Origin of the sequence: Haemophilus parainfluenzae T3T1, assembly GCF_000210895.1 — a bacterium.
Lineage (GTDB): Bacteria > Pseudomonadota > Gammaproteobacteria > Enterobacterales > Pasteurellaceae > Haemophilus_D > Haemophilus_D parainfluenzae_A.
Genome location: NC_015964.1, coordinates 1,056,994 through 1,114,664 on the forward strand (window position 1 = coordinate 1,056,994; position 57,671 = coordinate 1,114,664).

General features: G+C 39.2%; 62 protein-coding genes, 4 tRNA genes and 1 other annotated feature (2 of these 67 only partly in view). Of the genes, 44 read left to right on the plus strand and 22 right to left on the minus strand.

Annotation, left to right across the window (positions count from 1 at the left end; genetic code table 11):
- The 8 genes from PARA_RS05315 to PARA_RS05350 form a co-directional block, all read right to left on the minus strand.
- On the minus strand, positions 1–711 hold the start of the coding sequence (locus PARA_RS05315; RefSeq protein ID WP_014064868.1) for a transglycosylase SLT domain-containing protein. 1,482 nt of this gene lie to the left of the window's left edge; only the first 711 of its 2,193 coding nucleotides appear in the window; the start codon lies at positions 709–711; its stop codon lies off the left edge, out of view.
- Positions 712–777: 66 nt separating this feature from the next.
- A complete protein-coding gene (locus PARA_RS05320) occupies positions 778–1,074 on the minus strand; it encodes a YciI family protein (RefSeq protein ID WP_014064869.1) in 297 nt (98 codons plus the stop codon).
- A gap of 11 nt (positions 1,075–1,085) precedes the next feature.
- Positions 1,086–1,556 carry an acyl-CoA thioester hydrolase YciA gene (gene yciA, locus PARA_RS05325; protein WP_014064870.1) on the minus strand — a complete coding sequence of 157 codons (471 nt, stop codon included), beginning with the start codon at positions 1,554–1,556 and terminating at the stop codon, positions 1,086–1,088.
- Entirely contained in the window at positions 1,556–2,110 is a 555-nt protein-coding gene (locus PARA_RS05330) for a septation protein A (RefSeq protein ID WP_014064871.1), read from the minus strand. Before PARA_RS05330 ends, yciA begins: the two co-directional genes overlap by 1 nt.
- A gap of 1 nt (position 2,111) precedes the next feature.
- Positions 2,112–2,822 carry a beta-methylgalactoside transporter gene (locus PARA_RS05335; RefSeq protein WP_231844646.1) on the minus strand — a complete coding sequence of 237 codons (711 nt, stop codon included), beginning with the start codon at positions 2,820–2,822 and terminating at the stop codon, positions 2,112–2,114.
- A 156-nt stretch (positions 2,823–2,978) separates the two neighbouring features.
- On the minus strand, positions 2,979–3,617 hold the full coding sequence (gene purN, locus PARA_RS05340; protein ID WP_041918316.1) for a phosphoribosylglycinamide formyltransferase: 639 nt from the start codon (positions 3,615–3,617) through the stop codon (positions 2,979–2,981).
- A 68-nt stretch (positions 3,618–3,685) separates the two neighbouring features.
- Complete coding sequence (gene purM, locus PARA_RS05345) at positions 3,686–4,723, minus strand: phosphoribosylformylglycinamidine cyclo-ligase (protein ID WP_014064874.1); 1,038 nt, start codon at positions 4,721–4,723, stop codon at positions 3,686–3,688.
- 152 nt (positions 4,724–4,875) lie between these two features.
- Entirely contained in the window at positions 4,876–5,163 is a 288-nt protein-coding gene (locus PARA_RS05350; protein ID WP_014064875.1) for a YfcZ/YiiS family protein, read from the minus strand.
- 208 nt (positions 5,164–5,371) lie between these two features.
- On the opposite strand from PARA_RS05350, the gene PARA_RS05355 reads away from it, so the two are divergent.
- The 3 genes from PARA_RS05355 (at position 5,372) to mutH (ending at position 8,049) form a co-directional block, all read left to right on the plus strand.
- Positions 5,372–6,751 (plus strand): outer membrane protein transport protein, encoded by a 1,380-nt coding sequence (locus tag PARA_RS05355; protein ID WP_014064876.1) that lies wholly within the window; start codon positions 5,372–5,374, stop codon positions 6,749–6,751.
- A 90-nt stretch (positions 6,752–6,841) separates the two neighbouring features.
- A complete protein-coding gene (locus PARA_RS05360) occupies positions 6,842–7,381 on the plus strand; it encodes a methylated-DNA--[protein]-cysteine S-methyltransferase (protein WP_014064877.1) in 540 nt (179 codons plus the stop codon).
- Entirely contained in the window at positions 7,378–8,049 is a 672-nt protein-coding gene (gene mutH / locus PARA_RS05365) for a DNA mismatch repair endonuclease MutH (RefSeq protein WP_014064878.1), read from the plus strand. Before PARA_RS05360 ends, mutH begins: the two co-directional genes overlap by 4 nt.
- A 15-nt stretch (positions 8,050–8,064) precedes the next feature.
- On the opposite strand, the gene tilS is transcribed toward mutH, so the two are convergent.
- From tilS to znuC, 5 genes are all read right to left on the minus strand, one after another.
- A complete protein-coding gene (gene tilS, locus PARA_RS05370) occupies positions 8,065–9,357 on the minus strand; it encodes a tRNA lysidine(34) synthetase TilS (RefSeq protein ID WP_014064879.1) in 1,293 nt (430 codons plus the stop codon).
- Entirely contained in the window at positions 9,357–10,223 is an 867-nt protein-coding gene (gene pdxY, locus PARA_RS05375; RefSeq protein WP_014064880.1) for a pyridoxal kinase, read from the minus strand. The genes tilS and pdxY overlap by 1 nt, the downstream gene beginning before the upstream one ends.
- Before the next feature lie 112 nt (positions 10,224–10,335).
- Complete coding sequence (gene accA / locus PARA_RS05380) at positions 10,336–11,283, minus strand: acetyl-CoA carboxylase carboxyl transferase subunit alpha (RefSeq protein WP_014064881.1); 948 nt, start codon at positions 11,281–11,283, stop codon at positions 10,336–10,338.
- 88 nt (positions 11,284–11,371) lie between these two features.
- A complete protein-coding gene (gene znuB / locus PARA_RS05385) occupies positions 11,372–12,157 on the minus strand; it encodes a zinc ABC transporter permease subunit ZnuB (protein WP_014064882.1) in 786 nt (261 codons plus the stop codon).
- Between the two features lie 9 nt (positions 12,158–12,166).
- Positions 12,167–12,961: a zinc ABC transporter ATP-binding protein ZnuC gene (gene znuC / locus PARA_RS05390; RefSeq protein WP_014064883.1), complete on the minus strand. Its 795-nt coding sequence runs from the start codon at positions 12,959–12,961 to the stop codon at positions 12,167–12,169.
- Positions 12,962–13,138: 177 nt separating this feature from the next.
- On the opposite strand from znuC, the gene mepM reads away from it, so the two are divergent.
- From mepM to PARA_RS05420, 6 genes are all read left to right on the plus strand, one after another.
- Positions 13,139–14,617, plus strand: coding sequence for a murein DD-endopeptidase MepM (mepM, locus tag PARA_RS05395; RefSeq protein WP_014064884.1), 1,479 nt, complete (start codon positions 13,139–13,141; stop codon positions 14,615–14,617).
- 134 nt (positions 14,618–14,751) lie between these two features.
- Positions 14,752–15,705 (plus strand): ABC transporter permease, encoded by a 954-nt coding sequence (locus tag PARA_RS05400; RefSeq protein ID WP_070868755.1) that lies wholly within the window; start codon positions 14,752–14,754, stop codon positions 15,703–15,705.
- Positions 15,698–16,657, plus strand: a complete 960-nt coding sequence (locus PARA_RS05405) for an iron chelate uptake ABC transporter family permease subunit (protein ID WP_014064886.1) — start codon at positions 15,698–15,700, stop codon at positions 16,655–16,657. Before PARA_RS05400 ends, PARA_RS05405 begins: the two co-directional genes overlap by 8 nt.
- A complete protein-coding gene (locus tag PARA_RS05410) occupies positions 16,648–17,409 on the plus strand; it encodes an ABC transporter ATP-binding protein (protein ID WP_014064887.1) in 762 nt (253 codons plus the stop codon). Before PARA_RS05405 ends, PARA_RS05410 begins: the two co-directional genes overlap by 10 nt.
- A gap of 14 nt (positions 17,410–17,423) precedes the next feature.
- Positions 17,424–18,332 carry a siderophore ABC transporter substrate-binding protein gene (locus tag PARA_RS05415; RefSeq protein WP_014064888.1) on the plus strand — a complete coding sequence of 303 codons (909 nt, stop codon included), beginning with the start codon at positions 17,424–17,426 and terminating at the stop codon, positions 18,330–18,332.
- A gap of 120 nt (positions 18,333–18,452) precedes the next feature.
- Positions 18,453–19,403 carry a sigma 54-interacting transcriptional regulator gene (locus tag PARA_RS05420; protein ID WP_014064889.1) on the plus strand — a complete coding sequence of 317 codons (951 nt, stop codon included), beginning with the start codon at positions 18,453–18,455 and terminating at the stop codon, positions 19,401–19,403.
- On the opposite strand, the gene hflX is transcribed toward PARA_RS05420, so the two are convergent.
- From hflX to rluC, 3 genes are all read right to left on the minus strand, one after another.
- Positions 19,393–20,748, minus strand: coding sequence for a ribosome rescue GTPase HflX (gene hflX / locus PARA_RS05425; RefSeq protein WP_014064890.1), 1,356 nt, complete (start codon positions 20,746–20,748; stop codon positions 19,393–19,395). The two genes, PARA_RS05420 and hflX, sit on opposite strands and share 11 nt — an antisense overlap.
- A 9-nt stretch (positions 20,749–20,757) precedes the next feature.
- A complete protein-coding gene (gene hfq / locus PARA_RS05430; RefSeq protein ID WP_005697164.1) occupies positions 20,758–21,042 on the minus strand; it encodes an RNA chaperone Hfq in 285 nt (94 codons plus the stop codon).
- Between the two features lie 86 nt (positions 21,043–21,128).
- Entirely contained in the window at positions 21,129–22,109 is a 981-nt protein-coding gene (gene rluC / locus PARA_RS05435) for a 23S rRNA pseudouridine(955/2504/2580) synthase RluC (RefSeq protein ID WP_014064891.1), read from the minus strand.
- A 426-nt stretch (positions 22,110–22,535) separates the two neighbouring features.
- On the opposite strand from rluC, the gene rne reads away from it, so the two are divergent.
- Positions 22,536–25,337, plus strand: a complete 2,802-nt coding sequence (gene rne / locus PARA_RS05440; RefSeq protein WP_014064893.1) for a ribonuclease E — start codon at positions 22,536–22,538, stop codon at positions 25,335–25,337.
- Between the two features lie 155 nt (positions 25,338–25,492).
- A tRNA-Ser gene (locus PARA_RS05445) sits at positions 25,493–25,582 on the plus strand.
- Positions 25,583–25,652: 70 nt separating this feature from the next.
- Here PARA_RS05445 and priC read toward each other — a convergent pair.
- The 4 genes from priC to gloA all read right to left on the minus strand — a co-directional run bounded on the left by priC (position 25,653) and on the right by gloA (position 29,081).
- Entirely contained in the window at positions 25,653–26,234 is a 582-nt protein-coding gene (gene priC, locus PARA_RS05450; RefSeq protein ID WP_014064894.1) for a primosomal replication protein PriC, read from the minus strand.
- 39 nt (positions 26,235–26,273) lie between these two features.
- Positions 26,274–27,626 carry a Na+/H+ antiporter family protein gene (locus PARA_RS05455; protein ID WP_014064895.1) on the minus strand — a complete coding sequence of 451 codons (1,353 nt, stop codon included), beginning with the start codon at positions 27,624–27,626 and terminating at the stop codon, positions 26,274–26,276.
- Positions 27,627–27,729: 103 nt separating this feature from the next.
- Positions 27,730–27,857, minus strand: a sequence feature (His leader region).
- Positions 27,858–27,973: 116 nt separating this feature from the next.
- Complete coding sequence (gene rnt / locus PARA_RS05460) at positions 27,974–28,663, minus strand: ribonuclease T (protein ID WP_014064896.1); 690 nt, start codon at positions 28,661–28,663, stop codon at positions 27,974–27,976.
- Between the two features lie 10 nt (positions 28,664–28,673).
- Positions 28,674–29,081 carry a lactoylglutathione lyase gene (gene gloA, locus PARA_RS05465; protein ID WP_014064897.1) on the minus strand — a complete coding sequence of 136 codons (408 nt, stop codon included), beginning with the start codon at positions 29,079–29,081 and terminating at the stop codon, positions 28,674–28,676.
- Between the two features lie 245 nt (positions 29,082–29,326).
- On the opposite strand from gloA, the gene PARA_RS05470 reads away from it, so the two are divergent.
- Positions 29,327–31,036 (plus strand): pectate lyase family protein, encoded by a 1,710-nt coding sequence (locus PARA_RS05470; protein ID WP_014064898.1) that lies wholly within the window; start codon positions 29,327–29,329, stop codon positions 31,034–31,036.
- A gap of 165 nt (positions 31,037–31,201) precedes the next feature.
- Positions 31,202–33,829 carry a GDYXXLXY domain-containing protein gene (locus PARA_RS05475; protein WP_014064899.1) on the plus strand — a complete coding sequence of 876 codons (2,628 nt, stop codon included), beginning with the start codon at positions 31,202–31,204 and terminating at the stop codon, positions 33,827–33,829.
- Positions 33,830–33,896: 67 nt separating this feature from the next.
- Here PARA_RS05475 and cmoA read toward each other — a convergent pair whose 3' ends face one another.
- Positions 33,897–34,622 carry a carboxy-S-adenosyl-L-methionine synthase CmoA gene (gene cmoA / locus PARA_RS05480; RefSeq protein WP_014064900.1) on the minus strand — a complete coding sequence of 242 codons (726 nt, stop codon included), beginning with the start codon at positions 34,620–34,622 and terminating at the stop codon, positions 33,897–33,899.
- Positions 34,623–34,806: 184 nt separating this feature from the next.
- Between cmoA and aspS the strand changes: the two genes are divergently transcribed.
- The 9 genes from aspS to ruvB all read left to right on the plus strand — a co-directional run bounded on the left by aspS (position 34,807) and on the right by ruvB (position 42,748).
- Positions 34,807–36,573: an aspartate--tRNA ligase gene (aspS, locus tag PARA_RS05485; RefSeq protein WP_014064901.1), complete on the plus strand. Its 1,767-nt coding sequence runs from the start codon at positions 34,807–34,809 to the stop codon at positions 36,571–36,573.
- An 80-nt stretch (positions 36,574–36,653) separates the two neighbouring features.
- Complete coding sequence (locus PARA_RS05490; RefSeq protein WP_041918229.1) at positions 36,654–37,034, plus strand: hypothetical protein; 381 nt, start codon at positions 36,654–36,656, stop codon at positions 37,032–37,034.
- 331 nt (positions 37,035–37,365) lie between these two features.
- Positions 37,366–38,634 (plus strand): NRAMP family divalent metal transporter, encoded by a 1,269-nt coding sequence (locus PARA_RS05495; protein WP_014064903.1) that lies wholly within the window; start codon positions 37,366–37,368, stop codon positions 38,632–38,634.
- A 110-nt stretch (positions 38,635–38,744) separates the two neighbouring features.
- The gene (gene nudB, locus PARA_RS05500; RefSeq protein WP_014064904.1) at positions 38,745–39,194 is read left to right on the plus strand and encodes a dihydroneopterin triphosphate diphosphatase; all 450 of its coding nucleotides are present in this window, start codon (positions 38,745–38,747) and stop codon (positions 39,192–39,194) included.
- A 47-nt stretch (positions 39,195–39,241) separates the two neighbouring features.
- Positions 39,242–39,982 (plus strand): YebC/PmpR family DNA-binding transcriptional regulator, encoded by a 741-nt coding sequence (locus tag PARA_RS05505; RefSeq protein ID WP_005696686.1) that lies wholly within the window; start codon positions 39,242–39,244, stop codon positions 39,980–39,982.
- A gap of 17 nt (positions 39,983–39,999) precedes the next feature.
- A complete protein-coding gene (locus PARA_RS05510; RefSeq protein ID WP_005696685.1) occupies positions 40,000–40,434 on the plus strand; it encodes a hypothetical protein in 435 nt (144 codons plus the stop codon).
- Positions 40,435–40,484: 50 nt separating this feature from the next.
- Positions 40,485–41,057: a crossover junction endodeoxyribonuclease RuvC gene (ruvC, locus tag PARA_RS05515; protein ID WP_005697069.1), complete on the plus strand. Its 573-nt coding sequence runs from the start codon at positions 40,485–40,487 to the stop codon at positions 41,055–41,057.
- 58 nt (positions 41,058–41,115) lie between these two features.
- On the plus strand, positions 41,116–41,727 hold the full coding sequence (gene ruvA, locus PARA_RS05520) for a Holliday junction branch migration protein RuvA (protein WP_014064905.1): 612 nt from the start codon (positions 41,116–41,118) through the stop codon (positions 41,725–41,727).
- Between the two features lie 13 nt (positions 41,728–41,740).
- Positions 41,741–42,748 carry a Holliday junction branch migration DNA helicase RuvB gene (gene ruvB / locus PARA_RS05525; protein WP_041918230.1) on the plus strand — a complete coding sequence of 336 codons (1,008 nt, stop codon included), beginning with the start codon at positions 41,741–41,743 and terminating at the stop codon, positions 42,746–42,748.
- 55 nt (positions 42,749–42,803) lie between these two features.
- On the opposite strand, the gene PARA_RS05530 is transcribed toward ruvB, so the two are convergent.
- Positions 42,804–43,115 (minus strand): DUF5339 domain-containing protein, encoded by a 312-nt coding sequence (locus tag PARA_RS05530; RefSeq protein ID WP_014064907.1) that lies wholly within the window; start codon positions 43,113–43,115, stop codon positions 42,804–42,806.
- Between the two features lie 458 nt (positions 43,116–43,573).
- Between PARA_RS05530 and PARA_RS05535 the strand changes: the two genes are divergently transcribed.
- The 22 genes from PARA_RS05535 to PARA_RS05635 all read left to right on the plus strand — a co-directional run.
- A complete protein-coding gene (locus PARA_RS05535) occupies positions 43,574–45,139 on the plus strand; it encodes a cytochrome ubiquinol oxidase subunit I (protein WP_014064908.1) in 1,566 nt (521 codons plus the stop codon).
- Between the two features lie 14 nt (positions 45,140–45,153).
- Positions 45,154–46,293, plus strand: a complete 1,140-nt coding sequence (cydB, locus tag PARA_RS05540) for a cytochrome d ubiquinol oxidase subunit II (protein WP_014064909.1) — start codon at positions 45,154–45,156, stop codon at positions 46,291–46,293.
- 11 nt (positions 46,294–46,304) lie between these two features.
- Positions 46,305–46,403, plus strand: coding sequence for a cytochrome bd oxidase small subunit, CydX/CbdX family (locus tag PARA_RS10370; protein WP_101494276.1), 99 nt, complete (start codon positions 46,305–46,307; stop codon positions 46,401–46,403).
- Between the two features lie 2 nt (positions 46,404–46,405).
- On the plus strand, positions 46,406–46,693 hold the full coding sequence (gene ybgE, locus PARA_RS05545; protein WP_014064910.1) for a cyd operon protein YbgE: 288 nt from the start codon (positions 46,406–46,408) through the stop codon (positions 46,691–46,693).
- A 71-nt stretch (positions 46,694–46,764) separates the two neighbouring features.
- Complete coding sequence (ybgC, locus tag PARA_RS05550; protein WP_014064911.1) at positions 46,765–47,193, plus strand: tol-pal system-associated acyl-CoA thioesterase; 429 nt, start codon at positions 46,765–46,767, stop codon at positions 47,191–47,193.
- A gap of 20 nt (positions 47,194–47,213) precedes the next feature.
- A complete protein-coding gene (gene tolQ / locus PARA_RS05555) occupies positions 47,214–47,900 on the plus strand; it encodes a protein TolQ (RefSeq protein WP_014064912.1) in 687 nt (228 codons plus the stop codon).
- Positions 47,901–47,978: 78 nt separating this feature from the next.
- Positions 47,979–48,398, plus strand: a complete 420-nt coding sequence (gene tolR, locus PARA_RS05560) for a colicin uptake protein TolR (protein WP_014064913.1) — start codon at positions 47,979–47,981, stop codon at positions 48,396–48,398.
- 18 nt (positions 48,399–48,416) lie between these two features.
- A complete protein-coding gene (gene tolA / locus PARA_RS05565; RefSeq protein ID WP_014064914.1) occupies positions 48,417–49,694 on the plus strand; it encodes a cell envelope integrity protein TolA in 1,278 nt (425 codons plus the stop codon).
- A 41-nt stretch (positions 49,695–49,735) separates the two neighbouring features.
- Positions 49,736–51,019, plus strand: coding sequence for a Tol-Pal system beta propeller repeat protein TolB (gene tolB / locus PARA_RS05570; RefSeq protein ID WP_014064915.1), 1,284 nt, complete (start codon positions 49,736–49,738; stop codon positions 51,017–51,019).
- Positions 51,020–51,043: 24 nt separating this feature from the next.
- Positions 51,044–51,514 (plus strand): peptidoglycan-associated lipoprotein Pal, encoded by a 471-nt coding sequence (gene pal / locus PARA_RS05575; RefSeq protein ID WP_014064916.1) that lies wholly within the window; start codon positions 51,044–51,046, stop codon positions 51,512–51,514.
- 175 nt (positions 51,515–51,689) lie between these two features.
- Positions 51,690–51,765, plus strand: a tRNA-Lys gene (locus PARA_RS05580).
- 25 nt (positions 51,766–51,790) lie between these two features.
- Positions 51,791–51,866 (plus strand) — tRNA-Lys (locus tag PARA_RS05585).
- Positions 51,867–51,895: 29 nt separating this feature from the next.
- Positions 51,896–51,971 (plus strand) — tRNA-Lys (locus PARA_RS05590).
- Positions 51,972–52,094: 123 nt separating this feature from the next.
- A complete protein-coding gene (trmJ, locus tag PARA_RS05595; RefSeq protein ID WP_014064917.1) occupies positions 52,095–52,814 on the plus strand; it encodes a tRNA (cytosine(32)/uridine(32)-2'-O)-methyltransferase TrmJ in 720 nt (239 codons plus the stop codon).
- 59 nt (positions 52,815–52,873) lie between these two features.
- Positions 52,874–53,329, plus strand: coding sequence for a Fe-S cluster assembly transcriptional regulator IscR (gene iscR / locus PARA_RS05600; protein WP_014064918.1), 456 nt, complete (start codon positions 52,874–52,876; stop codon positions 53,327–53,329).
- 63 nt (positions 53,330–53,392) lie between these two features.
- Positions 53,393–54,607 (plus strand): IscS subfamily cysteine desulfurase, encoded by a 1,215-nt coding sequence (locus tag PARA_RS05605; RefSeq protein WP_014064919.1) that lies wholly within the window; start codon positions 53,393–53,395, stop codon positions 54,605–54,607.
- A gap of 54 nt (positions 54,608–54,661) precedes the next feature.
- On the plus strand, positions 54,662–55,045 hold the full coding sequence (iscU, locus tag PARA_RS05610; RefSeq protein WP_005696665.1) for a Fe-S cluster assembly scaffold IscU: 384 nt from the start codon (positions 54,662–54,664) through the stop codon (positions 55,043–55,045).
- Between the two features lie 84 nt (positions 55,046–55,129).
- Positions 55,130–55,582: a hypothetical protein gene (locus PARA_RS05615; protein WP_014064920.1), complete on the plus strand. Its 453-nt coding sequence runs from the start codon at positions 55,130–55,132 to the stop codon at positions 55,580–55,582.
- 18 nt (positions 55,583–55,600) lie between these two features.
- On the plus strand, positions 55,601–56,068 hold the full coding sequence (locus PARA_RS05620) for a hypothetical protein (RefSeq protein ID WP_014064921.1): 468 nt from the start codon (positions 55,601–55,603) through the stop codon (positions 56,066–56,068).
- A 9-nt stretch (positions 56,069–56,077) separates the two neighbouring features.
- On the plus strand, positions 56,078–56,401 hold the full coding sequence (iscA, locus tag PARA_RS05625) for an iron-sulfur cluster assembly protein IscA (RefSeq protein ID WP_014064922.1): 324 nt from the start codon (positions 56,078–56,080) through the stop codon (positions 56,399–56,401).
- Positions 56,402–56,410: 9 nt separating this feature from the next.
- Positions 56,411–56,932: a Fe-S protein assembly co-chaperone HscB gene (gene hscB / locus PARA_RS05630; RefSeq protein WP_014064923.1), complete on the plus strand. Its 522-nt coding sequence runs from the start codon at positions 56,411–56,413 to the stop codon at positions 56,930–56,932.
- 74 nt (positions 56,933–57,006) lie between these two features.
- Positions 57,007–57,671, plus strand: partial view of a DUF2625 domain-containing protein gene (locus PARA_RS05635; RefSeq protein WP_014064924.1) — the 5' portion only. It continues 22 nt past the right edge of the window; 665 of the gene's 687 nt are visible here — the first part of the coding sequence; its start codon is at positions 57,007–57,009; its stop codon lies beyond the right edge, outside the window.

The window sequence follows — 57,671 nt, forward strand, 5'->3', positions numbered from 1 at the left end:
GCGTCCACCTTGTGAATACCAAGCCGCCCATAGCTGAGCATCATTAGGAAGCTCCGCATTGTTAAGCCAAAGTTGTTCATACTCAGATAAAATAGCCGATTTATTCTTGTCGTTTGATTGGTTTTCTGCTGTTTGACTAGTATTAGCTGTTTCTATTTGATATTTAGCTGTGAGCACGGCAATTTGTGTTTCCAAATTATTTGGCGTGAGTTTAGCGAGCGCTTGAGTATCTTCAGCATTGGTGAATAATGTAAAAATGCTTTGTTCTAATTTTCCACGTAGAAAATGAGAGGCATGCTGCTGAATAAATTGTTCAATGTCTGTTCGTAATGCATTTACTTCTTCACGAGGCGTATCGCGATTAACGGTTTTTACACGCGCATCTAAATAAGCCGCCATAGCATCAGTTTGCAATGGATAGCCTTTTAAAGAATCAATAAGCCCAAGAAATAATTTGGCATTATTAGAAACATGATTATTTTTGACCGCACTTTTTAGGAGCGATTCTAATTGCAGAAAAGTCGCGCGTTGTTCAATCAACTTTAATTCATGAGCATGCTGTTGCTGCGCCCATTTGGTTTGTTCTTCTGCAAGGTTAATTTGTGGCACCGTTTCATTTTTGCTTTTATGGGCATGCTGATTAGCCAAAGCTGAGCCTGAAAGTGCAGTTAAAATTAATAACGAAATTGTCGTGTGTTTAAGTGCTCGCATAGGAGATTCCATATAAAGAGAAAGACGGATATTTAGATCCGTCTTTGAGTGTAGAGTTCGTTTTATTTAGAAAACTTTTTTGAAAGGCTTCACAATCACATCACCGTAAACGCCAGCTTCAACATAAGGATCTTGTGTCGCCCAGTTTTTTGCTGCAGACAGGCTTTCGAATCGAGCAATCACAGTCGAGCCTGTAAAGCCAGCTTCACCTGGATTTTCATCGTCAATGGCTGGATTGGGACCGGCGGTTAATAAGCGACCTTCAGCTTGCAATTGTTTTAAACGAGCGAGATGCTGCTCACGTACAGCAAGGCGTTTTTCTAAAGTGCCAGGAATATCTTGGGCAAAAATCACGTAATACATCATTTTTCCTTTTAACAACTTAATTGTAATTCTTCGATGGTGGCTAACGCACGTTCTAATTCAAGATTGCCTTCGCGTGGAATACCGCGAGCTTTGCCATCTTTCCCAACAGCCACAAAGGTAAATACGGCTTCCGTTACGCAATAGCGTTCGCCAATTGGTTCACTGGCCACTTTTTTCACCCATACTTCTACTTTGATTTTAATAGAAGAGCGGCCTACGCTGAGGCATTGGCCGTAACAACACACCACGTCACCAACGGCGATTGGTTTGATGAAGTTCATACTTTCAACAGCAACAGTGACCACACGGCCATGAGCGATTTCTTTTGCTAGAATTGCTCCGCCCATATCCATTTGTGACATAATCCAGCCACCAAAAATATCGCCGTTGGCGTTGGTATCTGAAGGCATAGCCAAGGTACGTAGTAATAATACGCCTTTAGATTGACGACCTTCTTTATCAGTAAGATTTAAAGCCATTATTTTTCCCCGTCATTTTTTTGATCATCTTTAGGTAAGTAACGGTAAATATAAGCACCGCTGACGATTGTTGCAACAAAGGTCATACCAAGTAAACCAAAAGATTTGAAATCAACCCAAGCATCTTCAGACATATTTTGGCTGATATAAATATTTACAAGCATACACAGAATGAAAAATCCTGCCCAGCCTAAATTCAATTTGTTCCACACATTATCTGGTAATTGGATTTCTTTGCCTAATAACTTTTTCACCAGTGGCGTATTAAATTGGAATTGTGCAACCAATAAAACAATGGCGAAGAGGGCATTAATAATGGTGACTTTCCATTGTAGGTATTTGATTTCATTGAAATAGGCAGTGAGTAAACCAAAAAAGACGACAGCAATCGCCATGATTTTTTGTTGTTTCTCAATCATGCCATATTTCAGTTTTAGTACAACCATCTGAATGATGGTCGCGATAACTAAGACAATCGCTGCCTCACGCACCCCAAACATTTTGTAGGTGATGAAAAAGAGAACAAGAGGAATAAATTCAAGAAGTTGCTTCATATTATGCCTTCATAAATAAACTGTAAAAACGGTAAGTAAATACCAAAATAAATATTTGAAATAATGCTACCAAAATGCCAAAAATCACACTTAAAAATGATGTGCCTAGTGTTGTGCCAATGCTATTCGCTAATAGAGGTAAAAGTAAATAAGTGATCAAGGCATAAGTAATGAGTACGCCATTTCGTTTAATACCCGCACGCCACACTTGTAAAGCGCTTTGTCCTATAGATTGATTGGAGACAATATAGTGCACAGGCGATAAGCATAGGCGAACAAAGAAAAATAAACCAAATACCATTGAAACAAAGGCTAGAGGGGAGAGGGCATTTTTGCTTAAAAATGAGCTCATAACATCAGCAAGGCCAAATAAAAGTGGCAAACTCATAAAAATATCTAAAACGACCACACCTAAAAAACGGCGCAATGTCAGCATGAGACCTTGATTAATCGGATTTTGATTTTGCTGACTAATATGATGAATAGTTGCAATACCGAAGGTTGCAATAAAAGACATCAACAATTGTTGAAATACAAAAGATCCAATCAGCGCAGTTGGCTCCACTTTGCTCAACGCATTAATAATATCCTGTTGCGATGGATCAGGATTATTACCCAAACTCGGCATTGGGACACTGACTAATGCATTGATAAATTGTGATGCAATGAAAACCCCAACGAAAAGCAGCACGGTTTTTCGCTGATTACGCATAAAGTTGAGACTATCTTGAAAAATCTGAGTAAAGTTAATTGGCATATTATATCCCACAATAATAAAACCCCGATTATACAGGGTTTATTGTTTTTTTCATAAAATCAGGTTGTTTAATGGTGATTTGAGTCACTCTTTTCAAGATCACATATCGCTTTACTCATTAGCGTAACCATTCGGTGGTAACGGCTTGCCGTCTAAATAGGCTTGATTTTCAATGAGTTTTAATCGCTCTTCAATAAACCATTTAATCACTAAAGGATAAATATTATATTCCTGTTCACGTGTACGAAGTTCAATTTCTTCAATTGTATCGTCAGGGAAAATAGGTACTTTAGCTTGTAACACAATGGCACCGCCATCGATCTCTTCATTGACAAAATGCACGGTTGTACCATGTTCGCTGTCGCCATTCTCAAGTGCTCTTTGATAAGTGTGTATCCCAGGATATTTTGGCAGAAGGGAAGGGTGAATATTTAAAATTTTCCCCGTAAAACGTTGTGTGAATGGTTTGGTTAAGATTTTCATGTAACCAGCTAATACAATGAGATCAACATTGAGATCGTCTAAATAATCACCGATAGCCTTATCCATATCGAGATTAGAGGCAAAATCTTGGCGCAAAAAAACTCGGCTAGGAATGCCCGCACTTTTAGCGCGTTCTAAGCCAAATGAATCGATTTTATTACTGATGACAGTCACAATCTTTCCTGGAATAAAGCCTGCTTGACAAGCCTCAATTATCGCTTGAAGATTCGATCCTTGCCCTGAAATTAGGACGGCAATTTTTTTCATATTATTCAACATAAAAGAAGGGCGAACCTTTCATTCTGAAATTTTCGCCCTGAGATGGAAAAGAGATATCATTTAATGATAACTTGTGGTTCGTCATCTGTCGCACTTTCGATATGACCGATTAACCAGGCATTTTCACCTGATTGCTTTAAAATCGCTAAAGCGGTTTCTACTTCTGATTGTGGTAATGCAATCACCATGCCCACGCCACAGTTAAATGTACGGTACATTTCATAGGTTTCAATGTTGCCTTTTTCTTGTAACCATTTGAACACCGGTTGCCATTCCCAGCTGCTTTCATCAATGACTGCTTTAGTATTTTTCGGTAATACACGAGGGATATTTTCCCAGAAACCGCCACCGGTTAAGTGCGCAATAGCATGGACTTCCGTTTGTTTGATTAACGCAAGAACAGATTTTACATAGATTTTTGTCGGTGCAAGCACTTGCTCACTTAATGGACGACCATCTAATTGCTCTGTGGCCGGATTTACACCAGCAACATCAATGACTTTACGAATTAAAGAATAACCGTTTGAATGCGGACCACTTGAACCAAGCGCGATTAGGGCATCACCCACTTTAACTTGGCTACCATCAATGATTTCTGATTTTTCAACGACACCCACACAGAAACCAGCAAGGTCATAATCACCTGCGTGATACATACCTGGCATTTCAGCGGTTTCGCCACCGACTAATGCACAACCCGATTGCACACAGCCTTCTGCGATGCCTTTGACCACATCAGAAGCAACATCCACATCAAGTTTGCCCGTAGCATAGTAATCTAAGAAGAATAGTGGTTCTGCACCTTGTACGACTAAATCGTTAACACACATTGCAACCAAATCAATACCGATGGTATCGTGTTTTTTTAAGTCAATGGCTAAACGTAATTTGGTTCCTACACCGTCTGTACCAGAAACAAGGATTGGTTCTTTGTATTTGCCTGGAATGGCACATAGTGCACCAAACCCACCTAATCCCCCGATGACTTCAGGGCGAGTTGTCCGTTTTACGTGTGGTTTAATACGTTCAACTAATTCATTACCGGCATTAATATCCACGCCTGCATCTTTATAACTTAATGATGGTTTGCTCACAATGTTGTCCTATATTTTTAGGTTAAATGAAAAACGGCGTGATTGTATCAGATTAAGCAAACGTTTGCGATAGTGATTTAATCAGGATTTAAGCAAAAAAATAACCGCACTTTATTTTGCATGATAAAGTGCGGTCAATTTCAAAAGTGTTTTTAGCGATTCGCTAATTCGAAAATCATCGCTTCAGCTTGGCAGCTAAATGTAAAACGAGCCGTTAAATTTGCACCATTTTCAGTTTCAGTGATTTCACTTTTAATGTCACAAGGATCGCTTTCTGTTTTGCGTGCTTTTTCAATGAAACGATTAAGTGCCGCTTCAGCTTCAGCTTTATTCGCATAGGTTTGATGAATATCAACAGCGCAATCTGAACCGTCAATAATAGTACCCACATCAACACAACTACAAGTGAGAGATTCTTCTGCTTTGCATGTTACTGTCATAGGATTTCCTTATTTTAAAATTAAGATTGATCGTATTTTAGCACTTTTGAGCCACCTGCAAAAGTAACTACATTTTTTTAATTTAAATATCATTTGTTTACCACTGGTCGGAACACTTACAAATTAGTATGAAATAATTTGCACTCCATTTATTGGAGTTTTAGAATCTCGCGGATTTTTTCATTATTATTAATAACAAAGGTTCCAAATGACAAAATTTAATAAAACGCTATTAGCAACAGCGACATTACTCGCAGCGGGCGGTGCAAATGCAGCAGCATTCCAATTAGCAGAAGTTTCTACATCAGGCTTAGGAATGGCTTACGCTGGAAATGCAGCTGTTACTGATAATGCTTCAGTAGTTGCAAGTAACCCAGCATTAATGACGGAGTTTAAAAAAGCAGAGTTATCTGCTGGTGGAATTCTAGTTGATGCAGATGTTGATGTCACAGGTACTATTGGTGGAGTACCAGCTAATCATAAAAATGTCATTCCAAATGCCATTATTCCTAATATGTACGTGGTTGTGCCAGTAAATGACCGCTTTGCATTGGGTGGCGGTATGAATGTTAATTATGGTTTAAAATCTGAATATAATGATACCTATGCTGCTGGTGTGTATGGTGGTAGAACAGAATTAAAAGCATTAAATTTTAATTTAAGTGGAGCATATGATTTAGGCTATGGCTTTAGTTTTGGTGTAGGTGTAAATGCAATTTATTCTGATGCAGAGGTTCAACGTCATTTAGGTATCGGTGGTAAAGCGGTTGCACAGCAATTAGGTGCAATGGCAGCAAAATTAAGTGCTGCTGGACAAACAGCTAAAGCAACACAGTTATCAGCAGTTGCTAAACAATTAGCAAACGCCCCAGCAAATACATCTGTATCAAAAATTAAAGGTGATAAATGGAGCCTAGGATGGAATGCGGGTTTAACTTATAAACTCAATGAAAATCATCGTTGGGGTTTAGCATATCACTCTGCAGTAAATGTTAAATTTAAAGGTAATTATTCAAATGAATTCCCTGTTACATATAATGCATTATTATCTCAATTAGCAAATACAGGAGTTACCTTGCCAATTACTCAGGCAACTGGAGGTGAGATCGTTCCGGGTAGTTTAACTTTACACTTGCCAGCTTATTGGGAATTTTCTGGATTCCATAAATTAACGGATAAATTAGCGGTTCAATATAGCTATAAATATACTGAATGGAAGCGTTTGAAAAGCTTAACTGCTTATGGTGAAAGTGGTAATGTTTTATTCCATAAAGATGAAAAATTCAGTAATTCTTCACGTTATGCACTAGGTTTCTCTTATGATGCAACAGATGCCTTAACAGTGAGAGTTGGTGTTGCTTATGATAAGAATGCAAGTGTCAATCATCCATCAATCTCAATTCCAGATACAGATCGTATGTGGTATAGCTTAGGGGCAACTTATCGTTTTACCCCGAACTTATCAGCTGATTTTGGATATGCACACTTACATGGTAAGAAAAATAGCTTTAAAGAAGGTTTATCAGGTCAATTTAAAGTTAAATCAAGTGCTAACCTTTACGGTTTAAACTTAAACTACAGTTTCTAATTTGTTAAAAATTTAGCATAATACGCAGCACACCGAATGTATGTTCGGTGTGCTTTTTTCTTATATCACGCTATAAAAAACGAGAGAAAAATGACCGCACTTTTTTATGCTTATATGGATTCACCAATTGGTCGGTTATTAATGCTTTCTGATGGTGAACATCTTACAAATTTAGATTGTGAGTTAGAACAAACCACGCCAAATCCAAATTGGATTTTACGAGAAGATTTACCGCTTTTTGAAAAAGTGCGGTGCGCTTTAATGCGTTATTTTAATGGTGAGCCAGAAAGTTTCTCCGATATTCCTTTATCGCCTAAAGGTACCGCATTTCAACAAGCGATTTGGAAAGCATTGCGTCAAATTCCTTATGGTAAAACGGCGAGTTATGGCGGGTTAGCAGAAAGCATTAATAATCCCAAGGCGGTGCGTGCCGTTGGTGGTGCAGTAGGGAGTAATCCCATTAGTATTATTATTCCATGTCATCGTGTATTAGGGAAAAAATGTGAAATCACGGGTTTTGGTGGTGGATTGCCGGCAAAACGCTTTTTATTGAAACTAGAAAATATTCCTTACATCGACAAAGGCGTAGAATACGTTAAACCGAAATTATTGAAGAAATACCACGAATGATCCCACAAACCGAACAAGCCTTATTAGAAAAAGCGCAATCTATTGCGGGGTTAACTTTTGGCGAACTTGCAGATGAATTAAATATTCCCGTTCCGCCTGATTTAAAACGCGATAAAGGTTGGGTTGGAATGTTGCTTGAAAGTGCATTGGGGGCGACTGCTGGTAGTAAAGCAGAGCAGGACTTTTCCCATTTAGGCATCGAATTAAAAACCTTACCCATCAATGCCGAAGGTTTTCCGTTGGAAACCACGTTTGTGAGCCTTGCGCCCTTGGTTCAAAACTCAGGAGTAAATTGGGAAAATTCGCATGTTCGTCATAAATTATCGAAAGTCTTGTGGATTCCTATTGAAGGTAGTCGAGACATTCCTTTGCGTGAGCGTCATATTGGTCAGCCTATCTTATGGCGTCCTTCGACTGAACAAGAACATCAATTACGCCAAGATTGGGAAGAGTTGATGGATTATATTGTGCTCGGGAAGTTGGATCAGATTACAGCACGTATTGGTGAAGTTATGCAACTGCGTCCAAAAGGCGCCAATAGTAAAGCCATTACGAAAGGCATTGGGAAAAATGGGGAAGTGATTGATACCTTGCCGCTGGGGTTTTATTTACGGAAAGAATTTACAGCAGGCATTTTAAACGCTTTTCTTAATCATAAAAATGGGTGAATCATCACCCATTTTTTATTTTTCTTCATTTTGAAAAACACGGAAAAATCCCACCGCACTTTGTAAAGTCTCACCATAAAAAATGAGAGGAATACGATTTCGTTGCCAAGGCGGAACGCCGAGCTCTTGCCAAATTTTTTTCATGGTTTCGGCAGGGCGATTATGCTGGCGTTTTACTTTGCCAGTATAAGCAAATCGTATTTGAATCGGCTCTTGTGTATCAGCAAGTTGAACTTGTTTGTCATTCCAATGCACTAAAATGCCTTTCGTATTGTGGGCAGCATAAATTGTTCCAAGATTATCAGGCAAGGTAATCTGTTGATTTAACGGCATATCAAGACAAGTTTGCGACAAATCAGAGAATTTTCCCGTTAAATAAAGACATTCCTGATAACGGCGAATAATATGCTCCCCTAGTTGAAATTGTGGGGATGCATCCGCTTTAGCCTGAATCACATCATCAATAATATGCATTAATTGAATCTGCGTTGGCATGGCAATCTGATTTTTAGCCAGCCACATTCGCAAAAGTGCGGTTTGTTTTTGCGATGAATAGTTTAGAAAGTTTAGGAGCGAAAACTGTTTTTGATCCTCAAAAATATGCTGTTCAAAGCAGGTCTGTAATAATTCATTAATCAGTTGCTGTTGCTCAAAACAATGTTGTGCGGCACGCTGAACCGCATAATCAAAATGCCCCCAGCGTTGGCGTAATTCAGGCAAAATTTGGTTGCGTAAGAAATTACGCTCGTAATGATTATCTTGATTGCTTTCGTCTTCGACCCAAGACAGATTTTCTTGCTGAACGTAATCTTCTAATTCATTACGGCTAAAAGAAAGAAGAGGCCGTAAAATAGGCATCCCAAATAATTGACTTTCTTTTTGCATGGCACCTAAACCTTGTAACCCTGCTCCGCGTTTTAGCGCCAGGAAAAAGGTTTCAGTTTGATCATTTAAATGATGTGCAGTGACCAGATATTCGTCAGGTTGAATATGTGTCGAAATGGCCTGATAACGGGCTTCTCTTGCGCCAGCTTCAATGCCATCATGCATTTCCACTTTGACTTTTTCAACAATAAGTGGAATGGCAAATTGTTTACAGAGTTGTTGGCAATGAGCTGTCCAAGTATCCGCATTCGGGCTTAATCCATGATGGATATGAATAGCTCGCAGGCTTAAGTGCGGTCGTTTTTTGCTGAGTTTTTTAACTAAAGAGAGCAGTGCAGTTGAATCCAAACCACCGCTAAAAGCAATGAGAAGCTTATTGGCGGGGGTTGGAATTTGTGCTTGGAATAATGAAAAGAGATCCATTAGGCAACTTTAACAGCTTTGTAGTTTGTACTTGGATTTAAGATTTCAAAACGTGCAGCAATGGGTTGGAGTTCGTAAGATTTCAAATCAAAGGTAGTTTTCATTACGCCAGCAACGGCATTATTCATTTTTTCAAAAGCTTCAACATCGTTGCCACAGTTTAAGTAATGCGCCAAGAAAGTCCCCGCAATTAAATCACCCACACCAACTGGTTCAAAGTTAAATTTATAAAGCGGACGACTTAAATGCCATACGCCTTCAGGTGTCGCCATAATGATTTCAAAGGTATCAGGATCATTTAATTTACCTGCTTTACCTAAGTGTTTAACTAAGACTTTTTTCACACCTTTGGCCACTAATGCATTGGCGGCTTTGAGCACATCGTCAAACGTGTTGATAGGGAAGTCAGAAAGTGTACGAAGTTCGGAAAGATTTGGGGTCATGATGTCCGCACGTGGAATGGCTTTTTCAATTAAGCGTTCACGTACACCATCCGCCACGACACAGACTTTTTCGGCATTTGGCATCACTGGATCGCACAAGTAAAGTGCATTTGGGTTACGAGCTTTAATTTTCTCTAAAGAATAGATAATTTGGTCAACTTGTTCAGCTGAACCTAAATAGCCAGAAAGTAACGCATCACATTCTTGAAGTTTTCCGATGGCATCTAAACCGTTGGCAATTTCACCAATTTGCTCTTGTGGAATCACCATGCCAGTCCATTTACCATATTGGGTATGGTTAGAGAATTGTACGGTATTGAGTGCCCACACATCTACGCCTAATAGCTGCATTGGGAAAGTGGCGGATTTATTACCGGCAAAACCATAAACTACGTGGGATTGGATTGCTAATACGTTTTTCATTTTGAGTTCTCCTTTTATATTATTTTAGGCATTGATGCATTTTCTGGCATCCATGTATTATTCTTTAAACACAAAAAAGAGCGGTTAAATTAACCGCTCTTTTTATATATTATTAACAATAGCCATAAGACATTAAACGTTCGTAACGTCTTTCTAATAAGCCATCTTTGTCGAAAGTATCTAATTCGTTTAGTTCTTCAACAAGACATTGTTTTAAATTGCGTGCCATTTCATGATAATTACGATGTGCACCACCTAATGGTTCTGGAACGATATTATCAATTAAACCTAACTCTTTTAAACGAGTTGCGGTTAAGCCCATGACTTCTGCTGCGGTTGACGCTTTTTCTGCGCTCTTCCACAAGATAGACGCACAACCTTCTGGTGAAATAACGGAATAAGTTGAATATTGCAACATATTCACTTTGTCACCCACACCAATGGCTAATGCACCGCCGGAACCGCCTTCACCGATTACCGTACAGATAATTGGCACTTTTAAGGTAGACATTTCACGTAAGTTGCGAGCAATGGCTTCAGATTGACCACGTTCTTCCGCACCGATGCCTGGGTAAGCCCCTGGTGTATCGATAAAGGTAATAATAGGTAAGTTGAAACGCTCAGCCATTTGCATTAAACGTAATGCTTTACGATAACCTTCTGGTGCTGGCATACCAAAGTTACGTGCCACTTTATCTTTTACCGTACGACCTTTTTGATGACCGATAACCATCACAGAACGACCATCTAAACGCGCAAGACCACCTACGATTGCTTTATCATCTGCAAAGGCACGATCGCCCGCAAGCTCTTGGAAATCAGTAAAAATATGTTCGATATAATCAAGAGTGTATGGACGATTTGGGTGACGCGCCATACGAGAAACCTGCCATGCATCAAGATTTGCAAAGGTTTTTTTGGTTAATTCATCGCTTTTCTTTTGTAAGCGTTTAATTTCATCGTGTAAATCAATTTTGTCATCAGATGCTGAACGTAGCGCTTCAATTTTGGCTTCAAGTTCAGCAATAGGTAATTCAAAATCTAAATATTCTTGGCTCATTTCTTATCCTAAAAATATCGTCAAAAGTTGCCCGCACTTTATCAAGATTTAAGGTGTGGTGCAAATGGTTTTCACTGGTTGGAGCGGATTATAAATATTCCTTTTTTAGTAATGATAACAAAAACAAAAATGCGGAACAAATTACGACAGAAGGTCCTGCCGCCGTATCATAAAAAGCAGAAAGGAATAACCCGCCAACGACGGAAAGCATACTGATTAAAATCGCAATAAGCACCATTTGCTCAGGCGTTTTTGCAAAACGTCTTGCTGTTGCGGCTGGAATAATTAAGAGTGATGTAATAATCAGAGCCCCAACAAACTTCATACTTAATGCGATCGTCAGTGCGGTCAAAATCATTAAGATAAATCGCATTTTTTTAATGTTAATGCCTTCTACTTGAGCCAGTTCAGGTGAAACTGTGGTGGAGAGTAAGGCTTGCCAGAAGTAAAGCAGTGTGCCTAATACAATAACAACACCCGCGCCAATATAAGGTAAGTCGTTAAAATTAATGGCGAGCAAATCCCCAAAAAGATAACTCATTAAATCTACACGGACATTTTTAAGTAAGCCAACGGTGACCACACCAAGAGAAAGACAACTGTGCGCGATAATCCCTAAAAGGGTATCCACTGAAAATTGCGTGTTACTTTCGAGCCATACCATTAATACGGCGAGAATAATCGTCAAAATTACAATGGCAACATAAGGATTAATTTGTAGGAAAATCCCTAATGCCACACCAAGCAAGGCCGAGTGGGAAAGGGTATCACCAAAATAAGCCATTTTACGCCACACCACAAAGGCACCGAGTGGTGCGGTAATTAAGGAAAGCAGTAAGCCCGTAAGCAAGGCGGGAAATAAAATCTCAAACATGGTTTTTCCTTATTGTTGGCATTCTGATGGATTGGCACTGCAACTACAAACATCACCATGCATATTATGGTGATGATTATGATGGTGCGTATAAAAGCCCACATTTTGTGAGATTTGATTGCCCCAAAGGCGCATAAATGTGGGATCATTCGATAGGCTTTCGGGTGTGCCGGCACAGCAAATATGTTGATTGATGCACAACACTTCTTTACTGTCCGCCATCACGATATGCAAGTCATGGGAAACCATTAAAACCGCACAATTTAAGGCTTGTTGAGTGCGATGAATCAGCTGATAAAGTTCAGCTTGACCATTAATATCCACCCCTTGAGTCGGTTCATCTAACACCAGTAAATTGGGTTTATTCAAAATTGCACGAGCCAATAGCACACGTTGCATTTCGCCACCAGAGAGTTTTTGCATATTATTTTTTCTCAAATGAGTGATAGAGAGTTGCTCAAGTGCGGTTGATATTTCTTGTGTTTTAACGCCTTTTTTGAGCGCAAGAAAACGCTCAACTGTCATCGGTAAGCTGTGATCGAGGTGAATTTTTTGTGGAACATAGCCAATTCTGACATTAGCGCTATAAATCACCTCACCCGATGTCGGCGTTTGCAATTTTAATAAGGTTTTTAAGAGGGTCGATTTTCCCCCACCATTTGGCCCGACAATGGTGATAATCGAATTGGGATAAATGCTGAGATTAATATCCCGCAATGCCGTCTTTTGTTCAAAGACCACATTGATATTTTTCAGTGTAATTAATGGTGTGGGTTGGGCTGGTTGAATGGCGCGAATCTGCATAATTCCCCCTTTAAAAATAGCTCCCTAAAATAGCTCATTTCCTCCTTTTTCTCAAGAAATTCTGACTATGCCTAATATTTAGGCATAAGATTTGACATTTTTAGGGTAAAATGAATTTTTCCCAGAGTTTGTAGTCTGAAAAACGAAAATCTTTTTTATTCATTTTAAAGGTATCAAATGGTCCAACACGTTAAATTAGCCAGAGATAGACGGAAACGAAAATCCCGCATAAAAGCGGCGATTTTTTTTGCCGCACTTTTGCTTATTTTAACGGGCATTTTCCTCGCCTTTAAAGATACCGCTGATTATGATCCTTCTCTGCAAAGTAATCTTGAGCCAGAGATGGTGGATAACGTTCAATATCAATCTCTTACACCTGAAAAAACAGAATCGGGCAATCCTCAATCTCAAGAAGGTGAACATCCTGAAGCAAAACAACAGGCTAACACGGAAGATGCAACTTCTTATGATGATGAACTTCAAGCCAAAGATGATGAAGTAGATGAAATCAAACCACAGTTTGACGATCTTAATGATTTACCAAAAGACGCTCAAGATGCGCTGAGTGGTATTTTAGATGTAGCCGATCAAGCATTACGTATTACCGATCAATTTAGTCATACCGTGGTGCGTGGTGACTCATTAAAAGATGTGTTAGAGCTTTCTGGTTTAGAAGATGATACGGCGAAGAATTTAATTGCCGAGTATCCTGAATTAAAAACCTTGCGTGCAGGTCAGCAGTTCTATTGGATCTTAGATAAAGAAGATCAACTGGAATATTTAAACTGGCTGGTGTCTGAAAAAGAAGAACGCATTTATGAACGCACGGAAGACGGTAAGTTTAAACGCCAAATTCTAGAGAAGAAAAGTATCTGGAAGAAAGAGGTGCTAAAAGGCACGATTAACGGATCTTTTGCATCAAGTTTGCGTGATTTAGGTTTGGATGGTCGTCAAATTAGCCAACTAAGTTCTGCGTTACAATGGCAGGTAAGCCTTCAAAAACTCAGCAAAGGCACCAAATTTGCGATTTTAGTATCACGTGAATATTTAGGCGATAAATTAACCGGTCAAGGTAACGTTGAAGCGATTCACATCATGGCAGAGGGGAAGAGCTATTATGGTATTCAAGCAGCCAATGGTCGTTACTACGATAAGCAAGGGGAAACCCTTGGCAAAGGTTTCGCGCGTTATCCATTGCAACGTCAAGCGCGTATTTCGTCACCATTTAACCCAAATCGTCGCCATCCGGTAACAGGGCGTGTTCGTCCGCATAAAGGGGTGGACTTTGCTGTTTCACCGGGTACGCCAGTTATTGCGCCAGCAGAAGGTGTGGTAGAAAAAGTGGCTTATCAAGCCGGTGGTGCAGGACGTTATGTGGTAATACGCCATGGTCGTGAATATCAAACGGTGTATATGCATTTAAGTCGTGCTTTAGTACGTGCAGGTCAAACTGTGAAGAAAGGGGAGCGCATTGCATTAACCGGTAATACAGGGATTTCAACCGGCCCACACTTGCACTACGAGTTTCATATTAATGAACGTGCGGTGAACCCGCTTACGGTGAAATTGCCGGGTACCAGCAGCGGAATGGCAACGGCAGAACGTAAGCAATTCTTAGTCCGAGCGAAAGAAGTTGAAAGAACGTTAAAATTATAGCGAATGAAGTGCGGTCAAATTTGACCGCATTTTTTATACGCCTAAAAATTAGCCGAAAACTGACCGCACTTCATCTTTTCTCTTTTCCTTCAATATGCTATTCTTTTTGCATTTCGAAATTATTCTCATTTATTATGATTAAGCGGCGTTATCTGATTTTTCTTTTAATCGTGCTTTCCTTTGTTTCACTTTTTCTCGGGGTAAGTACCGTTAATTTACAAGGATTACTGAATTTTGAAGGTAATCAGTGGCAGATTTTTTTCATCAGTCGTGTGCCGCGTTTAATCAGTATTTTGATTGCGGGTGCCTCTTTAAGTATTTGTGGCTTGGTGATGCAGCAACTCAGCCGAAACCGATTTGTTTCTCCCACCACGGCGGGCACAATGGACAGCGCACGATTAGGCATTTTAATGGCCATGCTGTTTTTCCCAACAGCTTCAATGTTGTTAAAAACCGCCATTGCGGTCATCGTGTCTTTCCTTGGCACATTATTATTTATGACGATTCTGTCCCGTTTGAAATTCAAGGACACGATTTTTGTGCCCTTAGTGGGGATTATGTTTGGTAATATCATCAGTTCAATTACTGCCTTTATCGCTTATAAAGAAGATCTATTGCAAAACTTATCCGGGTGGTTACAAGGGGACTTTTCTCTTGTGATGTCAGGCCGTTATGAATTGTTGTATTTCAGTATTCCTACACTCATCGTGGCTTATTTATTTGCCCATCGTTTTTCTATTGTCGGGATGGGGAAAGATTTTGCGGTTAATCTAGGTCTAAATTACAACCAGGTACTTTATCTCGGTCTGCTCATTGTGGCGGTGGTGTCCTCGATTATTATCGTGTCTGTTGGCGTGATCCCTTTCTTGGGGCTAATTATTCCAAATATCGTCACGCTTTATTTAGGGGATAACTTGAAGAAAGTGTTATCTCATACCGCCTTGTTAGGTGCGGTATTTGTCTTATTCTGCGATATTTTAGGTCGAAGTGTGATTTATCCTTATGAGATTTCCATTAATGCCGTGGTTGGCGTATTTGGCAGTGGTATCTTCTTATTTTTATTATTAAAACGGTATAGAAATGGCTAAGAAATCTTCTTCTCAACTGATTGTATTGTCGTTGTTAGCCATTGTTTCTCTTGCACTCTATTTAGGCTACAACTTACCAAACCGTTGGCAATATGCCTTGGAAAATCGTGCCTTATCCTTAATTGCGATTGTTATTACAGGCGCGGCAATTGCACTTGCTACGATGATCTTCCAAACGGTTGTGAATAACCGAATTCTCACCCCGAGTATTTTAGGGTTAGATTCGCTGTATTTACTGATTCAAACGACGATTATTTTCCTTTTCGGTTCGACCACATTGCTTTCAATGAATTCCATTGCCTTGTTTGTATTGTGTACGGGATTAATGATGGCCTTTTCATTAGTGCTTTATCACTTCCTGTTTAAGAAAGAAAATCAAAATATTTTCTTCTTGTTGCTTGTTGGGATTATTTTCGGCACCTTCTTTGGCAGTTTAACGACGTTTATGGAAGTGTTGATTGATCCAAATGAATTCCAGATCGCACAAGATATTGGCTTTGCAAGCTTCAACCGAATCAATACACAAATCTTGTGGGTAGCATTAGCCATTTTAGTGGCGACGATTGTTTTCAGCCTGAGATATTGGCATTGCTTTGATGTGTTGGCGTTAGGACGAGAAAATGCCATTAACTTAGGAATCGATTATCAAAAGACTTTAAAAGTCCTCTTAATTCTCGTGGCAATTTTAACGTCAGTGTCGACCGCACTTGTTGGTCCACTTACTTTCCTGGGGTTATTGGTGATGAATGTGACCTTTGAATTTGTTCGTGATTATCGCCACAAGGTACTCATTCCTGCCGCGATGTTAATTTCCATTATTACCTTGGTTTTAGGGCAATTATTGGTGACGCATATTTTTACGTTCCGCACGACATTAAGCATCATCGTTAATTTTGTCGGTGGCGTGTACTTTATTTATTTGTTATTAAGAGCAAACAAAAAATGGCAATAGAAATTCGCAATATTACTAAAAGTTACGGAAGCAAAAAGGTGGTGGATAATGTATCAATCACCATTCCTACGGGGAAAATTACGTCTTTTATCGGGCCGAATGGCGCGGGGAAGAGTACGGTGCTGTCTATTATGAGCCGTTTGTTGAATGCTGATAGTGGTGAGATCTATCTCAACGGTGAATTGCTCAATCGTAAGAAAAGTAGCGATATTGCGAAACAACTTGCGATTTTAAAGCAAACTAACAACATTAATTTGCGTCTAACCATTGAGGATTTAGTCGCTTTTGGGCGTTTTCCTTATAGCAAAGGAAACTTAACCCAAACTGACCGCACTTTTATTGATAATGCCATTGCCTATATGAATTTAGATGATATTCGTCATCAATATATCGATAACTTAAGTGGTGGGCAGCGACAACGCGCTTATATTGCGATGACACTTGCACAAGATACGGATTATATTTTATTGGATGAACCATTAAATAACCTGGATATGAAACATTCTGTGCAGATTATGCAAGTTTTGCGTAAATTAGCGACAGAACTCAACAAAACCGTGGTGATTGTGATTCACGATATTAATTTTGCCTCTTGTTACTCAGACTACATTGTTGCCATGAAAAATGGAAAATTGGTACACCAAGGGGAAGTTAACCACATTATGCAATCACCCGTGCTACAAGATATTTACGATATGACGATACCTATTCAGGATATCGACGACCATAAAATTGCCGTTTATTTTAGATAAATAAGGAAATCTTCATGAAAAAAACATTATCAACTTTAGCACTTTCACTCTTTGCATTTGCCGGTATTGCACAAGCGGCGGATATTACCGTTGAAAATGCTGCTGGAAAACAGGTTGTGCCACAAAATCCACAGCGAGTCATTGTGCTTGATTTTGGGGCGGCAGACACACTTCGTGCATTAGGTGTGCAAGATAAAATCGTGGGCTTCCCACAAAGTGGAAAAATTCCAAGCTACCTTTCAGAATTTGCAGACAAAAAATATAAAAATGTCGGCGATTTGAAAGAACAATCATTGGAGCAAATTAACGAACTTAATCCGGATTTGATCATTGCGTCTAAACGTCAAGAAAAAATGATCGACAAATTTAAAGAAATCGCACCAGTATTTAATGTTGAAAATGACTACACGAATTACTACCCGAGTTTTCAACAAAATGTGACCGCACTTGGTCAGATCTTTGGTAAAGAAAATATTGCGAAAGAAAAACTTTCAGCGTTGGAGAGTAAGGTTGCTGAAGTAGCAAAAGATGCAAAAGACAAAACCGCCTTATTGGTACTTGTCAATGAAAGTAAAATCAGTGCCTTTGGTGACGGTTCTCGTTATGGAATGGTGTATCAAAAATTTGGTTTTAAACCGATTGATGACAGCATCAAATCCTCTACGCACGGACAAAGTGTTGGTTTTGAATATATCTTAGAAAAAAATCCAGACTTTTTACTTGTCGTGGACCGTACCGCGGCGATTACAGAAAAAGCCAACAATGCACAAAAAGTGTTGGATAACGATATCATCAAACAAACCAAAGCGTATAAAGATGGACACATTGTGTATCTTGATGCAGCCAATTGGTATCTTGCGTTTGGTGGTTTAGAAAGCATGGAAATCATCGCACAAGAACTTGATCGTGCAGTGAAAAAATAATACAAAAAAACATCTAAAAGGGCAGTCAACGATTGCCCTTTTTATATGTAAATTAATCTTTACACATATCAATAAACTCCCTATCATATCGGCATCATTCAATAAAATTGAGCTTATTTTATGCTGACATTTAATCCACAAGATCCTTTTTCTTGCTTTGTCACTCAAAGCCTTTCCATGAAAAGTGCGGTCGAAAATGCACAACGTTTTGCGATGTTTGATGTACCGCTTTTAATTCAAGGTGAAACAGGCACGGGTAAAGACTTATTAGCAAAAGCTTGTCATTTTGCGAGCTTGCGTCGTGAGAAAAAATTCATTGCGGTAAATTGTGCAGGTTTGCCAGATGAAGATGCGGAAAGCGAAATGTTTGGGCGTAAAGTGGGTGATAGTGAAACCATCGGTTTTTTTGAATATGCTCACGAAGGTACGGTGTTGCTGGATGGCATTGCTGAGCTTTCATTAAGTTTACAGGCAAAATTATTACGTTTTTTAACGGATGGTTCTTTCCGTCGAGTAGGTGAAGAAAAAGAACATCATGCAAATGTTCGTGTGATTTGTACTTCACAAGAACCGATGGAAAAACTGTTAGAACAAGGGAAATTACGCAGTGATTTATTCCATCGTTTAAATGTTTTAGCACTAAATGTGCCGCCATTGCGTGAGCGAGTGGAGGACATTCAGCCTTTAACGGACGGTTTTTTACAAGAAATCAGCACACAGCTTAAGATTTCAATGTCGCAATATGATGCTGATTTTCTGAATTATTTAAAAGGGCAGCCTTGGCAAGGTAATGTGCGAGAGCTTTACAACGTCTTGTATCGTGCCTGTTCCTTAGCGAAGAATAACCAGCTTGATATTGAAAGTTTAAATTTAAAACCTGTACAAAGTGCGGTCATTTCTGCAGATGATTTTGGTGAGCAAACACTGGATGAGATCATGGGGCAATATGAGGCGAGTGTACTCCGCGCTTTTTATGCCCAGTATCCAAGTACGCGTAAATTGGCACAACGATTAGGTGTATCACACACAGCGATTGCCAATAAATTAAAACAATACGGTATTAGTAAATAATTTCTGACAGTTTAGGGAATTGTTTACAAAGTTTAAGCCATTCGACTTTATCAATTTGTACATTGAGGATAAATTCACCCTCATCTGAAATTTGTTCGTGACGAATGCTATCTAATTGATAGAGCGCGTGGCGGATTTTGCTCTCTTGTGGGAGCAGCGTGAGGGTGAAAGAAAGTATCTCATTTTTCAACCGCACTTTAATGGCTTCAAGCAGTAGATCTAATCCTTCACCTGAATGTGCTGAAAGGTAAACGGCAACGGGCTTATTCTCGTCATCATATTCAATATGAGGCGTCACATTTTCCAATAAATCAATTTTGTTATACACCAGCAATGCAGGCACTTTGTCTGCTTTAATTTCTTCCAACACTAAATTCACGGCTTCGATATTTTCGATCTTTCGAGCGTCTGCCGCATCAATGACGTGCAATAACAAACTGGCTTCTACCGTTTCTTGCAACGTAGATTTAAAAGCGGAAACTAAATCATGGGGAAGTTGGCGAACGAAACCCACGGTATCGGCGAGAATTGCCGTACCAATATCTTGAATTTGTAAACGTCTTAATGTGGGATCGAGGGTAGCAAAAAGCTGATCCGCCGCATAGACATTGGCTTGCGTGATGAAATTGAATAGTGTTGATTTCCCCGCATTGGTATAACCCACTAAAGAAATGGTCGGAATATCCGCTTTTTGTCGGGTTTGGCGATTTTGATTGCGTTGTTTTTCGACTTTGGCCAAACGATTTTGCAACTGTGCAATACGAACCTTGATTAAACGGCGATCCGTTTCTAATTGCGTTTCGCCTGGACCACGTAATCCAACTGCACCTTTTTGCTGATCTAAGCCTGTTTTTCGACGAACTAATCGAGTGGATAAATGCTTAAGCTGAGCTAATTCAACTTGCAATTTCCCCTCGTGCGAGCGGGCTCGTTGGGCAAAGATATCTAAAATGACCCCAGTGCGATCCACTACGCGGCATTGGCAGATGCTTTCCAAATTACGGGTTTGAGCAGGGGTTAATTGATGATTCGCCAAAACCACATCGGCATCTAAAGTTTTCACTGCATCTGCAATTTCTTGTGCTTTCCCCTCACCGATAAAATATTTTGCTTGTGGTGTTGCTCGGCTTGTGGTGATGATTTGTAAAATCTCAACATTGGCAGATTCCGCTAAAAGTTGGAATTCTTGTAGATCTTCAATGTTTTTATTTTGAGAAAAGAAAACATGCACGACGACAGCTTTATCTTTTGCCGATTGGCTATTGTCGCCTGTTTTAGATGACGAAAGTGCGGTTGAAATTTCAGGTGAATTTTCAACCGCACTTAAATTGATGAAATCGTTCATTGAACAGAATTATTCTGCTTGTGTTTCTACTTCCGCTACAGCGTCAGACGTTTGTGCTGCATGATGACCGCCGTTATTATTGTGGTGAGAAACAGAACGTGCTGGAACCACAGTTGAAATAGCGTGTTTGTACACCATTTGATTAACAGTGTTTTTTAATAAAATCACGAATTGGTCGAATGATTCGATTTGACCCTGTAATTTAATCCCATTAACGAGATAAATCGAAACAGGAATACGTTCACGGCGTAACGCATTCAAATAAGGATCTTGTAATGATTGTCCTTTTGCCATTTTGCTATCCTTTGTTGTTATATGTTAATTAATGATAGAAACGAGTTGTCTCCGTCATCAAATATAGCAATAAACATTTTTCTTGTCTATGGGTTTATCTCTTTGCTTTCACGCAGTTTTTTCAGAATTGCTTTCATTTTTTCGTCTAGTTGAGCATTGAGGCGCAATGTTTCACCCGTTTTAGGATGCTCAAAGCGAATAGAAAACGCATGTAAAAACAAGCGATTAAGCCCGAGATCTTGCATGTATTTATCAAATTCTTTATCACCGTATTTATCATCTAGCGCAATCGGGTGGCCTGCATATTGAGTATGAACTCGGATCTGATGGGTTCGACCTGTTACGGGTGAAGCTTTTACTAAGGTCGCATTTTGATAGCGTTCTTCAATGCTAAATCTAGTTTCCGAAGGTTTACCTTGTTCACTGACTTTAACGATGCGTTCGCCACTGGCCAGTTCATTTTTTAATAAAGGGGCTTGCACGACTTTTACATGAGATTGCCATTGGCCGCGCACGAGCGCGAGATAATCTTTTTGTACCGTTTTAACACGAAGTTGTTCGTGTAAGTTGCGTAAGGCAGAACGTTTTTTGGCGACTAATAAAATACCCGATGTATCTCTGTCTAAACGGTGAACCAATTCTAAAAAACGGGCTTCAGGACGTAATGCACGTAAGGCTTCAATCACACCAAAATTCAAGCCACTCCCACCATGAACCGCAATGCCGGAAGGTTTGTTCAATACTAATAAACAGTCATCTTCAAAAAGAATATGGCTTTCAAGGGAAGCGACTTTATTCAAGTTTTTAGAAATTGGGGCAGTATTTTTTTCAGAAACACGAACAGGTGGCACACGCACCACATCACCATTTTGCAATTTATATTCAGGTTTGATTCGCCCTTTGTTCACACGCACTTCGCCTTTACGCAGAATGCGATAAATCAAACTTTTTGGCACACCTTTTAATTTTGCCAATAAATAATTATCAATGCGTTGTCCTGCCTCATCCTCAGAAATGGTGAGCATTTTGACGGATTGATTGATGATTTTTTCTTGTTTTTCAGTCATTGAATCTGTCCTTTAAAAATTGGGCTGAATCATATCACAATATCCCTGGTGATAATAGCAAGAATGCCTTGCTAATTTAGCCCCGAATGTGGATAATAGAGCGTCTTTCTGCGCCTCAAATTTGGCATTTAGAAAGCGATTTTGTATGTTGGTCAAAACTCAATGCAGCAAATGGCATAAGACATTGATAATCAACATGTTTTTCTTGAAGATTGACGCTTCCTTGCAATGCGTAATTAACACATCGCATTGTTTTACGAAAATTGTCTTAGATAACAATTGAGTATGCTATCAATGCACCCAGCAACACACAGTCGTGAGATTGACTGTTCGCGAGAAACACGAGGTCGATGGCTAAGGTCAGTAAATCTGTAAAGTGCGGTTAATTTTCAAGGTATTTTAGATAATTCAAATGAGAAATTGACAATGAAAAGAATGTTAATCAATGCGACTCAAAAAGAAGAGTTACGCGTTGCGTTGGTCGATGGCCAGCGTTTATTCGACTTGGATATTGAAAGTCCGGGTCATGAACAGAAAAAAGCGAATATTTACAAAGGGAAAATCACTCGCGTAGAGCCGAGTTTAGAAGCTGCCTTTGTGGATTATGGTGCAGAGCGCCATGGTTTCCTTCCTTTAAAAGAAATTGCCCGTGAGTATTTCCCTGCTGATTATGTGTTCCAAGGTCGTCCAAATATCCGTGATATTTTGACCGAAGGTCAAGAAGTGATCGTTCAGGTGAACAAGGAAGAACGCGGCAATAAAGGCGCAGCCTTAACCACTTTTGTTTCCCTTGCTGGTAGTTATTTGGTGATTATGCCAAACAATCCGCGTGCAGGTGGTATCTCTCGCCGTATTGAAGGCGATGAACGTATCGAATTAAAAGAAGCATTGAGTTCTTTAGATGTACCAGAAGGCGTTGGCCTTATCGTGCGTACAGCGGGTGTGGGTAAATCACCAGAAGAATTACAATGGGACTTGAAAGTACTTTTACATCATTGGGAAGCGATCAAACAAGCTTCACAAAGTCGTCCGGCGCCATTCTTAATTCACCAAGAAAGTGATGTGATCGTTCGTGCGATCCGTGATTACTTGCGTCGTGATATCGGTGAGATCTTAATTGATAGCCCGAAAGTATTTGAAAAAGCAAAAGCGCACATCAAACTTGTGCGTCCAGATTTCATCAATCGTGTGAAACTGTATCAAGGCGAAGTGCCGTTATTTAGCCACTACCAAATTGAGTCACAAATTGAATCAGCTTTCCAACGTGAAGTGCGTTTACCTTCTGGTGGTTCGATTGTGATCGATGTGACAGAAGCGTTAACGGCAATCGATATCAACTCGGCGCGTTCAACTCGTGGTGGTGATATTGAAGAAACCGCATTAAATACCAACCTTGAAGCGGCGGATGAAATTGCTCGTCAATTACGTTTACGTGACTTAGGTGGTTTAGTGGTTATCGATTTCATCGATATGACACCGGTTCGTCACCAACGTGAAGTAGAAAATCGTATCCGTGATGCCGTGCGTCAAGACCGTGCGCGTATTCAAATTAGCCGTATTTCTCGCTTCGGCTTGTTGGAAATGTCGCGTCAGCGTTTAAGTCCATCATTAGGTGAGTCTTCTCACCATGTTTGCCCACGCTGTCAAGGTACAGGTAAAGTGCGTGATAACGAAAGTTTATCACTTTCTATCTTACGTTTAATCGAAGAAGAAGCGTTAAAAGAAAATACCAAACAAGTGCACACCATCGTGCCTGTACAAATTGCGTCTTACTTACTTAACGAAAAACGTAAAGCTGTTCATAGCATCGAAAAACGCCATGATGTAGAGATTATCGTGGTGCCAAATGAAGCGATGGAAACCCCGCACTTCAGCGTGTTCCGCGTACGTGAAGGTGAAGAGCTGAACGAATTAAGCTACAACTTAGCAAAATTCCATGAAGCACAAGATGATGCATTCGTACCAGAAGAATCCCTTGTTTCACGTAATATTGAAACAGCGGCCGTGACGTCTGAACAAGTGATGGAAAGTGCTGCGGTATCGCTATCGATCCCAACGGCAGCGCCAGCACCAGTTGAGCGCAAACCAGAGGGGCCATCCTTGTTTGCGAAAATTGTTGCTGCAATTAAAGGTTTATTTGCTTCTGAGCCAAAAGAAGAAGAGAAAAACCAAAACAATCGTAATAATCGCAACGGAAATCGTAATAATCGTCGCAATCAAGATCGTCGTAATAATCGTCGTTCTCGCAACGAAAACAACGATAATGCGAAGAATACAGATGAAGAAAATGCACGTCCAACTCGCGAGCGTGTAAATAATCGTCGCAATCGTCGTAACGCGAATGAAGAAGTGACATCTGAAAGTGCGGTTAATTTTGCTAATGTTTCTGATGATAATCGTCAAGAAGAAAAAGCAGAGAAACCGGTAGCAGAGCGTCGTCAACGTCGTGATTTACGTAAACGCGTTCGTGTTGATGACAGTGCAAATAATGCAAATGAGAATGTGATTGAGGCCGTTGAAGTTCCTGCGATTGAAAATGAAGTGGTTGAAAACAACATTGTTGATAATACAGAAGATAAACCACGTCAAGAACGTCAGCGCCGTACACCTCGTCATTTACGTGCATCGAATAATCAACGCCGTCGTCGTAATGAAGTGAAATCCCCAATGCCATTATTTGCTGCGGTGGCTTCACCAGAATTAGCAAGCGGTAAAGTATGCGTCGATTATTCTGCTGTGAATGCACCGAAAGAAAATAATTTCTTATCGGTGGATGAGTTGCTTGAGCAAGAAAAAACGAAAAAAGGTGTGATTACGCCTGCAACAGGTATTGTTGTGGAAGAGAAATCAGTTGAAGCACAACCTGCGTTAGATTTTATTACTCAACCGGCAAATGAAGCGGTTCAACAGAAAGTGCAAGAATCATTAGAACGTTTGCATCATAAATCAGAACCTGTTGCTCAAGTCGCAACTGCGGAAGTTGAACCACAAGAAAAAGCAAAATTTGTAAGTTCTTATGTGTTCACTGGTCGTGCAGGTACTATTTCAGCCGTACCACATACAAAAGCAGCCATGACATTAGCGAAAGCACCTGATGATGAGTCTAAACCATTTCCAATTGTAGAATGGATGGAGTCTCGTTATTACTTTAATGGTAAAGGCGCGGCAGGCCATCATAGTGCAATTAGCCATATTTATTCTGAACCGACACAAGCGAAAGCAGAGTAATATCCTAATAATAAAGACGGAACCAATAGGTTCCGTTTTTTATTTTGTGTATTTTTAAAACATTGTGATTTAAAAGTAGTCAGTCAGATAATTTTTTTATTTTCTTGCTTGACGGGGTGGGGGAAAAAACGTATTATTCACCTCGCTTAAATCACGGAGGAATGGTCGAGTGGTTGAAGGCACCGGTCTTGAAAACCGGCGAGGGTTTACGCCCTCCGTGAGTTCGAATCTCACTTCCTCCGCCATCAAATTCAAAAAATCCCTAAGTCGAAAGATTTAGGGATTTTTGCTTTTCAGTTTATTTCAAAAAAAATCTTATTTCTTGACCGCACTTTCTTGTGCTTCTTTGAAGGCAAGGTATTCTTCTAAGGTCTCAATGGCTTCTAAACATTTTTGACGACGCGTTAAATAAATTGCGGCTGTTTGCTTATGTACATCTCGTTGAATATCTGTTTGAGCCGTATTCGCTTGTGCTTTAGCTTCTTCGTATTTTTCCGTGAGTTGCTGTAAGGCTTCATAATACTTCTCTAAACGCTCTCTTGGCGGAAGACGATGAATGCTATGTTGTGATTTGTTACTTGCCACTTGAGCTTCCGTTGTTTTCGGCTGAATGTGCTTTTTATGTTTGCGATTCATGGCTTCAGCCAAGGCGGTACATTGCCCTAAAAGGTGTTCAACCATAAATACAATTTGTTCTTCATTTTGATGGGGAAGGCTGCATAGCTTCGTTAAGCTTTGCTGGATTTCTTTGAGATAAAAACCGACAGTTTCAAAATCTTCAGTAAATAAAGTGCGGTTAAATTTAGCGTTGATTTTTTTATCAGAGTCAGCTTGATAGGCGTGAGTCAGTTGCTGTACTTTTTGTTCGAGCGTATTGAGTAATGATTGAATAGACATAAAAAAATCCCCGCATAATGAATGCAGGGATTATAACGATTAAAGGGTCATGGCTGCAATCCAACCGAACGCTAATAGTGGGATATTGTAGTGAATAAAGGTTGGCACAACAGAATCCCAAATGTGGTCGTGTTTACCATCTATATTCAAACCGGATGTTGGGCCAAGTGTTGAGTCAGAAGCCGGTGAACCCGCATCTCCTAATGCTGCTGCTACACCTACGATAGCGACTGTCGCAAGTGGTGAGAAACCAAAAGAGAGACAAAGTGGTACATAAATTGAGGTGATAATTGGTACAGTTGAGAAAGAAGAACCAATACCCATGGTAATCAATAATCCAACGAGTAACATTAAGAATGCCGCAACGCCTTTACTTTGAATCGCACCGGTTGAAAGTGCATCAACTAACTCTTTCACACCGCTTGTGGTATTAATCACATTGGCGAAACCAGAAGCAGCAATCATAACAAAGCCGATCATCGCCATTAAGCGTAAACCTTGTTGGAAAATATCGTTACTTTCCTTGAGTTTGAAGATACCGAATACACCGAAAATTGTTAAACCGACTAAACCACCAATAATCGTAGAGCTTGTGAAAAGCTGTGTGGCAAAAGTGGCGACAATGGCGACCGCACTTGCAGTAATTTGAATAGGTTTAATGTTCGCAATGTGCTGTTCAATTTCAGTTGTAGTTGGTTCAGTCGTTGTTACAACATACTCGCGTGGTTTGCGATAGGTAACAAACACAGCAGTGAGTAAACCAAGAATCATACCAATAACAGGGATAAGCATAGCAAAAGAAACTTCACCAACACTGGTTTGTAAACCGAGTGGTGCACCAGCAAGATTGATATTTTTAACTAAAACGCTTTCAATAAAGATTTTCCCGAAACCAACCGGTAAGATCATATAGGTTGCCGTTAAACCGAAGGTAATAATACAAGCAACTGCACGACGGTCGATTTTTAAACGGTTAAAAATAGAAAGTAACGGTGGCACAACAATCGGGATAAACGCAATGTGCACTGGGAGTAAGTTTTGGGATGAAATGGCGAATAAAAGTAAAATGCTCAGTAGCGTATATTTAAACCAAGCTAAATTTTTGCCGGTTGGTGTTTTATTCATTCGGGTAATGATTTTGTAAGCAAGCAAATCAGTGATGCCAGATTTTGAAATCGCAATGGCAAACGCACCTAACATGGCATAGTTCATTGCCACTTCAGCACCCCCACCTAAGCCTCCAGTAAAGGCTTCAATGGTTTTTCCTAGACCTAAGTCACCACATAAGCCTGCAGTCAGAGCGGAAATCACAAGTGCGATAACCACGTTTACGCGCAGCAAGCTTAACGCCAGTAGCACGACAATTGAAATAACAACGGGATTCGATAACATATTGTTGTTCCTTATTGATTAATTAAAAGAAAAAGGTCGCATAAGAGAAAATTGATTTAAGGTTAAATGTCGCATAGTAATAAACTCCTGTAAATTAATAATAAAACAAAACCCCTCGAAAGTTGCCTTCCGAGGGGTAAGATTTTTTTGATCTTTATCTTGTCAGCTCGGAAGAAATCTTCCAAGCACGCCAACAGCCTGAAAGATTATTCAGTTGAATGGCGATGATGGTGACGAAGGATAAAGTTCATTGGAAACTCTCTTATTTAGATAACTAAATTGAATTACCTTTTAAAATACGGTAAAGCGAAAACGATTGCAAGTTTTTTTCTAAAAAATTTTAAAAATTAAAGTGCGGTCTGATTTTCAGCTGTTTTTTCCGCTTCATCTGTTCGAGCAATATGGGGAAATCCACCTAGATCTTTTAAGTGATTGACCATATAGCAAAATAATTCCGCCGTACGTTCAGTATCATATAGCGCAGAGTGTGCTTGTTTGCCGTCAAAAGGAATTTTTGCCGCTTGGCATGCTTTGACGAGCACCGTTTGCCCAAACATAAAACCGGCAAGCGTTGCTGTATCAAACATCCCAAAAGGGTGGAATGGATTGCGTTTTACACCTGTGCGTTCAGCCGCCGCCATCACGAAACTTTGGTCAAAAGCCGCGTTATGAGCCACGATGATAGAACGCTGACATTCCGCATCCTTTTGTCCACGACGTACCATTTGGAACAATCCCGTGATCGCATCTAATTCAGATACGGCACCACGCAATGGATTGTGAATATCAATCCCATTGAATTTGAGAGATTCGGGATTAATATTCGCCCCCTCAAATGGTTCAATATGAAAATGGCATTTTTGATCAGGTTGCAAATTGCCATTCTCATCCATTTTTAAGGTGATAGCTGCAAGCTCTAAAAGTGCATCTTTTTTTGCATCAAACCCAGCCGTTTCCACATCAATAATGACAGGAAAGTAGCCACGGAAGCGATTTTTTAATTGGTGATGATAAGGAATTTCAGGTGTATCTGACACAATGTATTCCTTAATTCCCTAAAGCTGATTTTGCACTTTTGTTTTCGATAAATTCGATCTTATAACCATCTGGATCTTCAACGAATGCAATCACAGTTGTGCCACCTTTAACAGGGCCGGCTTCGCGAGTCACTTTACCGCCATTAGCACGTACTGCTTCACAAGTCGCGTAAATATCATCTACACCAATAGCAATATGCCCGTAAGCATTACCAAGATCATATTCCGTTACGCCCCAGTTGTATGTTAATTCAATTTCTGCAGCGCTTTCGCCATCTTCGTAACCTAAAAAAGCAAGCGTATATTTATACTCAGGGTTTTCACTTGTGCGTAATAAACGCATACCTAAAACATCTTGATAAAATTTAATAGAGCGGTCTAAATCACCTACTCGAAGCATCGTGTGTAAAATTTTCATGTTGTTTTCCTTCTTTAATTGTGTTTGCTAAATTATGCCATAGAATGCGATTTGGCGCGAATGGAACTTAAAATTTAGATTCAAGAAAAATATTTTTTTATACTTCTATTTTGGTGAAATTATAGGCATAATCTGACAAATATCGATAGTGATGCCGAATTGTAAAATATGGTTATCTTTGTAATAAGAAAAATAGCTCATAGATATCACTATTAAGTCAAACTAAAGTAAATATGGGTATTTATATGAAAAAAAATATTTTACTCTCAGTGCTTCTTGCATGTACGAGTATGTCTATTTGGGCACAATCATTGAATGATAGTTCATCACCTTCAGTAAATAAGGCTCACTCGAATGTTGAACATCCCGTAAATTTATTTGCAACGAATGGTCAAAGTACTAATAACAGTGCTAGTTCTAACGTTGCTGACAATGGCGTAAGTATTATTGAAGCGAAAGGATGGTTAGAAAGTGTTTATGTTAAGTGGATGCCTTTAGAAGGAGTAGATTCCTATCGTGTTTATATCAAAGGCGGACAATATACGGATTACATGCCTATTGATGCTGAATTGATACGTGCATATAGTGGATATATGAGAGCAGATATTCCAGGACTTAAGGCGGGTAGCTATTCATTAAAAGTGGTGGCGATAAAAGGAGGGGTTGAAACCTTGTTTAGTGAAGTAACAGCTCTACAAGTGAAAAATTACAGTCGAGAAGGTTTTGCCCATAAAGGCTTCTCTGGAGTTGGAGCTTATAACGATGACGGCTCGCTGAAATCCAATGCAGTAGTGATTTATGTGAATAAAGACAATGCGAAGACTGTCACTGCTCATTTAGGTAATGGCTCCTTTACTGGACTTCAATCTATTCTCAATGCTTATCAGAAAGGTAATATTACTACGCCATTGGTAGTGAGAGTTCTGGGTTTAATAAAAAATGGCGATACAGATACCTTTGGAAGTAGCTCTGAAGGCATTCAAATTAAAGGAAAGAAAGCTGATAGCGAAATGAACATTACCATCGAAGGTATTGGAGAAGATGCTACTATCTATGGTTTTGGTTTCTTAGTCAGAAATGCTAAGAGTGTCGAGTTTCGCAATTTAGGAATTATGCGAGCGATGGATGATGGCATATCACTTGATACTGATAATTCTAATATTTGGATTCACCATATTGATGTCTTTTATGGCAAATCTGGAAGTGGTGATCATGCGAAAGGTGATGGCGCCATTGATGTGAAGACAAATTCTAAATTCGTTACAATTGATCATTGTCATTTCTGGGATACAGGAAAAACAAGTATGGCTGGAATGAAGAGTGAGTCTGGACCGAATTACATTACCTATCATCATAATTGGTTTGACCACAGTGATTCTCGTCATGCTCGAGTTCGCACAATGAGTGTACATATGTGGAACAATTTCTATGATGGTTGTGCTAAGTATGGTATTGGTGCAACGATGGGATCGAGCGTATTTTCTGAAAATAACTATTTCCGGGCAACGAAAGAGCCTATTTTGATTTCTCGACAAGGTAATGATGCAAATGGTGCAGGTAAATTCTCTGGTGAAGCAGGCGGTATGATAAAAGAATATGGAAGTATTTTTGCAGAGAAGGGAACAGCAGAAAGTTATTCTCCAATTACCTATGCAGCTAACAATAAAAGCTTTGATTTCTTCCAAGCAACTTCTCGTGATGAGAAAGTACCATCTTCGGTAGTATCACTCAACGGAGGTAATACTTATAACAATTTTGATACGACTTCATCGTTAATGTATTCCTATACACCAGATGCAACATCTATGGTGCCTGAACGCGTAACAGGCTATTATGGTGCTGGTCGTCTTAATCATGGTTCGTTAAAATTTAAGTTTGATAATGCTGTAGAAGATAATAACTCGGCACCAATTCCTGCATTGGAAGCGTTAATAGATAATTATACGGGGAAATAATTGAGCTATCTCATTCCATAAGTCGAATGCAGCGTAATAAATATTAGTTTTACCTAAATTAAAATGTGGCTAAATTGTATTATTTAGCCACATTTCTTTTTGTGTTTATTTACCCTACTATTATGCTAAGATAATACTGATCTTTTTATAAAAAGGAAAAAATGAATGAATACAACTGGCCTTTTTAATCTTTCTTGGCAACGTTATTTAAATTTACTGTTTTTATTATTAACCGTCGGATTTTTAACGAGTGGAGTAGTCACGTTAATTGCAGCTAATTTAGATTATTTTTCTGATTTAGCCAAAATTTATGGCTTACAAACATTGCTTGTGGTGACAGTGGTATTAGGTATTTATTGCTTTATTCGAGAGAGTCGTCGACAAGCCACAGAAAAATTAAAGTGGAAGACATATAGTATCTTTTTTGTTGTTTCTGTCTTGATTGGCGGTTTATTTGCCTTAGTTGGCCAAACCTATCAAACGGGGGCTGATGTATGGCAGTTATTTGCAGTTTGGACACTTTGCCAACTTCCATTTTTATTATTATTTCCGAATGTGGCCTCTGCATTATTATTTGCCGCCACCGCCAATGTTGCGTTTTATCTATTTAATGAACAAAACGCTTATAACTCAATGTGTTATGCCGTGCTGATTAATGCTGGATTACTTGTGATATCGGAATTATTCAGTAAAGCTTTTCATGACCAACATTGGCGCATTTTACCCAAAGTATTTCTAGTACTGACTTTTGCCAGTTTATTCGGTTTAATAGTAATTTATGATGTGTACTTTTATGCTTATGCTTGGGGTGAGCTTGGTCGTTCACCACTCAGTTCTTTGCTAATTGCTATTCCTGCCTTAATCACACTTTATGTATATCACAAATATCGCTTTGATTTTATTAATTTAATTATTTCAGTCATAGCCTTGCTTGGCGCTTATTGCTTTTTGGCATCTCTTTTGATTCGTGGTGTAGAAGAGGGGGTGGTTTTAGGATTGATTGGCTTTATTTTCACTGTCATGGCAATCAAGTGGTTAGTGAAACTCTATAAACAAGAATATCCAAATAATAAGAAATTCCATTGGGCGATTTCAATACTATGGATGATAGCTTTATTAATAGCACTAGTGACGATAGGCGTTTGGTTATTTTTTTCTTTAGGTTTAGATGCGTCTAGTGCATTCATTGTTGGTATTCTTTTATTTGGTATAGCTTGGTCGATTACCTTAAATAAAGATAAAAATGAATACGCTACAATTTTAGCAGGTTTATTTTTTCTAATCGCAAACAGTTTTTTAGGATTCTATTTGCTTGTTAAATTTGATGATTTTTTTCTTTTATTAGGATATGAATTTAGCGAGGATTCAAATTTCGCTATCTTTATCTCCGTACTGATTTTTACAGTCATTATTATCGTTAGCTACAAATTGATGCCGAATTCTTTAGTGAGAATTCTTCTGGTTACCCAGCTTCTCGTTTTTTGGCAAATTTCCTATAATCTATATTTCCATAATTACAGCTTGAATGACATATGGTTTAATAACGCATGGTTTAATAAAATTCAGCTACTGATTTCGATTGCACTCTTTTATTGGGTCATGCGACCTAATCAATCAGCGCGAATTCATTTAAAGCCTATTGCTTGGGGAACCGTATTATTCTCTCTATGGATCTCTATGCCGTCGTATATGGCGCTTCCTTGGGTAGATTATGGTCTTATTGATACAGATATTTCAAGTGATGTCATGTCAGCAGACACGATGAATCTTGATAATGTATTGCAAGTTTTAAGTAGACAATTTTGGACACACTTTCAGTTTGATGTTAGCCATATCTTATATCTGCTTATCTGTGCATTACCGTTAATTGTCTATGCACTAATGAATAAGCATAGTGAATCCAAACACACGGAAGCAGTGCTAATTTTATTGGCATTAAGCTTGTTTGCATTAGGCTTTGTTGGAATACCCGCCATTTTATATTTAACAGCATTATTATTGCTCGTTTATTGGACAGACAGTCGTGCGTTCTTCGGCCTTTTGGTATTTGCCTTTGTTGTTTATTTAGGTGGGTTCTATTACCAATTGAGCATCCCATTGCTCTATAAAGGAGCATTGTTAGTGAGCTTTGCCGTTATTTTTGCGATTGTTACTTTATTCTTGCATGCTCGTTATAAAACGCCTTCACAAAGTGCGGTCGAAAACCATTCTGTTTTTAAAGCACCGATTTGGCTTGTTGGTGTCTTTGTGATTGCGTTATTGGGGGCGGTGAACTATAAAGTGCAGCAATTTGAAGATGTGCTGGCTACCGGTAAGCCTGTTGTCTTAAAAATCGCCCCAGTGGATCCTCGTTCATTGATGCAAGGCGATTATATGGTATTGAATTATGCTATTTTATCTGAGATTCAGCAAAGTCAGTTTTTATCTGAATCGAATGAATCCCTTGAAAGCAATGAGTCTATTGATGCCGGTGAAGCGAATGAAACCATTGGTATAGATGAATCAAGTCCTTCGGGAAAAAAAGCGTATATCCTTGTTCATCTTGATAAAAATCATGTTGCGACATTTTGTGAGGAGCAATCAGAGATACCAACAGATTTTAAACATTGCACACCAAATGTTTATTTGCCAATTCGTTATAAAGGTTGGCTTCCTGAATTACCAAGCCAAGATTATTTCTTTGCGGAAGGGAAAGGTGAATATTATGCACAAGCGGAATATGCAGAATATCGCTTTAAAGACGGTATTTTGTTGCTAGCTCGTTTATTAGATAAGGATTTAAAAGGGCTATAAAGCATTGGTGACAAATAAGGGCGTATTTGATACGCCCTTATTTTTTAGATGATTGATTAGGTTATGATTATTTCACCGCAATCATCGATCCAAAGTTAAAACATTGGAACCATAATTCGACGTGTGAAAATCCAATGTTTTTTAACCGCTCTTTGTGGATGTCAATCGAGTCAGTACGCATTACATTTTCAAGTGCGGTGCGTTTTTGGCTTACTTCAAGTTCACTGTAACCGTTAGCACGTTTGAATTGGTGGTGGAGGTCAATAAGCAACTCATTCACTTTTTCATCTTCAAAACGGAATTTTTCAGAAAGCACCAATACACCATTTGGGTTTAAACCTTGGTAGATTTTGGTGAGCAAGGCTACACGATCTTCTGGTGGTAAAAATTGCAATGTGAAGTTGAGCACAACCATTGAGGCGTTCTTAATTTCAATTTGACGAATATCATCGCAAAGAATTTCTACGGGCACATCACTATGATAAGCCGCAACGTGCTGGCGGCAGCGTTCCACCATTGGCAAAGAATTATCGACACCCATAATTTTCACATTAGGTTGTTTAATATTACGTCGCATAGAAAGAGCTGCCGCACCGCGTGAACAGCCTAAATCATAGACTTGGCTGTCAGCCGTCACAAAACGTTCAGCCAACATACCAATCGCCGTGATAATGTTGGAGTAGCCCGGAATCGAGCGTTGAATCATATCGGGAAAAACTTCCGCCACGCTTTCATCAAAAGTAAAATCGCCCAGTTTTTCAATCGGGGCGGCAAAAATTGTATCTTTCATCATTCTTGAGTTCTATTGTTGTCTTGAGAGAGCATTTAGTTAGATAAAATGCAAAAAACTGCGGTCATTTTAGTGAAAGTTTTTAAAGGATCAAATAAATTTCGCTTTTCAATTTAAATGCCCCGTCTTTTTCCGTATAATCAACGCGTTAATTATCCATTTTTAGAAAAATGAAAGGAATACAGAAATGATGCGTACATATTATTGCGGTGCATTAAACCGCAACCATATTGGACAAGAAGTAACATTAAGCGGTTGGGTTCATCGTCGTCGCGATTTAGGCGGTTTAATTTTTATCGATATGCGTGATCGTGATGGTATCGTGCAAGTTTGTTTTGATCCGAAATATCAAGAAGCGTTAACTGCAGCTTCAGGCTTACGTAATGAATTTTGTATTCAAATTAAAGGTGAAGTAATCGCGCGTCCTGATAATCAAGTTAATAAAAATATGGCGACAGGCGAAGTAGAAGTATTGGCGAAAGAATTACGCATTTACAATGCTTCTGACGCTTTACCACTAGACTTCAACCAAAACAACACAGAAGAACAACGCTTAAAATATCGTTATTTAGATTTACGTCGTCCAGAAATGGCTCAACGTTTAAAAACTCGTGCAAAAATCACCAGCTTTGTGCGTCGCTTTATGGATGACAATGGTTTCCTTGATATCGAGACCCCAATGCTTACCAAAGCAACACCAGAGGGTGCGCGTGACTATTTAGTGCCAAGCCGTGTACATAAAGGCAAATTCTATGCATTGCCACAATCACCACAGCTTTTCAAACAGCTTTTAATGATGTCTGGTTTTGATCGTTATTATCAAATCGTGAAATGTTTCCGTGATGAAGATTTACGTGCAGATCGTCAGCCTGAATTTACTCAAATCGATGTGGAAACCTCTTTCTTAACTGCGCCAGAAGTACGTGAGATCATGGAACGCATGGTACACGGTTTATGGCAAAACATCATTGGTGTGGATTTAGGTAAATTCCCGCAAATGACCTGGCAAGAAGCGATGACTCGTTTTGGCTCAGATAAACCGGATTTGCGTAACCCGCTTGAATTAGTCGATGTGGCTGATATCGTTAAAGACGTTGAATTTAAAGTATTTAATGAGCCTGCAAATAATCCAAACGGCCGTGTGGCAGTCATTCGTGTACCAAATGGTACTGAAATCACTCGTAAACAAATTGATGAATATACACAATTTGTTGGCATTTACGGTGCAAAAGGTTTAGCTTGGGCGAAAGTAAATGATATCAATGCTGGTCTTGAAGGCGTACAAAGCCCGATCGCGAAATTCTTAAATGAAGAGGTATGGAAAGCTTTAGCTGAACGTGTGAAAGTTCAAACTGGCGATATCTTATTCTTCGGTGCAGACAAGTGGCAAACTACCACGGATGCAATGGGCGCATTACGTTTGAAATTAGGTCGAGATCTTGGTTTAACTCGTTTAGACGAATGGCAACCGCTTTGGGTGATTGATTTCCCAATGTTTGAACGTGATGAAGAGGGTAATCTCGCAGCAATGCACCACCCATTCACTTCACCAAAAGATTTCAGCCCAGAGCAATTAGAAGCAGATCCGACAAGTGCGGTAGCAAATGCTTACGATATGGTGATTAACGGCTATGAAGTAGGTGGTGGTTCCGTGCGTATTTTCGATCCAAAAATGCAACAAACCGTATTCCGCATTCTTGGTATCAATGAGCAAGAACAACGCGAGAAATTCGGCTTCTTGTTAGATGCATTAAAATTCGGTACACCGCCACATGCAGGTTTAGCGTTTGGTTTAGACCGTTTAACGATGCTTTTAACTGGCACTGAAAATATCCGTGATGTGATTGCATTCCCGAAAACAACGGCAGCAGCTTGTTTAATGACAGAGGCACCAAGTTTTGCGAATCCGCAGGCATTAGCTGAGCTGAGTATCGCAGTGACTAAAGCTGAGTAGTTTCTGTTTTTAAAATCGACCGTAGTTTTACGGTCGATTTTTTGGTTTATTAAGTTATAGGTGTTATTGCAAGGTATAAAATGGAACGCCCAATATCTGTAAGTGTGATTGCTTGGTTATACATACTGGGGGGAGCTAGTGGTTGCTTTTCCCTACTTTTTTCATTATTTGAAGAAACATTTAGTTTAAGTTTCGATCAGATTTTGAGACTATACCTAATAAATTTTGTTCTGGGTGTATTAATTTTTCTTACAGGTATTAAATTGCTTGAAGGGCAAAATAGTGGTCGGATCTTATTTATAATATCAGCTCTTTTATATATTGTGTGGAGCTGGATTAGCTACGGTCTTGACTCAACTTTATTTATTGGCTCAGTCGTTCGCTTAGTTGTGTTTGGATTAATTCTCTATCGACCAAGTGTAAATAAATATTTTACTCAAACTTCAAAAGTGCCAGAGTAGAGGGGGACTTGTTTCTCATGACTATTCTAGTTTTTAGTATCTAGTATCTAGTATGAGCTAATGTGATATAAGTGCGGTCAAAAATTCAACTGATTTTGACCGCACTTTCTTTTTATTGAAAAAATTTTATTCACTTAAAGACATCCGTTTTTTGGTATGAATACTGGGGAAATTTATTTGTTTTAGAGTTATATTCTGAAATATTAAAATAATTAGATTTTTATTTTTCACCTGCGCTTTTAAGTGGATTTTATTTACTTTACTCAAGGATAAAATTCTATTATAAATAAGGCCTTTTTCAGTTTATGGTCAATTTATAAGAGAACATTTTATGAGTGAAGTTTCAACTCCAGTAGAAAAATCAACGTGGGCGAGTAAATTCTCTGCCTTAGGTCCGGGCATCGTGATGGCATCAGCAGCTGTTGGCGGTTCACATATTATTGCATCTACCCAAGCGGGTGCGATCTATGGTTGGGAATTAGTGAGTATTGTTATTCTTGCTAACTTATTTAAATATCCTTTCTTCCGTTTCGGTGTTCAATATACCCTAGATACGGGTAATACCTTGTTAGAAGGTTACCGTCAAAAAGGGAAATTCTATCTTTGGTTATTCCTTGCTTTAAACGTTTTTGCTACGGTGATTAATACTGCTGCAGTAGGATTATTAACAGCCGCAATTTTAACCTTCATTACGCCAATTCCTCTACCAATGCCAGTATTAAGCTCATTAGTGATTCTTGTGACAACCGGCATTTTATTGTTGGGTAAATATCGTTTATTAGATAGTTTATCGAAAATCATCATGATTGCTTTAACGGTGACAACCGTGAGCGCTGTCGTGATTGCTTTTATGCGTAATGGTATCAATGGCGTGGCTACACCTGATTTTGTAGCGCCTTCACCATGGGAATTAAGCAAGTTAGCATTTTTAGTTGCATTAATGGGCTGGATGCCTGCACCAATTGAAATTTCTGCTGTTAACTCTATGTGGGTGGTGGCAAAACGTCGTCTAACGAAAGTATCTTATGAAGATGGTTTATTTGACTTCAATGTGGGGTATATCGGTACAGCAATTTTAGCTGTCGTATTCTTAGCGCTTGGTGCATTGGTACAATATGGTTCTCCAGAAACCGTAGAGATGGTAGGTGGAAAATATATCGCACAACTTATCAATATGTATGCAAGTACTATTGGTGAATGGTCTCGCTTATTAATTGCCGTAATTGCGTTTATGTGTATGTTTGGTACAACGATTACAGTAATTGATGGCTATTCTCGTACTAATGTTGAATCTTTGCGTATCTTATTTGGCAAACAAGAAAGCTCTGTGAGAATTCTTAATATCGGTATGATTTTTGCAGCGTTATCTGGTTTAGCGATTATTTTCTACTTTAATAATGCAGTAGGCCCAATGTTAAAATTCGCGATGATTGCTTCATTTGTTTCTGCACCAATCTTTGCTTGGTTGAATTTATCTCTGACTAAGCACGCGAAACACAGTGTAAAAGGCGGATTATTGTGGTTATCCCTTATTGGTTTATTCTACTTAACAGCCTTTGCTGGATTATTTATCGCCCAACAAGCTGGCTGGTTAAACTAAAATAATTGAGATAATTACCGCACTTTAGTTTTAAAGTGCGGTAATTTTTTTGAAAGTTTTTAGTAGAAAAGGTATGATGCTGCCCATTCTCAATTATGTAGATAACGAGCTTGAAATATAAAAATAATCAATCGGTTCTCGTGGTAATTTATGCGGAAAACACACATCGTGTTCTTATGCTTCAGCGCCAAGATGATCTTACTTTTTGGCAATCTGTTACGGGGACATTGGAAACTAATGAAACACCAAGAGAAACAGCAATTCGAGAGGTTTGGGAAGAAGTAGGATTAAAAATAGAAGAAAATTCGACCGCACTTTTTGATTGCAAAGAGAGCATAGAATTTGAAATTTTCCCGCATTTCCGCTATAAATACGCACCGAATGTGACTCACTGTCATGAACATTGGTTTTTATTGGCAGTTGAGCAGGAATTTGAGCCGATATTAAGTGAGCATTTGACGTATCAATGGGTTTTACCTGAACAAGCGATCCAAATGACAAAATCGCCGAATAATGCCGAGGCCATCAAAAAATATTTGATGAACAGCTTTCCTCTATAGAAGAGGGTATAATTTACAAACGTTTTTAAGATAAGAAGGAAAACAACATGGCAGGCCATAGTAAATGGGCAAATATTAAACACCGTAAAGCAGCACAAGATGCGCAACGCGGTAAAATTTTTACAAAATTAATTCGTGAATTAGTAACCGCTGCAAAAATTGGTGGCGGTGATGTCGGTGCGAACCCGCGTTTACGTGCGGCAGTAGATAAAGCCTTATCAAGCAACATGACTCGCGACACCATTAACCGTGCGATTGAACGCGGTGTGGGCGGTGGTGATGATACCAATATGGAAACAAGAATTTACGAAGGTTATGGTCCGGGTGGAACTGCTGTGATGGTTGAGTGTCTAAGTGACAACGCAAATCGAACCATTTCACAGGTTCGCCCAAGTTTCACTAAATGTGGTGGTAACTTAGGGACTGAAGGTTCTGTGGGCTATTTATTCAGCAAAAAAGGCTTGATTTTAATTAGCGAAGGTGAAGAAGATGCGTTAATGGAAGCGGCAATTGAAGCCGGTGCGGATGATGTTCAACCACAAGATGATGGTTCATTCGAAATCTATACTGCGTGGGAAGATTTAGGTTCTGTGCGCGATGCAATCGAAGCAGCAGGATTTAAAATTGATAACGCAGAAGTGACAATGATTCCATCAACAACAGTTGATCTTGATCTTGAAACTGCGCCTAAATTGTTGCGTTTAATTGACATGTTAGAAGACTGTGACGATGTACAAAACGTATATCATAACGGTGAAATTAGTGATGAAGTTGCAGCTCAGCTGTAATTTTAAGGAGATTTAGAATGAAATTAGCTAAAGTATTACCTGCAATGGCTGCTCTTGTTGTCTTATCAGCTTGTGCAAGCGAAGCACCAAAAGTAGAAAACAAAGCAGAGCAAGCTGCAGCACCTACTGTAACGGATAAAACAGTAGTTTATACTTGTAACAAGAAAACTGTAACTGCAGTTTATCAATTTGAAAACCAAGAGCCAACAGCGGCAATGGTAATGGTAGGCAACAAAGTTGTTGCGAAAGATTTCGCTCGTGATGCAGCTCAAAAAGACTTCACTTCATTTACTTCAGGCAAATATGTTTGGAACGTAGATAGTGGTTTAACTTTAGATAAATTTGATTCTGTTGCGCCAGTAAATCTTTTAATCAAAGGCAAAAAAGCAGATAAAATTGTTGTGAAAAACTGTGATGTAGATGCAAAAGCAACTGCAAAAGCAAACCAATAATTAACGCTAAAAACGGCCGGCATTGACCGGCCGTTTATTTTTGAGAGTTTATGAGTATTATTTTAGGCATTGACCCAGGTTCTCGTGTAACGGGCTATGGTGTGATTAGACAAAATGGTCGCCATTTAGAATATCTCGGCAGTGGAGCAATCCGCACACAGGTAGAAGATTTACCTACACGCTTAAAACGAATTTATGCCGGTGTGACAGAAATTATCACACAATTTCAGCCCGATATGTTTGCCATTGAACAAGTGTTTATGGCTAAAAATGCGGATTCAGCTTTAAAACTGGGGCAAGCACGTGGTACGGCGATTGTGGCGGCAGTAAACCATGATTTACCCGTATTTGAATATGCGGCTCGTTTGGTGAAACAGACTGTCGTTGGGATTGGTTCAGCAGATAAAGTTCAAGTTCAAGACATGGTGACACGAATTTTGAAGCTCTCAGATAAACCACAAGCAGATGCGGCAGATGCTTTGGCCATTGCGATCACTCATGCTCATACCATTCAACATTCTTTGCATATTGCTGGCTCGGTCAAAACGACAGAAACACACGAAAAAATGACCGCACTTTTAAAAACAAGGTACAGCCGAGGTCGATTTAGATTAAAAATTTAACTGGATTAATATCCAGTTTTATTTTATTCTATGCAAAATTTTTTTACATGGAAATCTTATGATCGGTCGTTTAAAAGGCATCTTATTAGAAAAACAACCTCCTGAAATTTTGCTTGATGTACAAGGCGTCGGTTACGAATTATTGTTACCAATGACCAGTTTTTATGACTTACCTGAAATCGGGCAAGAAACCACATTATTTACTCATCTTGTTGTGCGTGAAGATGCTCATCTTCTTTTTGGATTTGCCCAAAAAACTGACCGCACTTTATTCCGTGAATTAATTAAAACCAATGGTGTTGGTCCTAAATTGGCACTCGCGATTTTATCTGCAATGTCAGTAGATCAGTTTGCTTATGCTATTGAACGAGAAGAACTGTCAAAATTAGTTAAAATTCCTGGTGTGGGCAAGAAAACGGCCGAACGTTTATTAGTAGAGTTAAAAGGGAAGTTTAAGGATGTTCGCCAAAGTGATTTCTTCGTGGAGAGCAAACACATTCCTTCAACTTCAGAATTACGTCAAGCTGAAAGCTCAGCTGATGAAGCGATTGCTGCATTGATTGCGTTAGGTTATAAACCAACCGACGCTGAAAAAATGGTGAAAAAAGTGGCTAAAGCGGATTTAAGTAGTGAGCAATTAATTCGCGAAGCCTTAAAAGCCGCATTATAAAGATTAAACAGATATGATCGAAGCAGATAGAATTATTAGCAGTCAGGCAAAGATGGATGAAGATGTCATCGATCGTGCGATTCGTCCAAAGCTTTTAGCGGACTATGTGGGGCAGCCACAAGTGCGAGAGCAGATGGATATTTTCATTAAGGCGGCAAAATTGCGGCAAGATGCCTTAGATCATCTTTTGATCTTCGGCCCTCCAGGTTTAGGAAAAACGACGCTAGCTAATATTGTCGCGAATGAAATGGGTGTAAATATTCGCACAACATCGGGTCCTGTTCTTGAAAAAGCGGGAGATTTAGCGGCAATGCTGACAAATCTTGAACCCCATGATGTGTTGTTTATTGATGAAATTCACCGTCTTTCCCCTGCGATTGAAGAAGTGCTTTATCCAGCAATGGAAGATTATCAGCTGGACATTATGATCGGCGAAGGCCCGGCCGCACGTTCGATTAAATTGGATTTACCACCTTTTACATTAATTGGTGCAACAACTCGAGCGGGTTCTTTAACTTCGCCACTACGTGATCGTTTTGGTATTGTTCAGCGTTTAGAATTTTATTCCGTTGAAGATTTAACTTCTATTGTGACAAGAAGTGCCTCTTGCTTAAATCTAGAATTAGAAGATAAAGCGGCTTTTGAAGTGGCGCGTCGTTCACGTGGCACGCCTCGCATTGCAAACCGTTTATTGCGTCGCGTTCGAGATTTTGCTGATGTGCGTAATGATGGCATTATTTCGGCAGACATTGCGAAACAAGCGCTTTCAATGTTAGATGTAGATGATGCAGGCTTTGATTACTTAGATAGAAAATTGCTTACCGCTGTGATTGAACGTTTTGATGGTGGGCCAGTTGGATTAGATAACTTAGCCGCTGCAATAGGTGAAGAACGAGATACTATCGAGGATGTTTTAGAACCTTATTTGATTCAACAGGGATTTTTACAACGTACGCCTCGAGGTCGAATTGCAACTTCGTTAACTTATCGACACTTCGGACTTCAGAAGCCGTCAGAATAAGGGATATAAAAAAGGACATATTGATATCAATATGTCCTTTCTTCTTGAAACCTGCTTAGTTAGTTTCTTCAGTATAGCTCTTCATGCTATTTAATCTTGCTAAACCTACATCACAGCTTTTTTGTTGAGTCGCTAATTCCATCTCAAGAATTTGCTGTTTGCTTTGATTAAGTTTGCTTTTGATTTTACCTACTTGAGTATGAGTGCCTGGCTGTTTTTCTGCTTGGGCAATCAAATTTTCTGTTTCTTTAAATAACAGTGTACATTGTTGTGGAAGAGCAGCTTTGTTTTCTGTAAGAGGTGCTGCGGTGGTAGATAATGCCATAGAACCGAAAAGTGCGGTGAAAATTACGCAAATTTTTTTCATTGTAAATCCCTACAAATCTCTCCAAATATTATTAGGCTAAAAAATAGCAAAATCTTGCAGCCCTGTCTAGTGATTATTTTGTCCATTTCTTTTGAATAAAGTTTCCTTGTGATAGATAAATTTTTTCATTTTGAGTAAAAAACATCAAATTTGATGTGGATCAATTTTGTCATTGTTATGCAAAATAGGGTATTTTGTAACTTATATCAAAAAATGTGATCAAGATAACGGTTTTTTCTGTTTTTTATCCTCATAAATAGTAGTAGAATATGGCAAAATTTTGAATGTTTATATTGTAATCGGTTACCGCATTCTGTTTTGAGAATAGAAAAGGCAATTATTACGTAAATAATTCAATGTTTCTTAACGATTTTTGTTGAGTAGTTTGGGGTGATTATTTGGGATTGTCCTTGGTAATCATAAAGTGAAAATCTTGTAGATTTATACAAGGAGTTGAGATGTTAGACGTTGTTGATCTCTCACGCTTGCAGTTTGCGTTAACTGCGTTATATCACTTCATTTTTGTACCATTAACATTAGGTTTATCTTTCGTTCTTGTGATCATGGAAACCATTTATGTTAAAACGGGCAAAGAAGTATATAAAGATATGACTAAATTCTGGGGTAAGTTATTTGGTATTAACTTTGCTCTAGGGGTAACGACCGGTATTATTATGGAGTTCCAATTCGGGACAAACTGGTCTTATTATTCTCACTATGTAGGTGATATTTTCGGTGCACCATTAGCGATCGAAGCATTACTTGCATTCTTCTTAGAATCCACTTTCGTGGGTCTATTCTTCTTCGGTTGGGATCGTTTAACTAAAGGTAAACACTTACTCGCAACTTACTGCGTAGCTTTTGGTTCAAACCTTTCTGCAATGTGGATTTTAGTGGCAAATGGTTGGATGCAACATCCAGTAGCGGCAGAATTTAACTTTGAAACCGTTCGTATGGAGATGACCAGCTTCTTAGATCTTTGGTTAAACCCAGTTGCGCAAAGTAAATTCTTACATACATTAACAGCAGGTTATTCAACTGGTGCAATGTTTGTATTAGGTATTAGTGCATTCTATTTATTAAAAGGCCGTGATATTGGTTTTGCTAAACGTTCATTCTCTGTAGCGGCAACCTTTGGCTTTATCGCGGCATCAGCAGTATTAATTATGGGTGATGAATCAGGTTACGACATCGGTAAAGCACAACCTGTGAAATTAGCTGCAATGGAAGCTGAGTTTGAAACTCATCCTGCACCAGCCCCATTCCACCCAGTGGCGATTCCAAATACTGCAGAAATGAAAAATGATTTTGCGATTGAAATCCCATATTTAGGTGGTTTAATTGCAACGCGTTCTTTAGACACTGAAATCGTTGGTTTAAAAGAAATTCAAGCAAAAAATGAGGGTCGTGTTCGTAACGGTATGGTTGCTTATGATTTATTCACACAATTAAAAGCAGAGAAAAAATCAGCAGGCCAAGTAAATCCAGAAACTAAAGCAAAATTTGATGAAGTCAAAGGTGATTTAGGTTTCGGTTTATTATTAAAACGTTACACAGATAAAGTTGTAGATGCAACGGATGAACAAATTAAACAAGCAGCACGTGATACTATTCCAAACGTAGGTCCTAACTTCTGGGCGTTCCGTGGTATGTTAGCGGCAGGTGGTTTAATTATTTTACTGACCTTTGGTGCATTTGTTCAAAATTTACGTAACAAAGTCACTTCTTCTCGCTTATTACTTAAAGCATTGCTTTGGGGTATCCCATTGCCAATCTTAGCGATTGAATTTGGTTGGTTCTTAGCTGAATTTGGTCGTCAACCATGGGCGATTTATGAAGTATTACCGGTAGGTGTGTCTGCCTCTAACTTGAGTGTAGGTGATTTATGGTTCTCTATCGGTTTAATTTGTGTACTTTACTTCTTCTTCATCATTGCGGAAATGTATTTGATGTTTAAATATGCACGTTTAGGTCCAAGTGCATTGAAAACCGGCAAATACTATTTTGAGCAATCATCTAAATAAGCAGGAGATGGATTATGCTTGATTATGAAATTCTACGTATTATTTGGTGGGTGCTAGTTGTTGTATTGCTTATCGGTTTCTCTGTAACAGATGGATTCGATATGGGCGTGACCGCACTTTTACCCGTAGCAGGTAAGAAAGAAGTAGAAAGACGTATTATGATTAACTCTATTGCGCCACACTGGGATGGTAACCAAGTTTGGTTATTAACTGCTGGTGGTGCAATCTTCGCGGCATGGCCGATTGTTTATTCTGTAGCGTTTTCAGGCTTCTATATTGCCTTATTCCTTGTGTTAGCTGCGTTATTCTTCCGTCCAATTGGTTTTGAATATCGTGCGAAAATTGATAATCCAACATGGCGCGCTGTGTGGGATTGGGGCTTATTTGCGGGTGGTTTTGTACCTGCATTAGTATTCGGTGTGGCATTTGGTAATTTATTACAAGGTGTACCATTCGAATTAAACGAGCTTTCACAAGCAACTTACACCGGTTCTTTCTTTGCATTATTAAACCCATTCGCATTACTTTGTGGCGTGTTAAGCCTTGCAATGTTAGTGACTCACGGTGCAAACTGGTTACAAATGAAAACCACTGCTGCATTGCGTGATCGCGCAAGAGCAATTACACAAATCGGTGCATTAGTGACATTAATTACTTTTGTGCTTGCAGGTGTGTGGCTTTCTTTCAAAGACGGTTATGTGGTGACTAGCACGATTGATCACTTTGCAGCATCAGCGCCAGCTTCAGGTAAACAAGTGGCAGTTGAGGCAGGTGCATGGTTCAAAAACTTCAATGAAAATCCAGCTTTATGGGCATTCCCAGTATTAGCTGTGGTTGGTGCGTTATTGAATGTGGTTGCATCTAAAGCAAATCGTTGTGGTTTTGCGTTCTTCTTCTCTGTATTAACCATGGCTGGTGTGATCATCACTGCGGCAGTATCAATGTTCCCATTTGTAATGCCTTCAAGTACTCATCCAGAACAAAGCTTGTTAATGTGGGATGCAACGTCAAGTGAATTAACATTAACCTTAATGTTCTACTTGGCATTAGTATTTGTTACCATCTCATTGCTTTACACCATTTGGTCATACTACAAAATGTTTGGTCGCTTGGATGAAAGCTTTGTTGAAGACAACAAAAACTCATTATACTAAGGAGAAACAATATGTTATATGTAATTTGGGTAGTGGGTGTGTTGGCTGCAGTTATGGTGAGTGCTAAATTAACCATTGGCAAAGAAAAGTCAGGTAAATTTGACGAGTAATGATGATTAATTCACTCTATCAATTAAGTAATAAGGGTTCCTTGCGAACCCTTTCGTTTATTTTAGCGTTATTTTTAACCGCGGCTTTCTTTTTAAATTTAAATCAATTTTCGACCGCACTTCGTACTGCACATCCAGCTTGGATTCTTGCGATTTTTTGGGGATTGATTAATTTGTGGATCCACGGTATCGGATTCGATATTCGCCGAGCAATATGGCAGCTCGTTTTCTTGCCATTTATTGGTTATTTCACCACAATAATTGCTATTGTTCAGCATTGGTTTTTATAAGAACGATAGACAAATATTATTATTTGGAGCTTGCACATCTAATGAACAGGTTCTAAAATAAGCGGCTTGTTATGGCTGATAATTTGAGCATTATTTTGAATAACCAATGTTTTACCTTTCCGGTTCGTGTTTATTATGAGGACACGGATGCAGGCGGAGTAGTGTATCACGCACGTTACTTACATTTCTTTGAACGTGCGCGAACTGAATATTTAAGAACGCTTAATTTTTCCCAACAATCATTATTGCAGGAACAACAAGTCGCTTTTGTGGTCAAAACCATGTCTATTGACTATTGTATTCCGGCAAAATTGGATGATTATCTTATTGTCGAAACTGAAATAACGGCAGTGAAAGGGGCGACAATCCTCTTTGAACAGCGGTTAGTTCGTGAGACGGTGGTGTTATCAAAGGCTACTGTTAAGGTAGCCTGTGTTGATCTAGGCAAAATGAAACCTGTCGCAATTCCTGAAGAATTAAAAGCGGCATTTTTAAAGTAAATAACTTTTCGGAGTATGCAATGACTGCAGAATTGAACTTTTTAGATCTTTTTCTAAAAGCGAGTATCGTTGTTCAACTTGTAATTGTGATCTTAATTTCGTTCTCAATTATTTCTTGGGCAATCATCATTCAACGTAGCCGTATTTTGACGACTGCGTTAAAAGAAGCGAACACTTTTGAAGATCGTTTCTGGTCTGGTGAAGATTTAAATAAACTTTATGATGGTTTATCTAATCGTCGTGAAGTATTAACCGGTAGCGAACAAATTTTCTTTGTCGGCTTTAAAGAATTCTCTCGCTTAAAACAAGTGAACGCGAATGCGCCAGAAGCAATCATCAAAGGTACGACTCGTGCGATGAACCTTGCGATGAATCGTGAAGTAGAAGCGCTTGAAAGTCGTGTACCTTTCTTAGCAACAGTAGCTTCTGTTAGTCCATATATCGGTTTATTTGGTACCGTTTGGGGGATCATGCACGCATTTATGGCATTAAGTGGTGCGAAACAAGCGACATTACAAATGGTTGCTCCAGGTATCGCAGAAGCCTTGATCGCAACTGCAATTGGTTTGTTTGCGGCGATTCCAGCTGTAATGGCGTATAACCGTTTAAGCTTACGTGTAAATGCGATTGAACAAAATTATGGTAACTTTATTGATGAATTTACTACAATTTTACATCGTCAAGCTTTTGGTAAAGCGCCCCATTAAAAATAAATGAAAAATTGACCGCACTTAATAAATAAAACGAAAAGTGCGGTGGGTTTTAGCGAAGTTTTAGAGGAAATTATGGCTCGTCGTCAGCGTAAAGACATTAAATCTGAAATTAACATCGTGCCATTTCTCGATGTTCTTTTAGTTTTAGTGTTAATTTTTATGGCAACCGCGCCGATTATCAGTCAGAGCGTTCAAGTAGAACTCCCTGATTCGGTGCAAAGTCAAAATGTATCAAATGAAGATAAAACACCGGTTATTTTAGAAGTAGCAGGTATTGGGCAGTATTCGATTTCGATTGGTGGTCAACGCCAAGAAGGCCTTAACGAAGAAATGGTAACCCAATTATCAAAACAAGAATTTGATAAAGACAATAACACAATGTTCTTAGTGGGCGGAGCAAAAGATGTACCTTATGAAGAAGTGATTAAAGCACTGAATTTACTACATCTTGCCGGCATTAAGTCTGTGGGTTTAATGACCAACCCAATTTAAGAATAAGTAGGTAAAACCGTGCAGAATAATCGACGAAAAAAACGTGCAAATGAGTTTGTCATCTCTATTGCGATGCACCTTGCATTGTTTGGTTTGTTGATTTGGAGCTCTCTTTATCAAACCGTTGAAATAATGGGTGGTGGAGAAGGTGAAGGTGATGCCATGGGAGCTGTGATGGTCGATACTGGCAGCGCAGCACAGGAATGGGGACGTATTCAACAACAGAAAAAAGGTCAAACTGATAAACAGAAGAAACCAGAGCCTGTAGTTGAAGAGAAAAAAACAGAGCCTGAACCTGAACCAAATCAGCAAGAAATTGCGAAACAAGAAGAGATTAAGCGTCAGCAGGAAATTCAACGTCAAAAAGAACTTGAAAAACAAAAGCAGCAAGAAATTGAAAAGCAAAAGCAAAAACAGCAACAAGAGCTTGCTCGTCAAGAGGCGTTAGAAAAACAGAAACAAGCTGAAGAAGCAAAAGCAAAACAAGCTGCAGAGGCAGCGAAGTTGAAAGCGGAAGCTGAGGCGAAACGTTTAGCGGCAGCCGCTAAACAGGCTGAAGAAGAGGCAAAAGCGAAGGCACAAGCTGAAGCTCAAAAAGCGAAAGAAAAAGCAGAAGCAGATGCTAAAGCCAAGGCTGAGGCGAAGGCTAAAGCAGAGGCTGAAGCAAAAGCGAAGGCAAAAGCTGAGGCAGACGCCAAAGCGAAAGCAGAAGCAGACGCTAAAGCAAAAGCTAAGGCAGAAGCTGATGCAAAAGCGAAAGCAGAGGCTGATGCAAAAGCGAAAGCAGAGGCTGAAGCAAAAGCCAAAGCAGAAGCAAAAGCTAAAGCGGATGCAGAAGCTAAAGCGAAGGCTGATGCGAAAGCCAAAGCTGATGCAGCAAAACGTAAAGCGGATCAAGCAGCTTTAGATGATTTCATGAACGGTGGTGACATCGGTGGTGGTAGCGCATCTAAAGGTGGCAATGCGAATAAAGGCGGTACACAAGGTAGTGGTGCGGGACTTGGGGCTGGAGACGGTGGCAAGGTTGGTGACCAATATGCAGGTGTAATTAAGCGTGAAATTCAACGCCGCTTCTTAAAAGATCCAAGTTTTGCCGGTAAAGTTTGCCGCATTAAAATTCAACTCGGTCGAGATGGTACTATTTTAGCTTACCAACGAGTTTCTGGACCTGATGACATCTGTACTGCGGCAATGAGTGCGGTAGCAAGAACGAAAAAAGTTCCAGCGGCACCATCTGATGCAGTGTATGAGAAATATAAAGCGCCGGCTATCGATTTTGATATCAATGCTCGATAATCGGTTTTAGGAAAATAACAACGTTAAAATAAGGTGATTAAATGAAATTGATCAAACGTGTTATGGGGCTATTTGTGGTGATGTTTGCATTTGCAAGCACAGCAATGGCAGAAGATGAGGTTAGAATTGTGATTGATGAAGGGGTTGATGGGGCTCGTCCTATCGCAGTTGTTCCTTTCGCAGGTTCTGCACCTGAAAATATTGGTCAAATTGTTGCAGATGACTTACGTAATAGTGGTAAATTTAATCCAATTCCAGTAAGCCAAATGCCACAACAACCAACAACTGCAGCTGAAGTGAAACCAGAGGCTTGGACTGCTTTAGGTATTGATGCTGTTGTTGTAGGTCAAGTGACTTCAACTGGTAGTGGTTATAACATTTCTTATCAGTTAGTTGATACTGTGGGCGCATCAGGTACGCCAGGTGCAGTACTTGCACAAAATAGCTATACCGTGACTAATAAATGGTTACGTTACGGTGCGCACACTGTGAGTGATGAAGTATTTGAAAAATTAACTGGTATTCGTGGTGCATTCAGAACTCGTATTGCTTATGTGGTACAAAAAAATGGTGGATCACAACCTTATGAAGTTCGTGTAGCAGATTATGATGGGTATAATCAATTCATTGTAAATCGTAGCTCACAACCAATTATGTCTCCAGCATGGTCTCCAGATGGTAAACGTTTAGCTTACGTATCTTTTGAGAACAAGAAATCACAACTTGTTGTACAAGACCTAGGTTCAGGTTCTCGTAAAGTGGTTGCTTCTTTCCCTGGTCATAACGGTGCACCAGCGTTCTCTCCAGACGGTTCTAAACTTGCCTTTGCTTCTTCACAAGATGGTTTATTAAACATCTATGTAATGAGCTCAAATGGCGGAAAACCTACTCAATTAACTAGCGGTGCGGGTAATAATACAGAACCGTCATGGTCTCCAGATGGTAGCTCAATTCTCTTTACTTCAGATAGAAGCGGTTCACCACAAGTTTATCGTATGAGTGCAAGCGGTGGTGGCGCGTCACCAGTAGGCGGTCGCGGTAGTGCGCAAATCAGTAGTGATGGTAAAACACTTGTGATGATTAATGGTAATAACAACGTGGTGAAACAAGATCTCACAACCGGTAGCTCTGAAGTATTAAGTACATCTTTCTTAGGTGAAAGCCCAAGCATTTCGCCTAACGGTATCATGATCATTTACAGCTCTACACAAGGGTTAGGAAAGGTGTTACAATTAGTTTCTGCAGATGGTCGCTTTAAGGCGAGTCTTCCAGGAAGTAATGGCCAAGTGAAATTTCCTGCTTGGTCGCCATATTTGACTAAATAAAAGAACTCATTGAGGAGAAATCTAATGAACAAATTTGTTAAATCATTATTAGTTGCTGGTTCAGTAGCTGCATTAGCAGCATGTAGCTCATCAAACAACGATGCAGCAGGCAACGGTGCTAACAACAACGGCCAAACTTTCGGTGGTTACTCTGTTGAAGATCTTCAACAACGTTACAACACCGTTTACTTCGGTTTCGATAAATTCAACATCGAAGGTGAATACGTTCAAATCTTAGATGCTCACGCGGCATACTTAAATGCAACTCCAGCTTCTAAAGTTGTTGTTGAAGGTAATACTGACGAACGTGGTACTCCAGAGTACAACATCGCTTTAGGTCAACGTCGTGCTGACGCAGTTAAAGGTTTCTTAGCTGGTAAAGGTGTTGACGCTGGTAAAGTATCAACTGTTTCTTACGGTGAAGAAAAACCTGCAGTGTTAGGTCACGATGAAGCAGCATACTCTAAAAACCGTCGTGCAGTGTTAGCATACTAATTTTTAGAGAATCTTGATTCTTATATAAAACGGAGAGCAATAAGCTCTCTGTTTTTCTTTATCTCAAATTTTCTTAAAAATTGACGAGTATTCACGCAATTAGCACAATTTCTTCAGATTTTTCTTGCGTCAGAAAATAAAATCGGTATTATACGCACCTGTTACGAAATGATGTGGGTCGTTAGCTCAGTCGGTAGAGCAGCGGACTTTTAATCCGTTGGTCGAAGGTTCGAATCCTTCACGACCCACCACTTTTATTTTTAAGCATTCCCTGATGGGTCGTTAGCTCAGTCGGTAGAGCAGCGGACTTTTAATCCGTTGGTCGAAGGTTCGAATCCTTCACGACCCACCATCCATTTATCAAATCATTTTTAACCGGTTGGGTTGTTAGCTCAGTTGGTAGAGCAGCGGACTCTTAATCCGTCGGTCGAGAGTTCGAGCCTCTCACAGCCCACCAGTCAACATCTTATTCCTCCTGTTTGTTAAAAAATTTACAAAAAATTAAAATATTTTCAAAATTCTTGACTATATTTGGCGGTTATTATGGTAGAATATCCACAACTTTAAGTCGGGCATAAAAATGTTACAAAATATTCGTATTATTTTGGTTGAAACATCACACAGTGGGAACATCGGTTCTGCTGCGCGTGCGATGAAAACGATGGGATTATCCAATCTCTATTTAGTATCACCAAAATCGGTGGATGAACAATCTATTGCATTAGCCGCTGGCGCAGATGACCTCGTGCGAAATGCCCAAATTGTCGATAGTTTTGAGCAAGCAATAGAAGATTGCTCTTTGGTAATTGGTACCAGTGCGAGATTGCGTCATTTACAGAGTACGTTGATTGAACCTAGAGAATGTGCAGAGAAAGCCTGTGCTTATCAAGGCCAAGTCGCGATTGTGTTCGGTCGTGAGCGTGTTGGGCTCACAAATGAAGAATTACTTAAATGTCATTATCATTTAAATATTCCCGCTAACCCTGAATATTCCTCGCTAAATCTAGCGATGGCCGTACAGTTAGTGAGTTATGAAATGCGGATGGCATTTTTAGCTAAAGAAAGAACGGAAAGTACACTTTCTACAATAGAAAATATCTATCCGACAGCGCAAGAAATGGAGTATTTTTTTGCGCATACGGAACAGGTATATCAATCACTTGGTTTTATTCAAAATCAAGGTGTTATACAAAAGTTAAGACGGCTTTATAACCGTTCTTCTCTCGAAAAAAATGAATTAAATATTTTGCGTGGAATGTTAAGTGCGGTTGAAAAACGCCTTAATCTGCAAAAAGACTAAAATTGACTATCATAGTCAGATATGTAAACTATCCAAACGACGATTAATAGGGATGCTTTATGAAACTTACATCTAAAGGACGATACGCGGTTACCGCAATTTTAGATATCGCATTACACGCAGGGACAGATCCAGTTTGTTTAGCGGATATCTCAGAACGTCAAAATATTTCACTTTCTTATCTTGAGCAATTATTTGCAAAATTGCGTCGTGGTGGATTAGTAAAAAGTGTTCGAGGTCCGGGTGGTGGCTATCGTTTAGCTTTACCAACTGATCAAATTTCTATCGGTATGGTGATCTCTGCCGTAAATGAGAACATTAATGTCACAAGATGCCTTGGAAAGGGAAATTGTCAAGGTGGGGTTGAATGTTTAACTCATTCTTTATGGCAAGATTTAAGTGATCGCATTTCTGATTTTTTAGATGAGATTACATTAGCTGAGCTTGTGGAGAAAAAATCAGGAAAACATAAAGCTCACAAAGATTTTGATGATTTGGTTGTAGTCAACCAATAATAGGAAAGTAGATCAAAGTGCGGTCAAAATGATGGCATTTTTGGTAGTTATTTAGGAGTGAAAATGAAATTACCAATTTATTTAGATTATGCAGCAACATGTCCGGTTGATGAACGTGTGGCTAAAAAAATGATGGAATATTTAACCATTGATGGTGTATTCGGTAATCCAGCATCTCGTTCACATAAATTTGGCTGGCAAGCTGAAGAAGCCGTTGATATTGCACGTAATCAAATTGCTGATTTGATTGGCGCAGACTCACGTGAGATCGTGTTTACTTCTGGCGCAACAGAAGCAGATAACCTTGCAATTAAAGGCGCAGCGCACTTTTATCAAACAAAAGGTAAGCACATTATTACTTGTAAAACTGAACACAAAGCCGTATTGGATACTTGTCGTCAGTTAGAGCGTGAAGGCTTTGAAGTCACTTATTTAGATCCAGAAGAAGATGGTTTAATCGATCTTGAGAAATTTAAAGCAGCATTGCGTCCAGACACAATTATTGTGTCAATCATGCATGTAAATAATGAGATTGGCGTAATTCAAGATATTAAAGCAATTGGTGAGCTTTGCCGTGCAAACAAAACCATTTTCCACGTAGATGCAACACAAAGTGTAGGTAAAGTCGAAATCAATCTTGCGGAATTACAGGTTGATTTAATGTCAATGTCTAGCCACAAATTGTACGGACCAAAAGGGATTGGTGCATTATATGTATGCCGTAAACCACGTGTTCGTTTAGAAGCAATTATCCATGGTGGTGGTCACGAACGTGGTATGCGTTCAGGTACATTACCGGTACACCAAATCGTTGGTATGGGTGAAGCTTATCGCATTGCAAAAGAAGAAATGGATACTGAAATTCCACGTATTCGTGCTTTACGCGATCGTTTATACAATGGTCTTAAAGACATTGAAGAAACCTATGTAAATGGTTCAATGGAACACCGCGTAGCGAATAATTTGAACATTAGCTTTAACTATGTTGAAGGTGAGTCGTTAATGATGGCATTACGTGATATCGCAGTATCTTCTGGTTCCGCTTGTACGTCTGCAAGTTTAGAGCCATCTTATGTATTACGTGCATTAGGTCGTAATGATGAATTAGCGCATAGCTCAATTCGTTTCACGCTTGGTCGTTGGACCACTGAAGAAGAAATTGATTACACCATTAATTTAATGCATGGTGCAGTAGCGAAACTTCGTGAATTATCGCCACTTTGGGATATGTTCAAAGAAGGCATTGATTTAAACACTATTGAGTGGGCAGCCCACTAATTTTTAAGGCGGCTTGACCGCCTGATAGCAACTTATTTAGGAAAGGAAAAGAATATGGCATACAGCGAAAAAGTTATCGATCATTACGAAAATCCACGCAATGTTGGTTCAATGGACAAAAAAGATAATTCTGTGGGAACCGGCATGGTGGGTGCGCCAGCTTGTGGTGACGTTATGCAGTTACAAATCAAAGTAAATGACAGCGGCATTATTGAAGATGCAAAATTCAAAACTTATGGTTGTGGTTCTGCGATCGCTTCTAGCTCTTTAATTACCGAGTGGGTAAAAGGCAAATCTTTAGATGAAGCAGGTGCAATCAAAAACAGCCAAATTGCGGAAGAACTTGAATTACCACCGGTAAAAGTTCACTGTTCAATCTTAGCAGAAGACGCAATTAAAGCCGCCATTGCTGACTACAAAAATAAACAAGGTAAGTAATCAAAAGTGCGGCCGAAAATGACCGCACTTTATACTTAATATATGAGCGTCGAGAAATTAAGCTCTTAGAAAGGCGCAGTTGTCATGACGTTAGAGAAAAAAATTGCGATTGCTAGTGTGGCATTATGTTTGCTTACATCACTTGCATTTTCCATTTATTTGGTATTTGTAGCTTCCTATTTGGATGAAGCAGAAACTTCAGTTCGGATTCAGATATTTTTGGGTATCCTAGCTTTGTCTTGGGGAGCAATGATTGCATCGTTTATTTTATATACGAGATTACGTAGTGCAGCAGTATCAGCGGCCGCTTTGCTTGCATTTGCTATCTATGTACTATTTATTTATTTATCTGTAAAAAATAGCGGTTCAGGTGGCCTATATATCTGGCTTGCATATTCTGTTTGGTGTGTCGCTTGCTTTGTATTGTCAATGTTAATAGTGCTCTTTAAGCCGGCAATTTTTACTTGCTCAGCAAAATCAGCATTTTTCTCAACACTCATTATCAACGCAGCCTCTTTATCAATTGTGATACTTTAGACTATGTAGGAACAATTTATGTCTATGACATTAGAGAAAAAAATGGCTATTGCTAGTGTGGCATTATGTTTGCTTACACCACTTGCACTTTTGCTCTATTTTGAGTTTACAAATTCCTATGAGATTAAAACCTCACTTCGGATTCAGTTATTTTTTCTTAACCTAGCTCGGTTTTGGACCCCAATGATCGCATCGTTTATTTTATATACGAGATTACGTAGTGCTGCTGTAACGGCTTCAGCTTTATTGGCTTTTGCTCTTCATGCATTACTTTCTTATTTACTTGCAAAAGATGGCGGTTTAGGTGGCGAATTTATCTGGCTTCTATATTCTGTTTGGGGTGCGGCTTGTTTTGTATTGTCAAGTTTAATTGTACTCTTTAAGCCTGCAATTTTTATCCGCTCCGCAAAATCAGCATTTTTCTCAACACTCATTATCAACCTATTGGCGGCACCTTTAGCAATAATGATATTTAAAACTATGTAGGAATAGATCATGTCTATAACATTAACTGAAAAAGCAGCAGAACGAGTTCGCACTTTTCTTGAAAATCGTGGAAAAGGCATTGGTTTACGCTTAGGTGTGAAAACATCAGGTTGTTCGGGTTTAGGCTATGTGCTTGAATTCGTGGATGTGCTCAATGATGACGATCTTGTTTTTGAGCAGCATGGCGTAAAAGTCATCGTCGATCCAAAAAGCTTGGTTTATTTAGATGGCATTGAGCTAGATTACGTTAAAGAAGGCTTGAATGAAGGCTTTAAATATAACAACCCGAACGTGAAAGAATCTTGTGGTTGTGGTGAGAGTTTCCACGTTTAAGGAATAGAAATGACAAATCCTTTTGCTATTTTTGATTTACCAGTTGCTTTCAATGTTGATCAAGCCCTTTTGTCTGAACGTTATTTAGCACTTCAAAAGAGCTTGCACCCTGATAATTTTGTTACGGCAGATGCGCAAGAACAACGTATCGCAATGCAAAAATCCACAGAAGTTAATGATGCATTAAAAACCTTGAAAGACCCGATTTTACGTGCTGAAGCAATTATTGCGTTAAATACGGGAGAAACACAGGATTTAGAGCAAAAGAGCACTCAAGATATGGCATTCCTAATGCAGCAATTAGAATGGCGAGAAGAGCTCGAAAACATTGAGCAAAGCCAGGATGAAAATGCATTAGAATCCTTTGCGAAACGCGTTAAAAAAGAAACAAAAGAAATGTTGACCGCACTTGAAGAACAACTAAATGAGCAACAATGGTCAACTGCTGCACAGTTCTGTGATAAATTACGTTTTCTAAAAAAATTGGCGGATGAAATTAGCCAAGTAGAAGAACGTCTATTTGAATTATAATCTTGAGGGCGTTTAATACGCCCTTTTCGCTATTGATAAATGGGCAATCGCCCTCATACTAATGAAACTCGATTATGCAAACTTTAGAACAACTGACTGATGCCTCAAAATCTGCTTGGGGAACTATTTCCCAATGGATTGAGCATGCTCGTAATCATTGTGAAGTAATTAAAAAAGATCAATCTAGTGCAGAACGTGAGCTTTTCACCATGCAAATGCCCACTTCTTCTCCGATGGGTGCGGTAATTTATGAAACGGGTGGTATTTTAATCCATCATGGTTGGTTACGTATATTGGGTTCCGGCAGTTTTAAATTACCACGTGGATTAATGGATTGGAATTTCAGCAAATCCTTTAATCAATCAGGTGATAAACCCAAATATTTGCTCGTTGCAGACGATGTCATTGGTGGTTATTTTGCTTTAAATGGTGGCTCTTTAGGTTCTAATCTCGGTAAGATTTATTATTTTTCACCAAAAGACTTAACTTGGTATGATTTAAATTTTACCTATACAGATTTCTTGGTTTGGGCATTAAATGGTGACATTGAAGCATTTTACCAAAATCTGTTTTGGCAAAATTGGCAAGAGGATGTAAAACAACTCGATGGTAACCACATGATTGTTTTTACACCCGAGCTTTCAGAAGATAAGACGACTGATATTAATCAGCGTGAACGACGCGAAGTCAACATAGAAACCCATTACAACGCAAGTTTCACCGAACAAGATAAATTTGC

Coding starts and splice junctions, on each gene's coding strand:
- PARA_RS05620 (WP_014064921.1), top strand. CDS start 55,601: ATGTCTATGACATTAGAGAAAAAAATGGCTATTGCTAGTGTGGCATTA.
- PARA_RS05355 (WP_014064876.1), top strand. CDS start 5,372: ATGACAAAATTTAATAAAACGCTATTAGCAACAGCGACATTACTCGCA.
- PARA_RS05530 (WP_014064907.1), bottom strand. CDS start 43,115: ATGAAAAAAATTTGCGTAATTTTCACCGCACTTTTCGGTTCTATGGCA.
- rne (WP_014064893.1), top strand. CDS start 22,536: ATGAAAAGAATGTTAATCAATGCGACTCAAAAAGAAGAGTTACGCGTT.
- iscR (WP_014064918.1), top strand. CDS start 52,874: ATGAAACTTACATCTAAAGGACGATACGCGGTTACCGCAATTTTAGAT.
- ruvA (WP_014064905.1), top strand. CDS start 41,116: ATGATCGGTCGTTTAAAAGGCATCTTATTAGAAAAACAACCTCCTGAA.
- PARA_RS05350 (WP_014064875.1), bottom strand. CDS start 5,163: ATGACAGTAACATGCAAAGCAGAAGAATCTCTCACTTGTAGTTGTGTT.
- PARA_RS05405 (WP_014064886.1), top strand. CDS start 15,698: ATGGCTAAGAAATCTTCTTCTCAACTGATTGTATTGTCGTTGTTAGCC.
- tilS (WP_014064879.1), bottom strand. CDS start 9,357: ATGGATCTCTTTTCATTATTCCAAGCACAAATTCCAACCCCCGCCAAT.
- pdxY (WP_014064880.1), bottom strand. CDS start 10,223: ATGAAAAACGTATTAGCAATCCAATCCCACGTAGTTTATGGTTTTGCC.
- PARA_RS05400 (WP_070868755.1), top strand. CDS start 14,752: ATGATTAAGCGGCGTTATCTGATTTTTCTTTTAATCGTGCTTTCCTTT.
- iscU (WP_005696665.1), top strand. CDS start 54,662: ATGGCATACAGCGAAAAAGTTATCGATCATTACGAAAATCCACGCAAT.
- PARA_RS05320 (WP_014064869.1), bottom strand. CDS start 1,074: ATGTATTACGTGATTTTTGCCCAAGATATTCCTGGCACTTTAGAAAAA.
- tolB (WP_014064915.1), top strand. CDS start 49,736: ATGAAATTGATCAAACGTGTTATGGGGCTATTTGTGGTGATGTTTGCA.
- hscB (WP_014064923.1), top strand. CDS start 56,411: ATGACAAATCCTTTTGCTATTTTTGATTTACCAGTTGCTTTCAATGTT.
- ybgE (WP_014064910.1), top strand. CDS start 46,406: ATGATTAATTCACTCTATCAATTAAGTAATAAGGGTTCCTTGCGAACC.
- PARA_RS05470 (WP_014064898.1), top strand. CDS start 29,327: ATGAAAAAAAATATTTTACTCTCAGTGCTTCTTGCATGTACGAGTATG.
- PARA_RS05330 (WP_014064871.1), bottom strand. CDS start 2,110: ATGAAGCAACTTCTTGAATTTATTCCTCTTGTTCTCTTTTTCATCACC.
- trmJ (WP_014064917.1), top strand. CDS start 52,095: ATGTTACAAAATATTCGTATTATTTTGGTTGAAACATCACACAGTGGG.
- PARA_RS05410 (WP_014064887.1), top strand. CDS start 16,648: ATGGCAATAGAAATTCGCAATATTACTAAAAGTTACGGAAGCAAAAAG.
- PARA_RS05475 (WP_014064899.1), top strand. CDS start 31,202: ATGAATACAACTGGCCTTTTTAATCTTTCTTGGCAACGTTATTTAAAT.
- yciA (WP_014064870.1), bottom strand. CDS start 1,556: ATGGCTTTAAATCTTACTGATAAAGAAGGTCGTCAATCTAAAGGCGTA.
- mepM (WP_014064884.1), top strand. CDS start 13,139: ATGGTCCAACACGTTAAATTAGCCAGAGATAGACGGAAACGAAAATCC.
- hfq (WP_005697164.1), bottom strand. CDS start 21,042: ATGGCAAAAGGACAATCATTACAAGATCCTTATTTGAATGCGTTACGC.
- PARA_RS05360 (WP_014064877.1), top strand. CDS start 6,842: ATGACCGCACTTTTTTATGCTTATATGGATTCACCAATTGGTCGGTTA.
- hflX (WP_014064890.1), bottom strand. CDS start 20,748: ATGAACGATTTCATCAATTTAAGTGCGGTTGAAAATTCACCTGAAATT.
- purN (WP_041918316.1), bottom strand. CDS start 3,617: ATGAAAAAAATTGCCGTCCTAATTTCAGGGCAAGGATCGAATCTTCAA.
- PARA_RS10370 (WP_101494276.1), top strand. CDS start 46,305: ATGTTATATGTAATTTGGGTAGTGGGTGTGTTGGCTGCAGTTATGGTG.
- pal (WP_014064916.1), top strand. CDS start 51,044: ATGAACAAATTTGTTAAATCATTATTAGTTGCTGGTTCAGTAGCTGCA.
- cmoA (WP_014064900.1), bottom strand. CDS start 34,622: ATGATGAAAGATACAATTTTTGCCGCCCCGATTGAAAAACTGGGCGAT.
- accA (WP_014064881.1), bottom strand. CDS start 11,283: ATGAGCCAAGAATATTTAGATTTTGAATTACCTATTGCTGAACTTGAA.
- mutH (WP_014064878.1), top strand. CDS start 7,378: ATGATCCCACAAACCGAACAAGCCTTATTAGAAAAAGCGCAATCTATT.
- iscA (WP_014064922.1), top strand. CDS start 56,078: ATGTCTATAACATTAACTGAAAAAGCAGCAGAACGAGTTCGCACTTTT.
- priC (WP_014064894.1), bottom strand. CDS start 26,234: ATGTCTATTCAATCATTACTCAATACGCTCGAACAAAAAGTACAGCAA.
- ruvB (WP_041918230.1), top strand. CDS start 41,741: ATGATCGAAGCAGATAGAATTATTAGCAGTCAGGCAAAGATGGATGAA.
- aspS (WP_014064901.1), top strand. CDS start 34,807: ATGATGCGTACATATTATTGCGGTGCATTAAACCGCAACCATATTGGA.
- PARA_RS05420 (WP_014064889.1), top strand. CDS start 18,453: ATGCTGACATTTAATCCACAAGATCCTTTTTCTTGCTTTGTCACTCAA.
- PARA_RS05495 (WP_014064903.1), top strand. CDS start 37,366: ATGAGTGAAGTTTCAACTCCAGTAGAAAAATCAACGTGGGCGAGTAAA.
- PARA_RS05505 (WP_005696686.1), top strand. CDS start 39,242: ATGGCAGGCCATAGTAAATGGGCAAATATTAAACACCGTAAAGCAGCA.
- PARA_RS05605 (WP_014064919.1), top strand. CDS start 53,393: ATGAAATTACCAATTTATTTAGATTATGCAGCAACATGTCCGGTTGAT.
- rluC (WP_014064891.1), bottom strand. CDS start 22,109: ATGACTGAAAAACAAGAAAAAATCATCAATCAATCCGTCAAAATGCTC.
- PARA_RS05455 (WP_014064895.1), bottom strand. CDS start 27,626: ATGTTATCGAATCCCGTTGTTATTTCAATTGTCGTGCTACTGGCGTTA.
- gloA (WP_014064897.1), bottom strand. CDS start 29,081: ATGAAAATTTTACACACGATGCTTCGAGTAGGTGATTTAGACCGCTCT.
- PARA_RS05615 (WP_014064920.1), top strand. CDS start 55,130: ATGACGTTAGAGAAAAAAATTGCGATTGCTAGTGTGGCATTATGTTTG.
- ybgC (WP_014064911.1), top strand. CDS start 46,765: ATGGCTGATAATTTGAGCATTATTTTGAATAACCAATGTTTTACCTTT.
- znuC (WP_014064883.1), bottom strand. CDS start 12,961: ATGCAGATTCGCGCCATTCAACCAGCCCAACCCACACCATTAATTACA.
- PARA_RS05510 (WP_005696685.1), top strand. CDS start 40,000: ATGAAATTAGCTAAAGTATTACCTGCAATGGCTGCTCTTGTTGTCTTA.
- PARA_RS05490 (WP_041918229.1), top strand. CDS start 36,654: ATGGAACGCCCAATATCTGTAAGTGTGATTGCTTGGTTATACATACTG.
- cydB (WP_014064909.1), top strand. CDS start 45,154: ATGCTTGATTATGAAATTCTACGTATTATTTGGTGGGTGCTAGTTGTT.
- PARA_RS05335 (WP_231844646.1), bottom strand. CDS start 2,822: ATGCGTAATCAGCGAAAAACCGTGCTGCTTTTCGTTGGGGTTTTCATT.
- PARA_RS05535 (WP_014064908.1), top strand. CDS start 43,574: ATGTTAGACGTTGTTGATCTCTCACGCTTGCAGTTTGCGTTAACTGCG.
- znuB (WP_014064882.1), bottom strand. CDS start 12,157: ATGTTTGAGATTTTATTTCCCGCCTTGCTTACGGGCTTACTGCTTTCC.
- tolR (WP_014064913.1), top strand. CDS start 47,979: ATGGCTCGTCGTCAGCGTAAAGACATTAAATCTGAAATTAACATCGTG.
- tolQ (WP_014064912.1), top strand. CDS start 47,214: ATGACTGCAGAATTGAACTTTTTAGATCTTTTTCTAAAAGCGAGTATC.
- PARA_RS05415 (WP_014064888.1), top strand. CDS start 17,424: ATGAAAAAAACATTATCAACTTTAGCACTTTCACTCTTTGCATTTGCC.
- ruvC (WP_005697069.1), top strand. CDS start 40,485: ATGAGTATTATTTTAGGCATTGACCCAGGTTCTCGTGTAACGGGCTAT.